We start from the raw sequence: 56,021 nt of genomic DNA, 5'->3' as shown, positions 1-56,021 counted from the left end.
GGTTAGTTTTCGGAAGCAAATCCCGTTGGAGAGGCGCGCATTTGTCCCGATGGGGAGCCTGATTTGAGTCTTGTTATTAAAATTGTGTTCTTGATTCGCGGGATAGGAACGGAGATATTGGCATGTCGTGTAAAGTGCGTGGATTCTGTTGTAATGTCTTCGGATATGCTTGCACAGTATCCAGACCTGGTTCCTGAGCGACGGGGATGGTTGCAGAGCATCCCAGAGCTGGTTCCTGAGTGAGGCGTGTGTGTGCAGAGAATTTCCTGAGCATGGGGTATGCTCGCAGAGAATCCAGACCTTTTTCCTGAACAACGGGGATAATGGCATGAAGTTGAAAATAAGAGACGACTATTCAAGGTGGGTTTTTATGGAAAAAAGTGAAACAGCCGCTTCACCGAAAACGGCGAGGCGGCTGTTTGTTGTGCTAGGACTGAAGCATTTGAATCGCTGCATTTTTGCCCATTTCAACGCAATCGGGCAATCCTACCGCATCGAACGGCGCGCCAGTCGCATAGACGCCGGGTAAGGAAGATTGAAGTTGCGCACGCAAGTTTGCGATTGCGACGGTGTGACCGACCGGGTATTGAGGCATTGAGCGACGAAGCCTTGTGATCTCTACGAATTCGGGCACTGCCTTGAGTCCCATCAGCTCTTCCAAGTCTCGACGAACGGCTTCAACGAGGCGATTATCAGGCCATTCGACGCCGGATTCGTCGCCGTCACGGCCGACGTAGCAACGAATCAGTCGTTTTCCTTGAGGTGCCGTATGCTGCCACTTGGCCGAGGTCCACGTACTGGCCGTAATCGTCCGGCTCTCGGAATGGGGAACTAAAAAGCCAGAGCCATCCAGCTTGTGTCCAAATTCTTTGGCGTCGTAGCCAAGCACGACATTCGCGACAGAAACGTAATCGATTCGTGCCAGAGCCGAAACGTCGACATGCGGACCCAGTAACCCGGCCGCCGCGAATGCCGGCACGGCGATCAGCACGCGATCGGCTTCGTAAACGGAGTCATCGTCCAAGCGCAATTGGTACATTGGGTCCGAGGAAGAATTGAGATTCTCCTGCGTTCGCTCCAGGGAACGGACGCCCAGACCAAGCCGAATATCACAACGATAAGCCTGAAGCTTCGCTTGAAGCGACTCGATCAAGGTGGACAGGCCTTGGCGAAAGGTCAGAAATGCGGTCGGCGGAATCTGATAACCGCCGACAGCCTGCGATCTTGCGGCTGCAGCCTTCGCGCCAGCAGCGGGTGCTTTTTGCTTCGCGTCGATCATGCCCCGAATGACGCTGCCGTATTTGCTCTCCATGTCCGCAAACTGCGGAAATGTCGCCCGCAGCCCGAGCTTGTATAGATCGCCGGCGTGTATGCCCGCCAGAAGCGGCTCGGCGATGGCTTCGACCATTTCGCGACCGAGCCGTCGTTCGAGGAAATGGCCTACGGATTCATCCTCATCGTCCGTCCTCGGCGGCAAACAAAGCTCGTCGAGCGCTCGCAGCTTGCCGTGCGGCGACACCAATGAGTTCTGAGCGAATGCGCCGAGATCGTTCGGGATGCCAAGGTTAAGACCTTTAGGCATCGAACGAAGCTTGCCGCCATGGGCGAGATACGTTTTTACGGCGGCCGGATTCGTACCGACCAGTTCGTCCAACAGCCCGAGGTCCTTGGCCAAATGCAGCATCGGAAGCTTGCGCCCAAGGAAGGAATCCGGCCCTCGCTCGATCACGAATCCGTCGCGCCTTAGCGTATTGATTTTCCCGCCAAGTCTCTCCGATGATTCAAACAGGATAACGCTCGCATTGATTCCGGCTTCGTCTGCAAGCCGGCAAGCGTAGAAGGCGGCGGTTAAACCGGTCAGACCGCCGCCGACAATCGCGATTCGAAGCGAACGCTCCCCGCTCATGCTTCAGTCGCTCCGGCATTATCGCTCGTCGCAATGAATCTGCCGGCCGCGCCGATAACCGAATCCGCGAGCGACTGCATGTATTTAGGATCGTCATTGAGCATACGAATACGCTCCAGGTCAAGTCCGAGCTCCGCTGCATGACGTTTTGCTTCAATATCGATATCGTACAGAACCTCCAGATGGTCGGATACGAACCCGACCGGCGTCACGAGCACGAACTTGACGTTTTCCTTGGCAAGCCCGTTCAGCGTCTCCAGAATGTCCGGCCCGAGCCAGGGCTGGCCGGTCTGGCCTGCGCTCTGCCACGTGAACTGCCAGCGGGAGATTCCCGCGGCTTCGGCAACCGCCTTCGACGTCTCAAGCAGCTGATCCTGATACGGATCGTTCATTTCGAGAATACGTGCGGGTAGACTGTGTGCGCTGAACAACACCAATCCTTCGTCGGCAGCTACGCCTGCTTGGCCCAGTCCTGCATTGACGCGTTCAGCCAAGGCTTCGATCAGCACCGGATGAAGATGGTAGCTCTCCACGCCCGCGAAGGCGATATTGTGCTCCTCCGCCGCTTCCCGCGCTCTCTTCAAGTATCCGCCGACGCTCATCGACGAATATTGGGGCGTCAGCACAATGCCTACGGCTCGCTCAATACCGTCGCGGGACATGGCCGCAATGCCGTCTTCGATAAAAGGCGACGCGTGCTTTAATCCTTGATAACAAACGTAACGTCCTTGGCCCGCCAACTCGTCCAATCTGCGCTGCAGCGCCTCGACCTGCCGGTTCGTATTTTCCCTCAGCGGAAAAACGCCGCCTACGATCGCGCGGTACCTGCTCGTCAGATCCTCCAGCTGTTCCTCTGTCGGCGGATGCCCCCGCCTGATATGCGTATAATAAGCCTCGACGCCTTCCAGGCTCTCCGGGGTGCCGTACGACATAACGAGGACGCCGATCGGCGCATGGGCGGAAATGCTCATAGGGATACCTCCGATGCCAGCTTCTGGCCGGTATAATCGTGCACGTAATCGGTGAGCTCCTTGAGTTTCTCGAGCGAGGCTTCAGGGAACAACCCGTGACCCAGATTAAAAATGAAGCCCGGTTCGCGCATGCCTTCGTCCAAAATCGCGCGCGCTTTGGCGTGAATAACTTCCTGCGGAGCGGTCAATACGTACGGATCAAGGTTGCCTTGAACCGCAAACCCGCCGCCGGTGCGCGCGCGGCCTTCTGAAATGGATACACGCCAGTCGAGTCCGATTACATCGGCCTGCAGGCTTTTCATATAAGGAAGCAGCTCGCCGGAGCTCACGCCCGGGAAATAAATCTTCGGGATGGCGATATCCGCGGTCTGTGCGAATATGCGCTCGACATGAGGCAGCACGAATTCGGCGAAATCTTGCGGGACAAGAGAGCCGACCCAGCTGTCGAACAACTGTACCGCTTGGGCGCCCGAAGCCGCGTGCGCGCGCAAATATGCGGCGGCCATATCGGCGAGCTTGCCCATCAGCTTATGCCAAACGGCCGGTTCGCCGTACATCAAAGCTTTGGTTTTCATGTAGGATTTGGAAGGTCGTCCCTCCACGATGTAGCTGGCCAGCGTGAACGGCGCGCCTGCGAATGTAATCAGAGGAACGTCGAGCTCCCGGCTCAAGATGCGAATCGTCTCAAGGACATGCCCCAGATCCCGCTCGGCATCGATCGGCTTCAAGCGATCCACGTCGGCCTCGGAGCGGACCGGATTGTCGATGACAGGGCCGATATCCTTGACGATATCGAAATCGACGCCGATCGAAGCGACCGGATTCATAATATCGGAGTATAGGATCGCAGCGTCCACGCCGAGCTTGCGCACGGGCATCATCGTCACTTCCGCTGCGAGCTCCGGCTGCCGGCAAATCTCGAGCAAGCTGTATTTCTCTTTAATTTTGCGATAGTCGGGATCGTATCTTCCGGCTTGGCGCATGTACCAGACGGGCACACGGTCGACGGGCTCGCGCCTGCACGCGCGCAAGAAGCGGTCATTCATATTGCAGTATCCCCTTTATGTAATAGGATGGGTCCCGAACAATAAGCGATCATTCGGTTTTATTATGCCCTTTTTGGCCGAATGCCACAACCTTCCGCCCTCGCGTCCTTATGACAATCCGTTGACAAACCGTTAAAAATCCCGTGAAGAAGCGAGGTGCGAGCTTGGAACGTTGGAAAATCAACTTGGCGGTGCTGTGGCTCGGAAACTTCTTGGTGATGGCCGGCATGACGATGATTACGCCATTCCTGTCCTTATATTTGCAGCAGGATCTTGGCGTCGTCGGCGAGCATGAAATCGGCGTCTGGGCGGGGCTTATTTTCGCGGCGAATTTCGTCACTTCTTTTTTCTTTCAACCGCTCTGGGGCAAGCTGTCGGACCGCTACGGTCGAAAAGTGATGCTGCTGCGTTCGGGGTTCGGCATGTCGATCGTCATGGTGTTGATGGGCTTCGCGGCGACGCCGCTCCATCTATTGCTGCTCCGCATGGCGAACGGCGTCATCTCCGGCTACTCCCCTGCCGCAGTCTCGCTCGTATCCGCCTCGACGCCCAAAGCAAAGATCGGATTCGCCATGGGAACGCTGCAATCCGGCGGCACTGCCGGCACGATCCTGGGGCCGCTGATCGGAGGACTGATGGCCGACACGTTCGGGTTCAGGCCGATCTTTTATATTACCGGCTCGCTCATGTTCATCGCTTCCGCGCTCTCTTGGCTGCTCGTACGCGAACGCTTCGACCGGGCCGCGGCCCGCGTCGCCCCGCGGGTCAGCCTAGCTGCAGCTCTGCGGGAGCTCGCCGCCATCCGGCAGTTGCCGGCGCTGTTCTCCGTCACCTTCCTTATCCAATTCGCCATGCTGAGCCCGATGGCGCTCATTCCGATTTACGTGCGGCATCTGCACGGCACGACGGAAAATCTCGCCTTTTGGGCAGGTTTCGTCGGCTCGGTAACGGGCTTCTCCAACATGATCAGCGCACCGCTTCTCGGCAGGCTGAGCGACAGAAAAGGAGCTACGCAAGTGCTCGTTTATTCGCTGCTCGGCGCCGGCCTGCTTTTTATTCCCCAAGCATTCGTGGCAAACGTAGGCCAGCTCCTCGTCTGCCGTTTTTTGCTGGGTTGCTTTGTCGGCGGGCTTATCCCGACGGTCAATGCGCTCATTCGCCGCCATACGCCCGACGACAAAGTGAGCATGGCGTTCGGCTTCAACAGCAGCGCCGTCGCACTCGGCAACATGGCCGGCCCCGTCATCGGAGGCGCCCTGTCCGGCTATATCGGCATCGAAGGCCTCTTCCTCATCTCCGCCGCAGCGCTTCTCGGCACTTCGCTCTGGGCGCGAAGCTCGCTCGTTAATGGAGCTGCCGATACGGCTAGCGGACCATGAACAGCGCGAGTCCGTCGTAGGAAGGCAAGTGCGTGCCCAGCAGGCGGGGATCGGTCGCCAGACGACGGTTAAAGTCCCGCACCGCCTGCACGGCCGGTCCTTGCTTCGCATCGTTTAACGTACGCCCTCTTAGGAGCGTATTATCGGCTGCAATTAACGCGCCGGGCGCTGCAAGCCCGATTGCTCGCTCCAGATAGTTCGGATAATTTTCCTTATCGGCGTCAATGAAAAAAAAGTCGAAACGCCTCCCTGATGCCATGAGCTTGTCCAACGAGACAAGCGCGTCCCCTACGATCATCTCCGCGCTATCGCCATAGCCCGCTGCCGCAATATTCGCAGTCGCCAGCTCGGCATATTCGGGCTTCAGCTCGAGCGATGTCAGCTTGCCGCCTTCCGTCAGGCCGCGTGCCAGGCATATGCCGCTATAGCCGGCCAGCGCGCCGATCTCCAGCACCGCCTTGCAGCGCGCCGCGGCAACCAGCATCGTCAACAGCCTGCCGTATCCGGGCGCCACCGATATATCGGGCATTCCCCGTTCCCGGATCGACTCGCTCACGCGAACCAGGTCTGCATCCTCTTCGAACAGTCCGTCCAAGTATGCTTCGGGGCTGACCGCCCTTTTATCCTCCCTGCTTTCCGTCACGCGCTTTTCCTCCCCATAAATTCGATTCACGACCTTGGCGATCAAAATTATAAACGTTGTCCACCGTTCCTGCAAAATGCACTGCAGTTCGCGCGTGAAAAAAAGATGTGGAAGCGTTATACTGTTTTCTGTGTGTAAACGCGCCGCCACGGCGGCGAGCCGCAAAGGAACTCTCGGTCCAACCGGAAAGCGAGGAATTATCCATTCATGAGTACGCAGCTTCGAACGACGGCTTCCAAAGGCGTCAAACTGGCCGCGAAAGGTCTTGCTTCATGGCCCTATTGGGGCGCCATGCTGGTCGTTCTCTCGATCGTATACAAGCTGAATTGGCTGGACCATCAGTTGAACGTCGGGGGCATGAACCAGTGGAAATGGAAGGTTAACTATGGCGCCATGGTCATCGCGACTTTCTGGGTCGTCTGGCTCGGAAGGCGGGCGCGCGCGGTATCGCTGGCCCTGCTGGACATGCTGATCTCCGTCCTTTTGTTCGCAGATCTGGTCTACTTCAGATATTTCAAAGACTTTATATCCATCCCCGTGCTTCTGCAAGCCAACCAGGTCAGCTCGCTGGAAGACAGCATCTGGAGCCTGGTTCATCGCGGAGATCTGGTGCTGCTGTGCGACATTCCGGTAGCGCTCGCATACGCGGTATGGGCGTGCTGGTACTGGCGCCCCGCGCGAATGGCCCGCCGCACCGGAACCATGCCGACGCGCGTCAAATCCCGTTCCCGCCTCATGCTGAATACCGCGTTGGCCAGCGTCTTGCTAGCGTTGGGCATCACCATGATCGTCGGCCCCGTTAATCAACAAAAAAACGGCTGGGCCAGCGGACTTTTCGTCGGCAATTGGTGGAACATCCCGATCTATAACGTGACAGGGCTGCTCGGTTTCCATGGCTACGATACGTACCGCTATGCCAAGGAGCATTGGTTTAGCGGCGGCGTCAGCGAATCGCAGGTCCAGGAAGCGAAGGATTGGTTCGACGAACGCAAACTGCTTCAGGAGCAAGCCGAGTCGGAGCCGATGTACGGCGCGGCAGCGGGAAAAAACATATTAATGATCCAGGCCGAGGCGTTTCAGTCTTTCCTTATCGGCCAGTCTGTCGGCGGACAGGAGATTACGCCGAACCTGAACGCGCTGATCGGCAAGAGCCTATATTTCACCAATTTCTATCATCAGACCGGTCAGGGCCGAACTTCGGACGCCGACTTTCTAACCAGCTGCTCGCTGCATCCAATGCCGACAGGGTCCGTATTTATCCGGTTCGCCGATCATGACTTCAACTGCCTGCCAGAGATTTTGAACGCGCAGGGTTACGATTCGACAGTCCATCATGCGTACGACGGCAGCTTCTGGAACCGCAACAATATGTACCACAACATGGAATACGGCAGGTTTTACAGCATCAAGGACTTTGACGACGACGAACCGCTGGGCTGGTCGATTGGCGACAAATCGTTCCTGCAGCAAACGGTCGATCAGATCAAGGAACGCGGCGCATCGCCTTTCTATGCTTTTGCGATTACGATTTCCGGCCATCATCCCTTCAATCTGCCCGATTACAAAACCGAATTCGAAGTCGGCGACTTCGAAGGCTCGACATTCGGAGACTATCTCAAAGCTGCGCACTACGTCGATGCCGCATTCGGAGAGCTCGTGGAACGGTTGAAAGAGGAAGGGCTGTGGGACAACACGGTGCTCATGATGTACGGGGACCACGACAATTCCTTGTACGACAAAAAGCCTTACGAGCAGCTGCTCGGCAAATCGCTGTCTGACGAAGAGATGGATGCGATTATTCGCAAAGTCCCCTTTTTCATTCACTTCCCGGGCGACGAACATGCCGGCGTCAGCGAAAAGGCGGTCGGGCAGCTCGACACGGCGCCTACCATCCTGCAGATGCTCGGCATCCCGATGGGAGACAACAAAATGATGGGCGTGAGCATGCTTTCGGCCGCGGAAAAGCCCGTCGTCTTCCGTACGGGAGGATTCACGGACGGTAAGGTATACTATATGCCTTCAAACGGCGGCACAAGTGCGGACGGCTCCTGCTATTCGCTCGCGGACGGGGCGGCGACGGACGTCTCCGCATGCACGGCAGGCAAGGAAGCCGCAGAGCGGGAGCTTCGTATTTCCGATGTCGTCGTCGAGCACGATCTGCTGCCCGAACTTAAGAAGAGGAATGACTGACCATCGAGCCAAATGCTTGACCTTTGAATGGGAGTAGTTGACTTAAAAAATAGGGTCGACCGACTTTAAAGGGAAGATCGCCCGATAAAAGAGAGCGCTCCGGCTTCGCATGAGGCCGGGCGCTCTCTTTATGATTTGCGGGCTTTGATAAACGGCTTGATCTTCTCGAGCGCCTCGTCCTCCGTCGGCGCGGCGATATACCGGCCGTTGATGAACACGAACGCCCGCTTGGCGCAGGGGCCGCAGTACGACTTGCAGCCGACGCGGATCTCGGCAGCAGGGTCCAGCTTCTGGAGCTTGCTCAACAGCGTCTTGACCCGGGTATGCTTGCATTTGTCGCAGATGCGAATATCGTTGGGGCTCGGCCCAGCGTTGGGATCCGCGGCAGGAACGACCCGAATCTCCGGGGGCGCCGCCCGCTCAATGATCGCCATGATTCCCCTTGCTCGGATTCGTAATGACGAAGCCTTCTTGCGGAAAATAGAGGTAGTCGATCTTGACGCCGTCGAGCAGCTCGGCGCCCTTGGTCAGCAATACGTCGATGCCTTTATCTGTAGAGACGATCTCGTCGTCTTCCGTCGCCTTGGTCATGTCCAGTCCATAGTGGGCGTGATCGCCGTGGCTGTGCGTAATCAGGACGCGTAAATACAGTCCTTCATTCTCCGGCTTGTCCAGCTCGAGCTTCAGGATCTTGGCCGCATTGCGCGTAATCTTGCATTGCATGATCGTATTCACTCCAATCGTCGGCATCTCTCCCTGCGGATGACATGCCTCGCCGGGGAGATCATGTTCTATTGTATAATCACCCGGGGCTTAAGTCCAGCGCTTCCGTCAGCAGCCGCAAACAATCGTCGTAGATGTCTTCGAACGCCGAGATCGGCAGCGGGTTGCGGCCGCAGCCCGCCTCGACCGTGAAGCCGGGCCGGCGGTACTTGGCGATAAACCAATCCTTGTAGCCGGCGTCGCTGCCCGTCAGCGCCAAGGGCCGGTAGCCCGAAGCGAGGCCGAGACGGTGCGCCCAGTCCTTCGACTCCGGGGGCTCGAGTCCCCCGTAGTTCCAATAGATTTCTTCGCCCTGCGTATGGAGCGCGATGACCGCGTCGAAGCGCTGCGCCTCCGTGAATTCGGCCAGCGCCGCCGCCTCCGGCTCGGAGAGCGGCGCATCGCCGCTATAATCGCGCGGCGCAGGCCCGTGCACCCCGCGACGGCGGCGCTCTTCCTCCCACCCCGCAGGAAATTGATCGTTCAGGTCCACGCCCCTGGCGTTGGCCTTCCAGTTGCGAAAAGATGCGGAGTCGCGGTTCCACCGGCCGATCCGCGCCGCCAGCGGATGGTCCGGACGCAGTCCCTCCTGCACGAGCTCTACGCCGTCGGGATTGACCATGGGCACGACCCACAGCGTCGTCCGTCTAAATAGGTCGGCAGCGTCGAAGCCGCCGATCTGGATCTTGCGGCGGCAAGCCCTTCCGTAGTCTTCCAGGAAGCGCATCGCGATTAGCGATGTAATCCACTCGTTGGCATGCACGGCCGCATTCAGATGCCAGCGGAAGGGGCCGTCTCCGATACCTGCTGCGACAATCGGTTTGCCCATGACGCTGGTTCCGATCTCCTTCGTCCTTATAAACGGAAATGCGCTAACCAGTCGTTTCATATCGGCCGCTACGCGGTCCGCTCCGTAATTGGACGAAGGCATGACGATACGGCGCGCAGAAAGTGCAGGGAGAGCGAGACGCGTCCCCGCCGCCGGCTCGGTTCCCGCCGGCAGCAGCCGGTTAAGTTCTCTCAGCCGGTGCTCGGTGCAGCCGAAGCATTCGGCAATCGCGGCCAGCGAATCTCCGGCTTGCACCACATATATTCGCTTATGGATAGATGCTGCAGGCATGTACAGCACCTCTCCCGCACGGATCGGCTCGTCGGCGGGACGCTGCGGGTTCGCCCGAGCGAGCTCTTGGACGCTCACATGGGCAGCGCGGGCGATCGAACTGTACGTATCTCCGCGCACTGCCACGTATTCTTCCATGTGCATTTCCGATCCCTCCTTGCATCCTGTTGCGCGCTCGCAATTGGCCGACATTCCACTTGCATCATTGCGGTATATTTTTGTATGCCGCGACAGGCGGGGATATGACGCCGTAGAGCTGAAGACGCCGAAAAAAACAACGAAGCCCTCCGACCGTCCGAGGACGACCGAAAGGCTTCGGTAATTGGAATGCTTATGCGCCGATATGCGGCACCTGCCAGACGACCGGCGTCAGACGGATCTGCTCGCCGAGCCAGGTCTGGGCGATCTCCCGGAACTTCGCCGGTTCGCCGCTGCAGAAAAACTGGTGCAGGGGCGCGCCGTCCTCTGCCGCGAGCTGACCCGTCCGCTCCAGAATCGTGCGGATCTCTCTGGCTGTCTCGTCGGCCGAGCTGATAAGCGCGACGCCCGGCCCCATCGTCTCGGAGATCGCGTCGGCTAGAAACGGATAATGGGTACAGCCCAGGATCAGGCTGTCCAGATGCGTTCCCCGCAGCGAGGCGAGCGACGTCTCCACGATCTCCTGCGTGCGCTCGGATCGGAAGTTGCCGTCCTCCACGAGCGGCACAAAGCCCGGGCAGGCGCGGCTGACGACTTGGACGCTGCCGCCCGACAGCATGTTCAGCGCCGCCTCATAGGCGCCGCTGCGGATCGTGCCCTCCGTCCCGATGACACCGATGACGCCCGTGCGCGTACGTCCGAGCGCGGCACGCGCGCCGGGACCGATGACGCCGACGACCGGTACGGAGACGCGGCTCGTAATGTCCTCGAGTGCGACGGCGGTCGCCGTGTTGCAGGCGATGACGATCATTTTAGGATCGAATTGGATGAGATAATCGACAATCTCCCGGGTAAATTCAACCACTTGCTCGGCGGAGCGGGATCCGTAAGGCGTGCGCGCCGTATCGCCGAAATATAAAATCTTCTCTCGGGGAAGCTGACGCATCACTTCTTTGACGACTGTCAGTCCGCCCACGCCGGAGTCCAGGACTGCGATCGCTTGTTGCACGAGAACACCGCTTTCTGCTATGGAGATGAAGAATCTAGATAAATTATGAGATTTTCGCGCAAAAGGTACCTACATATTAGCGCATATTCAGATGCGGTTCAAGGCATGCAGCGGCGCCGCCCGGACGTTCCGGACGGCGCTGCATGAAGCTCTTGGCCGCGTTCGCAAATCAGATCGCCTCTGCGTCGTCGGATGCGGACGCACTTTCCTCCGCGCTTTTCTTGCTGAACTTGGCGCGGACGCCGCCGGCCCAATCCGCAGACTTCTTCGCCACCGTCTGCGCGGCGCTGCCTGCCGCTTTGCCGAGATCGGCCGCCTTCGTACCGACGAGCTGAGCGGTGTCGGCGATGTCCTTGCGAAGTTCCTTGCCGGGCTTCGGCGCGAAGAGCAGCGCTGCGGCCGCGCCGAGTGCGGCGCCGGACAAGGCGCCGAAAAGGAACGATTTAACAACCTTGCGTTCTGCCATCTTGTATCCCTCCAATAATCAAACTCCGTTGTTCCTTGCGTCGGATTCGCGCTTGCGGCGTCAGCCGGTCCTGCCTTCGCCTTCGGAAGGAGAGACTTCGCCGGCCCGTTCGTCTGCGGCATCCACGATTCCCTGCGTCCAGCTGACGAACCGTCCGCGCCAAGCATTCAGAAGCGCCGCCGCCGTCTCGGCCGAGCGCGCGGCGGCTTCGCCAAACGCCCTGCCGCCCTCGGCCAGCCTGGCCGCGGACCTCGCAGCTCCGCGGCACAGCTCCGCAGCTTCCGCTGCCCCTGATGCGAGCCGCTGCATTTGCCGCAGCGATGCGGCGCCCTCCGCCTCCAGCGTCCTGGCTGCTTGCCTGCAGGCATTCAGCGCCCGCGCGGCCGACATGCACGCGATCAGCGCCGCAACCGCCAAGGCCGCAAACATAAACGCCGCTGCGTATCCTGCAACCGTCCAGGCCATCGTTCCTCCTCCTTCCGAATCGAACCTTCGCTATGTGAAGCCGGGCATTCGCCCATGCGCTTAACACAGTATAAGAACGTGCGGCCCGTCCTGACACATCGGACAAGTATAATTTTTCTTTCGTGCGTTCGCCCGCCGATAGCGGCAGGATTGCAGCAAAAAACCGGTCGGAGCTACTGGCCTCCGCCGGCTGAATTGTTGCTCTATTTGCCCTCAAGGACGTCGCATCACTTTTTCAAGACTTCACATCTCAAGTTCAAGACGACGCAGCCCGCTCTGCCGGACGCCGGATCGCATAAGCGCACTTCACGCCGCCGTCCGCGATGCATTCGGTTCGTTTGACCTCGGCGCCGAGCAGCGCCTCGAACAGCTGTTGCTCGCAGCGGCATGCCTCGCGATATTTGCCTGCGACTTGCGCAATCGGACAGTTGTATTCGTACAACGTATACCGTTCTCCCGCTCCGTCACGCTCCCAGTGGGACATATAACCGCCGGCCTGCTGGATGGCGGCCAGCGCCGCTACGCGCTCCTCCAGCGTCGCGCCGGCCATCGCCGACTTATGCCTCGCGATGAGCTTATCGCGGCGTCCCGCGAACATACGGCCGATAATCGCTTCGCCAGCGGGATCGTCTGCAAGCTCGCCGAGCAAATCGAGCGCAAGCTGCGGATAGTTTTTGGGAAACAGATCGTCCGCGCGCGGCGTCAGACGGTATATGGCAACGGGCCTGCCCATCGCTTGCTTCACGGTCTCGGCTGCGACGAGTCCCTCGCGCTCCAATGCCTGAACGTGGCGCCGGACGCCCATCTCCGTGATCGACAGCGCCTGCGAGAGCGAGGCGATGCTGCCGCCGCCGCCCGTCCGGAGCGTCTGAAGCAGCTGCTGGCGTGTTGTCCTTCCTTCGTCATGCGGCAGCATAGGCCTCTCCTCCCACGTGCGAACGGCGCCTAAACAAAAAAAGCCGCCCGCTTATGCTCCTATTGTATAGGAATAAGCGGGCAGCGTAAATTGCCAATCCTCGTCAGCGAGGCTGCTCCCAAGGATCGAGCTCGCGTCGCAAGTAAACTTGTACCGATTCGGCAAATGAATCCAGCAGCTCCTTGAGCTCCTCGGTAAGCGGATGAAGCAGCTGCCGTTGCCACAGATCGTAATCCTGCACGAGCGGCCTTCGGAGCGATACGAGCAAGCGCAGTCTCTCGGCCAGGCGCTCGTCGATGACGCCCTCGCCGCCGATGACGCCGACGATATCCTCGTAGCTGCCCGCGTCACGCATCATGAAGCCGTCGATCAGGAAGCTGCCGATGTCCGTCACGATCTCGAGCGCCAAATGCAGACAGCGTTCCTGCGCCAGTCCTTGCAGCAAATCGCCCTGCCACGACGCGGCCAGTCCGGATGCCGCAAGGCCCAGATCGGGCACGCAGCGCAGCCGGCTCGCGATCGCTTGTCTGTTCACGTAGTACATGCCATCACCCTCAATCCTTCTTGCCGCGCTTGTTGCGGCCTTTGCGCCGCAGCCAGTAGACCATGATCAAAGCGCTGATGATGATCACCAGCAGATAAGTCATCATTTCGTACAGATCGCCGGCGCCGGAGTCGGTCGTGGTGTTCACCCGATTCTCTCCCTCAGCTCTCGTAGTCGACGACGGCTTGCGCTTCGCGCGCGACCGACATATGCTCGATTACTTTTTTGTGCTCGGGGTGCACCTGATACGCCTGCATGTCCGCAAGCGAAGCGAACTTGGTCACGAGCGAGATATCGTAGGAGCGTTCTGAATGAACGACGTCCGTACCGACTTCGATCGAGAGCAGCTGTTCGATTTTCCCTTCCATGTTGCGGAGCACGGCCGCCGTCTCTGCGACGCTCTCCGGGCTGCGGTTCTTCAGTTTGAACAATACGATATGGGTCAGCATATTTTTGTCCCCTTTCTGGATTGTGCGCATACCCTAGCCCGTCTATCCCGCATGTTCGTCCGGCGCGACGCGCATACTATACGCATTCTCGCTGGACGCCGCGGAAGGGGGCAGGTCATGCGGCTCACTTATACGATCGTGTTCACGGTGATCGGACTTGCGCTATGCTTGTTCAACGCGACGGGATACGATCCCCACAACGCCTTTTTGTTCATGTTCAGCGTGCCGATCTGGTTCGTGGAGCTGTTCGGAGACATTCACAAGGTCAGCGTGGTCGGCATGTACGCGCTCACCGTGCTCAGCTACGCCGTCATCGGAGCGGTCTGCGACTACTTAATCGCCAAGCTTTACCGGAGAAGAAACGCCTGACGAACGCCGATGGGACAAGCAGCCTTATGAAAAAAAGGAGCCGGCAACGGCTCCTTTCTCCTTTGCGCAAGGAAACACTATTCGACGATAATCGTCGACTTCATAGTCGAGTGGCCTTGTCCGCACATGATGGTGCAGTGCAGCTCGATCGTCTTGCCCTTGTCGCTCTCGGGAAACGTATAATCCGCTTCCGGATTATCTGCGCTCAACTCGAGGCCTGCGGCTTCGATGCCCGCGCCGTGCACGCCCAGCTTGTTCGAAAATTTAATCTTGTAGTTGGTTCCGGCTTTCACGTGATACTCCGCTTGGTCGAACTTGTACCCTGCCGATGTCGCGGTGATCTTCAGCAGCTCCTGGCCTTCCGCCAAGCCTGCTTCCTCGCTCTCGGGCTTCGCCGGCAGATCGTTAGCCAAGAGGTACACAGCAAAAAGACAGGCCACGACAAGCAAAGCCGGCATGATCCATTTAAACATCGTTGCTCCCCCTGCTTCCTCGAAATGTCTACCTCTTATATTACCTAAAAGGGGCGCTGCAACTCAACTATTGACGACATGAAAGCGTCAACTTTTTTTCATATTTGACAATTTGATGAACGATCCAATAATAATTTTTTCCAGTTTTACGATTTTAAATCATTGCCCTTACTTTTTAAATCATCGTCCTTGCTTTTGCTTTTCAGCATCTGAACAGCTTGCTTCAACCGCTCCGGAAGCGGCAGACCGAGCCGTCCGCAGTTTTCGACGACGGAGATCAGTTCGTTGGCCAAATAAAAATAAGTCGCGCCCCCCATGACCGCGTTCATGCCCAGCAATTGGTCGATCCGGTGACAAACGAGCAGCACAAGCAGCATCAAGCCTTTTTTCGCCAGCCCCCTAAAGCCCGTCCGGCTGTTCAGCCCCGGCCCGGATCGAATGGCCGCATACACGCCAGTCACATAATCGACGCCCATGGCGACGACAAGCAGCGTCAGCGCTTCGTTCCACATGCCGAATGCGAAGGTCAGTACCGAACCCGCCACGGCTACCGCGCAGTTCATTTCCCAGGACATTATCCTCTCCTCCCCTCGAGCCGTTCGTTCCTCCGCAACGCTGCGACTGGCTCCGTACAACGTATGCGCGCGGGACAAGACCCGAGGCGGCATCAGCGGCTTTGCGAACAAGAAGCCGCACCTCTCACGACAAATCGCGATTAGCGTAAGGCCGGCTCAATCAGGGTAAGGGATGCTAGCGGGACATGGACGCGCTTTTGCCCGCCTGTCTAGCTAAAAAAACGAACAAACTTACGATCGGAGGGAATTCGATGTCTCATTATGTGGAAGTGCAGAAAGGGATACGAATCTACGTAGAGGATATCGGCGAAGGTACGCCGATTATTTTTCTTCACGGCTGGCCGGTCAACCACAAAATGTTCGAATATCAATTCCTGGAGCTGCCGCGTCTGGGATATCGGTGCATTGGGATCGATCTACGAGGCTTCGGCAAGTCTGACGCTTCCTGGGACGGCTACAACTATTGCAGCCTGGCGGACGACGTCAAGGCGGTCATCGATCAATTGGGCGTATCGGGCGCGACGCTCGTCGGCTTCTCGCTCGGCGGGGCCGTAGCCGTGCGATACATGGCCAGACATGCGGGCTACGGCATCTCCAAGCTGCTGCTCATCGGCGCAGCCGCGCCTTCGTTCGTCCAGCGCGACGACTTCAAGCATGGGACGCCGCCGGAAAAGCTGGACGACATGATCCTGCAGGCGTATTCGGACCGGCCGGCGCTCGTCATGCAATTCGGCAAGATGCTGACCGCAAGTAAGCCCAGCGCCGGCATGGCGGCATGGCTTCTGTCGCTCAGCCTGGAGGCGTCCGCAGTCGGCACTTACAAAGCGCTCGAATCGCTCCGCACCGAAGATCTTCGCGAGGACCTGCCCTTGGTTACCGTACCGACCGCGATCTTTCACGGGGTGAAGGATGAGATTTGCCCGTTTGAGCTTGGCGAAGCGATGCACCGGTACATGCCGGGATCGACGCTCCATCGCTTCGAGGAAAGCGGGCATGCGCTGCTGTTCGACGAGCCGCAGTTGTTCAGCGAGCGACTGACGGCCTTTCTCGCCGGCACGCTTGACATCCCCGCTCCGATTGAAGTCGAACCCGAGCAGACGCCGATTTTATAACAGCGCCGCCGTCACATCAAAGAAGGCTTGGTCCGGAACGTCCGGACCAAGCCTTCTTTTCAAGTACAGCTCTAAAACCCTTGCGCCTTCAGCCAATCCGCTGCAGCCGTTGTCCACCCCGATGCAAACGGATGATCCTCGGCCAGGCCGATCCCATGCACGCCGCTGCTGTAAACATGCAGGTCGAACAGCACGCCCTTCTCCCTCAGCGCCGCGGCGAACAGCAGGCTGTTCTCGACCGGGACGGCGGCGTCATCGGACGTATGCCACAAAAAGGCCGGCGGCGTCTCGGACGTCACCCGGAGCTCTGCGGACATTGCGTCCACGAGCGCCGCTTCCGGCGAATCCCCGAGCAGGTTTTGGCGGCTGCCCGCGTGCGTATGCGGATCCCTGAACGTAATGACGGGATAACAGAGCACGATCAGGTCCGGCCGGTCGGAGACACGGTCGATCTCGTCCGCCGCCTCCGGATTCGGCCCCTCCCACTGCGTGCCGGCCGATGCGACCAGATGGCCGCCGGCCGAGAAGCCCAGCAGGCCGATGCGCCGCGCGTCGATGCCGAATTCGGTGGCGCGGGCGCGCACCGTTCGGACTGCGCGCAGCGCGTCCGTAAGCGGAGCGGGATGCTTGTACGGCGCCACGCGGTATCGGAGCACAAAAGCGGATATGCCCAGGCCGTTCAGCCACCTCGCGATGGGCTCTCCTTCATGGGCGGCCCGAACGCCGTAGCCGCCGCCCGGCGCCACGATGACGACCGGACGATCGCTCCCTTCGAGCAAATAAGGAAACAAAGCGGGACGGTCCTCCGGCGTGTCGCCCTCGGCGTAAGGAGCGCCATCTGGCCAGAGCAGCCGTTCTTCAGTTGCAAACGCTGACATCAATCGCACCTCGATTGGAATTAGATTCAATTTTTCTCAACCTATATCCTAGCACACCGACCTTCATTTGCCGATAGATTCGTCACGGTCGCAACTATCCGTTGCCAAGCCTGCGTACTCGTGCTACTATTGTTAAAATTTATCGAGCGAGAGCTATGGGAGGACGATAGACTGTGGCCAAATATTATACGGAACCTTCGCGTACGTTCAGCGAATACCTGCTGATCCCGAATTTGACGAGACGCGAATGCACGACCGAACGCGTATCGCTCCGAACGCCGATCGTCAAGTACGGCCGCGGCGAGCAGCCTCGACTGTCGCTCAACATCCCGTTCTCCTCCGCCGTGATGCAGTCCGTATCCGACAACGCGATGGCAGTCGCCCTCGCCCGCAGCGGCGGCATCTCGTTCGTCTTCGGCTCCCAGCCTGTCGTCGAGCAGGCCCGCATGGTCGGCAAAGTCAAAGCGTTCAAGGCCGGCTTCGTCGCGAGCCGTTCCAACCTCACGCCGGATCACACGCTCGCCGACGTCAAGGCGCTCAAGGCAACGACGGGACACTCCACTGTCGCGATCACGGACGACGGCTCCCCTAGAGGCAAGCTGCTCGGCATCGTCACGAGCCGCGACTACAGGGATAGCCGTGATCCGTCGGACAAGCCGATCCGCGAGTTTATGACGCCCTACGCCTCGCTCGTCTGCGGTCGTTCCGGCATCTCGTTGCCCGAGGCGAACGACCTTATATGGGAGCACAAGCTCAACTGCCTGCCGATCGTGGACGAGACGCAGCGGCTCGAGCACCTCGTCTTCCGCAAAGATTACGACGCCCACAAGGAATATCCCCTCCAACTCCTCGACGCCAACAAGAGCTATGTCGTCGGCGCCGGCATCAATACCCGAGATTATGAAGAGCGCGTGCCCGCCCTCGTAGCGGCCGGTGCGGACATCCTCGTTATCGACGCCTCCGACGGGTACAGCGAGTGGCAGCGCGATACGATCGAATACGTCAAGGCCAACTTCGACATTCCGATCGGTGCCGGCAACATCGTCGACCGCGAAGGCTTCAGGTATCTCGTCGATGCCGGCGCGGACTTCGTCAAGGTGGGGATCGGCGGCGGCTCCATCTGTATTACCCGCGAGCAAAAAGGCATCGGCCGCGGCCAGGCTTCCGCGCTCATCGAGGTCGCCGAGGAGCGCGACCGTTATTACCAGGATACCGGCATTTACGTTCCACTTTGCTCCGACGGCGGCATCGTGCACGATTACCACATCACGCTCGCACTCGCCATGGGTGCAGACTTTGTCATGATGGGCCGCTACTTCGCCCGGTTCGACGAGAGCCCGACGCGCAAGCTGAAGGTCGGCAACAACTTCGTGAAGGAATTCTGGGGCGAAGGCTCCAATCGCGCGCGCAACTGGCAGCGCTACGACAGCGGCGGCAAAGAAAATTTGCTGTTCGAGGAAGGCGTCGACTCGTACGTGCCATACGCGGGCGGCCTGCAGGAGAACCTCGACAAGACGCTCGGCAAAATCAAGTCGACCATGTGCAACTGCGGCGCGATCAGCATCCCGGAGCTGCAGCGGGAAGCCCGCATCACGCTCGTCTCGGCGACCAGCCTCGTCGAAGGCGGCGCCCATGACGTCATGATCAAAGATACCGGCTTGTCCGGAGACTAATACGCATAAGCTCGGCCCGCTTTCCTTTAACGGAGAGCGGGCCGTCTGTTTAATAGACGCTTGAACGCCACGACTACGGCCCCGCTTTTCAGAAGCAACGCCTCTTTTCCTGTCGCATGCCATTATCCCATCGGCTCAGAATCGGGTGCCTGGAAGCCCGCTTCTTTACACCGCATTTTTGTGCCTGCGCGCTGACTCGCACCATTATCCCCTCCGCTCATGATGCGCCCTCGCTATTCCTCCAACTATCCTCTCAACAGTGCACCTGTTACTTTTCCATGCCATTATCCCCTTCTCTCAGAAACCAATGGCCTTTTCGGACCTTATTGCACCTTATTGCCGCTATTTGTCCCCCCGATGACCATTCGCCGAGGAGCCCGGTCAGTTTTCACACTACGAACGTTTGCGAAATCATCTCGCTGAGGAAATACGGCACCTGAGCGGAGGGGATAATGGCATGAGCACCCGAAAAAGCAAGCTGTCTGCGAGCAGGATCGGGGCCACTCGGTTAACTCTGCATAAGAGAAAATGAAAAAACCCAAGGCATCTTGCGCCTTGAGCTGGTATACCGGATGAGGCTAAAAATCAGCCGAACCGCCCGCTGATATAGTCCTCCGTCCGCTGATCGGACGGATCGGAGAAGAGCTTCTCGGTCGCACTGTACTCGACGACTTCCCCGTTCAGGAAGAAGACGGTCTGATGGGAAACGCGCGCGGCCTGGTGCATGTTGTGCGTGACCATGACGATCGTGTAGCGGTCCTTTAGTTCTTGCGCGAGCTCCTCGATCTTGATCGTGGAAATCGGATCGAGCGCCGACGTCGCTTCGTCCATGAGCAGCACGTCGGGACCGACTGCGAGCGCGCGGGCAATGCACAGACGCTGCTGCTGTCCGCCCGAGAGACTAAGCGCGGAGCGCTTAAGATGATCCTTGACCTCGTTCCAGAGCGCGGCGGAGCGCAGGCTGTTTTCGACGATCTCGTCCAGCTCGCGTCTTTTGGAGATGCCGTGCAGTCGCGGTCCGTATGCGACATTGTCGTAAATGGATTTGGGAAACGGATTCGGCTGCTGGAAGACCATGCCGATTTTTTTACGAAGTGTCTCTACGTGCACGTCTCCGCCGTAGATATCCGTTCCGCCGATTTCGATGCTGCCTTCTACCCGCGCGCCGGGGATCATGTCGTTCATCCGGTTCAGCGTGCGGAGCAGTGTGGACTTGCCACAGCCCGAAGGACCGATAAAAGCGGTGATCGCCCGCTGCGGGATTTCCAGTGAGACTTGCTTCAGCGCATGAAAAGCGCCGTAAAACAAATCCAGCTTATTGATTTCGATGAGCGCCGTTCCTTGCACGATAAATTCCTCCTTGACTACGATAAGTCCAGTGCGATAAGCCCAGTGCGATAGCTTCAGCCGGGAAACGACTAGCCCTTCATCTTGCGCGCCTTCATCCAGAGCGGCAAGCGGAATACGAGGTTGATCGCAAGTACGATCATGATGAGCACGGCCGTCGCCTTCTGCGCGATATCGCCGGCGTCCGGGACGATCGCTTCGGATTGGACGTACCATAGATGCACGGCGAGCGTCTCGCCGGGAGACAGCAGATTGAAGTCCCATAGCTCGCCGGAGGTGGTGACGCCGGCAGTCAAGATGATCACGGCGCTCTCGCCGAATGCGCGGCCGGCGGTCAGGCAGATGCCGGTGACGATGCCGTTCAGGGCGACCGGAATGAGCACGGTGCGAATCGTTTGCAGATGCGTAGAGCCTAGCGCAAACGAGGCGTTCTTAAGCTCCGTAGGTACCGACCGCAGCGACTCTTCCGTAACGCGCGTCAGCATCGGCAGATTCAGGAAAGCAAGGCTGACCGCGCCGCCGAGAATCGTCAGATCGAGATGGAAGATATCGACGAAAAGCGAGATGCCGAACAGTCCGAAAATGATCGAAGGTACCGACGACAATCCTTCGACGCAGATGCGGATAAAACCGATAAAGCGGTTGTCCGGCGCAAACTCCGCCAGATAGATGCCTGCAGCCATGCCGAGCGGAATCGAGATCGCCAGCGACAGGAACAAAATATAAAACGAGTTGAACAGCGCGGGCCCGATGCCGCCGCCTTCTTCGATCTCGCTGGGCAATCCGGTCAGGAAGTCCCAGGTCAGGTTAGGCAGTCCCTTGCGCAGCAGCATAAATAGCAGCCCCAGGATAAACAAGATAACAAGAATGCCCAAAACCCAGACGAACACGTTAAATATCCGATCGTTTCTGGCGGCGGAGCTCGAGGATCTCGAGAACGCGTTCGCGCGGCGAACGGCCGAAGCGCCCGGATTGGAGCCGGGTACCGGCGCGATCGGCGCGCCGTTTTTGGAGGAATCGCTCACGAAGCCTTCGCTCCCTTCTTCTGCAGCAACCGGACCGCGACGATCAGCAACAGCGAGATCGCGAGCAAGAGGAAGCCCATCAGGTAAAGCGCGTAATTCCAGGTCGAATCGAATTCGACGCTCGTAATTTGCATAACGATGTTACTCGTCAGCACGGCGGTTGGCGTGAAGAGGCTGTCGGCCAGCTGCGGCGTGTTGCCGATGACCATAACGACGGCCATCGTCTCGCCGATTGCACGTGCCATGCCGAGAATGACCGCGTAGATGATGCCGCTGCGCGCCGCAGGCAGCACCACGCGGAAAATCGTCTGGAAGCGCGTCGAGCCGAGCGCGTACGAGGCATCTCTGTATTTCTTCGGAACCGCGGAGATCGCGTCGTCGCTGATGCGGGCGATCGTCGGCAGTACCATGATCGCCAGTACGATGGCCGCGGCGAGCAGCCCGTCCGCCAGATCGCGGCCGCTGATCTCGCGAAGCATCGGAATCAAAATCGTTAATCCCAGGTAGCCGTATACGACGGACGGGATGCCGACGAGCAGGTCCATAATCGGACGCAGCGCACCGCGCAGCCACACCGGCGTGATCTCCGCCAGGAACACGGCGATCAGGACGGCGATCGGGACGGCAAGTACAAGCGTAAGCCCTGTCAAGGCGAATGTGCCGAATATGAAAAGCAGTGCGCCAAAATGCCCGTTTTCAGGGTCCCAATTGGTTGAAAAGAAAAACTCTTTGAACGAAACCGTTTCGAATGTCATAACGCCCGTCTTGAACATTAAGATCAAAATGCCGAACAGGACCAAACAAACGAAGACGGCCGCGGATACGCAGAGAACCTTAAAGGTCGAATTAAAAAATCTCAGACGGGATCTGCGATCAAGCGGATCGCCGCCGGCTTGGCGCAAGCTGTTGCCCAGCTCCGCCGGCGCGATGACGCGGCTTTGCGCGTTCATCTCAAGCATAGGACGAATCTCCTCTCCCAGGTCAAAACGTAAAGAAAAAAGCCGGCCTTAAGCGCTTTGACGCTGCAGCCGGCTTGATGGCGTGATACGATCGGTTGTGCTTCGATTACTTGACGGCGGCCAGCGGGATGAACTTCAGCTTTTTCAACGAGCCGTTTTGGAACTTGGCGCTTTGAATGTACTCGATGAATGCCTTGGTTGCGCCTGTCGGCTGGCCCTTTGTCATGAAGTAGCCGATGCCCCATACTTTGTACGTTCCGTTCAACACGTTTTTCTCGGTCGGCGCAGCGCCGTTGATCGACAGAGCCTTCATCTTGTCAGTCACGTACGGCAGGTCGATGTAGCCGATTGCGTTAGGCGTCGTTTCGATCGCGGTTTTCATGTCGCCGCTCGAGCCCGTTTCCTTGTAGTTGTCGCCCTTGGTCATGAAGTCCTTGCCATCAAGCGCCTTCAGTTGGAAGTTAACGCGCGTGCCGGAGCCGAACTTACGGTTGACCACGACGATGTTGGCGTCGGAGCCGCCTACGTCTTTCCAGTTCGTAACCTTGCCGGAGAAGATGTCTTGCAGTTGCTTGGTCGTCAGGTTGCTGACGCTAACGTTCTTGTTAGCGACGGCAGCGAATACCGTGACAGCGACCGGATTGGCCACTTGACCGTCAAACTTCTTGAAGCCCGGCACGTCGGTAGATGCATCCCAGTCTACTGCGCCGATGTCGGCGATGCCTTTGCGGACCGATTGAGGACCGGCGATGGAGCTGACTGCGGATGCCGAGATCTTGACCTTCGGGTTAAGCTTTTGGAATTCGCTCTTCGCTTGCAGCGTCAGCGGCAGCAGTGCCGAAGAACCGTTGATGACGATTTTTCCTTTAAGCGAGCTTGCTGCGGATGCGACGGATGCGCCGCCGGCTGCCAGGGAGACCGCAAGCGCGACCAGCGCGGCGGGTTTGAACCATTTTTTCATGGGAATGAGTGCTCCTCTCGTATTTGAAAAAGATTAACGGGTGACCGGCTTCCAGGAGCCGTTTGCGTTCACGTACAGGCCATCTTCAAGCGCGATGATGATTTGCGATCCGTTCACGGCAAGACCGGATGCAGAAGCGGGTACCTTGTAAAGCAGCTTTTTGGATGCCGTCGCAGGATCGACTTCATAGATTGCCGACTCGTCGTCGTTCACGGTTGTAAGAACGTACAGCTTGCCGCCGGACAGAACGAGCTCTTCTACGTCGCCTTCGGCCAGCAGCGTAGCCGTTTTCTTGTCCTTGTCTACCGATACGACCGTCGCGCTTGCGTTCTCGTCCGCCACGCTTACATAGTAAACCGTGCTGCCGTCCGGAGAGACCACGAACAGCTTGTCGTCCTTCGCCGAAGTCAGCGCAACTGCCGCCGGCTTCTCAGCCGAAGTGTCGTACAGGTTCACTTGCACTTGCTCGCCGCTCGCGTCGATGGCGACCGTATCCTTGTCCAGATCCGTGCCGTCAGCCGTCGCCTTCGGAGGCGTCGTTACCAGGTAGGCGAACTTCTTGCCGTCCGGAGAAACGGACAGTGCGGACTTGTAATCGACCTTGTCCTCTACGACCTTAGAGATCGTGCCCGTCGCAACTTCTACCTTGGCGATGACCGAACCCTTGTCGCCTTGCAGGAAGTAGATCGCGGAACCGTCGGCAGACCATACGAGCTCGGTCTTGATCGACGTGTCATTGCTGATTTGCTTCGTTTGCTTGCTCGCCAGATCGACGACGTAAACCGCGCCTTCCCCGTCCGTATAAGCAGCCTTGGCGCCGCCCGGTGCGACGATCAGGTCAGAACCGCCTTCGGTAGAAAGGAGCTCCGCCGACTTGCCGGTCGCCACGTCCACCAGATAGTCCGTACGCTTCGCGTCCGTCTCGACGGAGACGATCGCTTGGCTCGCGTTTACGAAGCGTGCGTTCTCGCCGCCTGCGAGCAGCTTGATCGTGTTGATCGCCAGCTTGCCGTCCTTCAGTGCCATCGTCCCGCCGAGAGCTTGTACAAGCGGCTTGACCGCTACGAATGCCGTTCCGTTCAGAACCTTAGCCGGTTGATTCAGGTTAATGACGTTGCCGTCGACAGATGCTTGCTTGACCCCCGTCTTGAAAGCAAAGGAATGCGAATCCAGCGTTACCGTCGTGTAGCCGTTCAGTGCCGACAGCTTGGCGCCGAGTGCCGCGCTCAGATCGCGCACGGAAACCAGCGTTTCACCGTTAGACAGCACCGTACGCACTTGCACGTCCGTGTAATTGACAACGAATACGGATTGCTTAACCGTCAGCGTTACGGCTTTTGCCGTGACCGCCTTGGCAGTAGTCGCCGAGCCCGCTTGCGCAGCGCCTGCCGTTCCCGCTGCCGCCGTTCCCAAAGCCGCTGCCAAAATCGTTGCCGCGATTGCTTTCTTCATCACCATGTGCGCCCAGTCACCCTTCTTTTGATTGATCTGACTTTATTATAGGAACGTTTTGTAAACCGGGATGGCGACCTATATTTTGGATATGTAAATTTTTCCGCGCGTTATCATTTCGGACAACTACGGGACTTCTGTCGCAATTTAAATACAAAAATCCCGGCGATATCCCCCTCGCGGGAGAATCACCGGGACCTGGTTGGCCGAATCGGCCTGTTTTCGGTATGCCGAGCTTCGATTAAACGTATTCGAGCGTTAGACGTATTCGAGCGTCTTCACTTCGTTCAAGCAGACGACCTTAACCTTCGCGACTTCCGGCAGTCCGCCTTTAAGCACGATTTCCCGCTTTTCGCCCGCGCGCAGGTCGAAGTAATTGTCTGATAGCGTTCCAGGCAGATCGACAAGACCTGCGTCCTTGGCAAAAGTATCCGTCGTCAGCGTGAAGCGCGTATCGCCGTTTGCCAGCGTCTCTTGTTCGACCTGGACGGTTGCCGGCTTGAGCGCAAGCTGATGGGGCTTGCCGAGCAGGTACGTATTCACGATCAAGGCGGTCTCGCCCTGATACAGGCTCACGCAGACGATCGTATTGGCTTCGTCGAAGCCGGCCACGGAGAACGTGCCGATGCGCGTCGACCGGTACCCCGTTACTTGCACCTCGTTCACGACGGACTGTACGACGCTGTCCGTATTCAGATCGTAGAACTCGACAACGATACGTCCTTCGAAGTCGCCGTGATCGTGAATCAGGTACAGCTCGGCTTCATCTTGGCCAGGCGTAATCTTCGCGTACGCATTTGGCGACTGGAAGCTGCGTTTCATATAGAAATAAGAAGGCTTGTGCACCTTGGCATAGTCGACGAGCGCCCAGCTGATGGACGGCCATAGGTCGCTCCACTGCCAGATGAGCGCGCCGGACGTATCCGGCATCCGGGACACCCAGTGCTCCACGCCGAACCGAAGCGCGTTGGCTTGCAAGAGCTGGTTGACGTACACAAACTGGTCCTTCGACGCAGGCAATTTGTAATCGCCGACCGTGTAATAGAACAAGCGCTGGATGCCGTTAGGCGCCTTCTGCATCGCGTCCAGCTTCGGATCGCGCAGCGTGGCGTTAGGATCGACCTGGTTCAGCAAATAGTTCGAAGGGTAAGACTGCATCCCGAATTCGGAAAGGAAACGGCCATTCACCTCGCGGTACTCCTCGTACGGATGCGTCTGCCCCCATACGTACCAGGAGTGAAGGTCGCCGTAATTGCCTTCCAGCTTTGTATGGTCGAACGTAAGCGAGTACGGACTCGACGGCCAGTATGGCCGCAACGTGTCTGCCGCGCAAGCATCGTGCAGAACCTCGAAATACAGCTTTTCGCCATAGCCGTGCAAGCGGCGGACGCGGCTGCGTTCGACGAAGATCTGGTTCTCGTTGTTGCCGCACCAGAGCACGATGCTCGGATGACTGCCGAACTCGGAGATAACATAATCGGCTTCCTTGCGTACGAGCGCGCTGAACGCGTCGTCGTCCGGATAGTCGCCGCATGCGAACATAAAGTCCTGCCAGACCATTAGGCCGAGTCGGTCGCAGGCATCGAAGAAATCGTGATTCTCGTACGTACCGCCGCCCCAGACGCGAATCATGTTCATATTGGCTGCGGCGATACGTTCGATCTCAACCTCGTACTCTTCCTTGGTGTCGAGATTCGGGAACAGCTTCAGCGGAATCCAGTTGATCCCCTTGCACAGCACGGGAATGCCGTTGACCTGGATGATAAACTTGCGGCCTTGCTTGTCGTAGGGCATGTCGATACGAATCTCGCGCAAGCCGACCGCGCGGGACATCGTCGCGACTGCTTCTCCGCCTTCGTCCAGCACGGAAGCCTCCAGCCGGTAAAGCGCCGGCTCGCCGTGGCCAAGCGGGTACCAGCGCTTCGGCTGCGCGATCTCAAGCGCCGCTTCGTAAGTGCCTGCTCCCGGGTCCAGGCTGACGCGCTCGCTCCGCTCGGCAACGATCGTGTCGCCGTCGAAAATCCGGTAGCGAAGCGCTGCCTCCACGGCTTCCTGTCCGGCAGCGGATACTTTGAACGATGCGTTGACGATCGCCTTGCGGTCCGTCAGATGCGTAATCGCATAGCCGAGGCTGTCCGTGCGCACAACGTCGTAGGCTTCGATCGACACCGGCTTGTGAATGCCTACGGTTACGACCTTGGCGCCCCAATCCCAGCCGTAGCCGTATTGTGCCTTGCGGCCGAACAGCCGCGCAGGTATGCCGTTCCACAGGTTCAGAGGCTCGCCGAACGCGGCTTCCTTCTCCTTCAGCGTTTTTGTCGGCGAGGCGATGCGGACCGACAGTGTATTTTGCGCCTGCGCGATCCCCTTGATATCGAAACGGTAAGCGATAAACATATTTTCAGTCGAGCCCAGCGCTTGCCCGTTAAGGGTGACTTCGGCGTACGTGTCGACGCCTTCCAGTACCAGCTCGATCGCGTCTCGCGACAGCTCGTCTTCGCCTAACGTAAATTCGCGGGCGTAAGTCCAGTCGTCGAATTCGACCCACTCGATTTTCGGCTCGAACAACGTATCGTATTCATTGGCAAGTACGCCTTGCTCCATCAGATCCTTTTGCACGAATCCAGGCACTGACGCCTGATAGCGATCGCCGGTGCGCGCATTCGAGAGCTCCCAGCTTCCGTTCAACAACAACGTGGTCATGTCGATTGCTCCTAATCCCGATTGGTTCGATATTGTTATTCTTGCCCTATTGTACCTTATCCGACACCAAAAGTTTAGGCTAATTGTTATTGTAATTTGACTATTGAATTGGAATGAATAGTTTACAAAACAATAGAAACGTCAAAAAGAAACGTTTAAAACACGTCAACCCCCCGTCGGATCGACGAGGGTAGTAATAGCGTTTTATGGATGTTGGCGGTTGCCGCTCCGGACTGGATCTGCCTGGATGCTGCCAGACAGTCCGCCCCGCAGGAACGCCCTGCTTAATCAGGCTTGCCCGGCCGTCATCGTTTTCGTTTTCCTTCGCTGCAGCCTTAGCGAGCGGACATACTCCATCGGCTCGACTTTATATTTATCCTTAAACATCTGTACGAGGTGTCGCGGACTGATCTTCGACAGACCGGCAAGCCGCTTGACGGACAGCGGTTCGTAATAGTGCTGCTCGATATACGTACGCAAATGCTCCAGCGCGATGTTGAGCTCGTCACTGGGCTCGGCCATCCACTCGTTAAATACGCGATGGAGCAGCTCCTGGAACATGAATTGGCTGCGGAAGCGCTCCAATCCGCTCTGGCCCGTCATACTGCCGTATGCGGTGCGGCACATCGCGGAGAGCGATACCGGCGGAATGCGCAGCGGCTTGCCCGCCTGGGGCATCGGCTGCAGCTCCGCCCGCGAGTCGCCGGCGGTATCCCTGCTCAAATCGCGCATAACGTCGAAGTGAAACATATAAAGCTCCATGGCCGCTTCGCCCTCCGGCAAGAGCGTGATCGATTCGCCGGGCTCCGCGACATAGATCGTCCCTTCTTCAACGCCGAACGCCTGACTGTCGGCGAGCAGTACGCCTCGTCCTTCCGTAACCGAGATCAGCGTATAAGACCCTCTGCCCTGGGGAACGGAGATGCCGGCTTGTGCGCTTTTCTTGGCGATCCGCCTTGCTTTTCTGAGCTTAAACCACAGATGATCGAGGTCCTTCCAGCCGTCAGCCTGCATAATTGCTCTCCCCCTTCCCGTAGCCGCTTGTCGGCTCTGTCATGATCGTCTCAATGAATTCGCATTCTACGGCGATCCGCCCCCTCGCGCCGGGCATGCCGGGCAGCGGCAGGTTGACGCCATCGTCTACGATCCCTTTGCATGTAAAATAGATGAGGCAGGATTCGCAGCCCTTCTCCGCCATTTTCACTCTGGAAAATGCGCGAATCGCGTCCAGCAACGTTTCATATTGTCTTGGACCTTGAAGTTCCGGCAAAAAAATTCTCGCGCACAGCTCGAGGCGGGCGCTGTTCCCATCATGATCGGCGAACTGGAGGCCCCGTTCGTCCCGAATAAATTCGTCCTTCATCTGAGCGATGGCGACCCACGGATCCAGTTGACCGTCGGGCGCATGGAACCCGTAGAGTCGATCCGTAATCGGAGAGGCGCAGTACATGATCAACATCCTTTCCGACACGTTGGTTTCTTTATCTCTATTTTATTGATAATGATTCTCATTGTCAAATTAAAAAAACCGTCTCTACATCCGCACTGCGGACGCATGACGGGCTAATCGAATACGGCGCTTGTAAGAGGTTGCGGTTTACGGTTCCTCGTGAATAATCGGCGTGTAATAACGCTTCGAACGGTCGATCTCGAGACGAATCGCACCTTGCTCCTTCGCCACGAACTCTACATCGTGCCGGATGACTTCAAGCTTGTTGTTGAGATGTCCAAGCATGGCGACGACGTCTTCTGCCTGAGACAGCTCCATACGATCCAACTGATTGCCGATCGCCTGCAAACGCTCCTTGATTGGACCAAGCTCCGCCAGCTGCTCCTTGATTGGACCAAGCTCCCTCTCCAACTCGCTGCGCAATTCGTGTCGAAGCTCTTCTCTGAATACCTGTCTTAGCGCGTTCAACAGCTCCAGATCCATCCAGATTCCCTCCATCGGCGCCATTTTCTATATTATAACATCGACGGCAGAGCTCGTCAGGAACCATTCGCATCCTCCAATTTATGACACCGCCCACGCCATCGCAGGATCTGCGGGCTCGCTGCCTTTAAGCAACCGCACGTGATCGAGCAGCGGGTAATCGTAGAGACGCCCTTCGTACACTGTCTCCATTTCGGTATGTACTCTAAAATGATCGGGCGTCACGAGCGACGAAGGCCGCTCCCACAGCTGCAGCCCCGCTTCCCGAAGCACCTGTGCCACGAACTGGGAGCAAAAAAAGGCTTTATCGGAGCCCATGTCGCGATCAAGCAGCACGCCGAGCAGACCAACGAGGTTGTAACGATACTGTTCCCGCTGCCGCTTGAAGCTCCCAACCACGCGGCGCGTCTCCTCGAGCTGTCGCCGAGTGACCTTAAGCCGCAACAGCGCGCACCGCGTATTGGGGAAATGGCTAAACGTGCCGGTATACACATTTTCTTCTACAAATCCCCCCGCAAAGGGATTGGTCGGTTTTTTCCTTCCGAAACTGTATACCTCGCTTAAGTCGGCGCCGAACACGAGCGAAGCATGATTGTATGGCGCATCCGTAAACCGTTTGATCATCGACGTGAACAACGTCCCCGTGTCGGTCAATAAAAAATAAAGGCTCTTCTCCTCATCTTCCCCGCGCTGCCCTTTGCTCATCTTCGCCCGCTCCCCGCTACTGATTCCTTGTGGCTTTAGCTTATCAAAGCGCAAATGTGCCGGAATCTGGCGCAGGTGCGGTTTGCGGGACAGACTTTGGTCTTGGAACAGACTGGACTCTGGAGGAAATGACCTATCCGAAACCATTCTCAGGCTGACGAGCACCAATGTCAAAACCCCGCAACCGATAAACCGGCTGCGGGGCGACACGATGCATCTATATAAAGTTGTCTCAAGCTTTGGAATAATTAGAATACGAAATCCTCGTCGCGGAGCTGCTGCACATTCGTCGTGCGAACGTAGCCGTTGCCCTTTTTGGAGAAAAAATCGTGCTGCTTGGTCCGCGTGCTGATGCCGTTCTGGACGATCGGATTGATCTCCTCGTCCTCGAACAACGGCTCGAGTCCCATGTTCATCATCGCCTTGTTGGCGTTGTATCGAAGGAATGCCTTCACTTCGCCGGTCAGGCCGATCGTGTTGTACAGGCTCTCGGTATAACGCTCCTCGTTGTCGTGGAGGTATCGGAGCAGCCCCTTGAGCGTCTCGTGAGCGGCCGTCTGCTCGTCTTCGTCCAGCTTCGCATAGATCTCCTGCGCGAGCAGCCCGACATAGACGCCATGGATGCTCTCGTCGCGCAGGATCAGGTCGATGATCTCGCCGCTGCTCGTCATCTTGCCTTGTCCGGCCAGGTAGAGCGGGTAGAAGAAGCCGCTGTAGAACAGGTAGCTCTCGAGGAGCACAGAAGCGCCCATCGCCAGGTACAGGTCCTTTGGCGTGTTGATGTTGTTGTAGTATTGGGCGATCGTCTCCGCCTTCGTCTGCAGATGCGGATTGCGTTCGACCCAAGCGAAAACCTGGTCGATCTCCTCCGTCGTCGCCAGCGTCGTAAAGATGCTGGAGTAGGACTTGGCGTGAATCTGCTCCATCATCGCCATGAAGCCGAGCACGGCTTTGCGCTGCAGGCCTTCGACGTGCTCCAAAATCTTCGGCATGCCGACGCCGCCTTGCACGGTGTCGAGCAGCGTAAGGCCGCCCAGCACCTTCATGTACAGATCGCGTTCGTCGTCGTTCAGCTCCATCCACGACATCTTGTCGTCGGATAGCGGGATCTCTTCGTCCGTCCAGAATTGCATGATATTCTGATTCCAGAACATCGCGGAGAAATCGTCGTCGGGACGGTTCCAGTTGACCGCCTTGTGCGTTGCCATAGCTCTAATCTCCTTCAGATTCGCCTGTCCGTCTTAGACGGCGCAGGCGATGCATTCTTCGACGGACAGACGGTTCGTCCGCGTATAGTACAGGGACTTGAGTCCCAGCTTGTCTGCGTAAATGTAGTAGCGGGCCAGCTCGCGCGTCGTCACGTTGCTGTTGACGTGCAGCACGGTAGAGATGCCTTGGTCCACATGCGCCTGAATCTCCGCGATCAGATCGAGTACCTTGAACTGATCCATCTGATAGGCCGATTTGTAATAGAAGAAGTTGTCCTGACGCATGAAAGGCATCGGATAATACGTCGTCGAATTCGCGTACGTCCGCGTCTCGATCTGCTCGACGATCGGCATAACGCTGGAAGTGGCATTTTGCACGTAGGAGATGCTCTGCGTCGGCGCGATCGCCAGCCGGTAGGCATGGTACAGGCCGTGCTTCATAACGTCGGCCTTCAGCTGCGCCCAATCCTGCTGCGTCGGAATCGAGATGCCGGCGAACAGTTCCTTGACCTTGTCCGTGCGCGGCGTGTAGTCCGTCTCCGTGTAGCGATCGAAGTACGTGCCTTTGGCATACTCGGATTGCTCGAAGCCGTCGAACGTAATGCCCGACTTTCTGGCGATATCCATGCTCTTCTCGATCGAGTGAAAATTGATGCTCATGAAAAACGTGCGTGCGAAATCCTTCGCCTCGTCGCTCTCGTAAGCGATCTTGTTCTTCGCGAGATAGCCGTGCAGGTTCATCGCGCCGAGGCCGATGGAGTGCAGCTCGCGGTTCGCCTTGGCGACGCCCGGCGCGTTGGCGACGGTCGTCATGTCGCTCACGGCGGTCAGGGCCATTACGCCCTCATGCACCGATTCCTTGATCTTTTTGTGTTCCATGACGTTCGCAATGTTCAGCGATGCCAGGTTGCAGCTGATGTCGCGGCGAATGACGTCGGGCTGGCCGTAGTCGCCGATCTCGCTCGTCTCCTGCAGCTGGAAAATCTCCGTGCACAGGTTCGACATCTTGATGGCGCCGATGTCCTTGAGCGCGTGATCCTTGTTCGCGTTGGAGCGGTTCATAATGTAAGGATAGCCGGATTCGAGCTGCGTCGTCGCGATCTTGACGAGCATGTCGCGGGCGGTCATGATCGCTTTCTTTTTCACCCGGTCGTCGGCGAGCAGCGTGTCGTACATCTCGTCGATATCCATATCGTCCAGATGCTTGCCGTAAGCCTTGAACACCGTATATGGGGCGAATACGTGCAGCGGCTTGTTTTCCTCGGCCAGCTTGTAGAACTTCGAAGGAACGATCAGGCCGATCGACAGCGTCTTGAGACGGGTTTTCTCGTCTGCGTTAATCTTCTTGCTGTCGAGGAACTCCATGACGTCCCAGCCGAAAATATTGTAGTAACCGGCGCCGGAGCCCTTGCGTTGACCCATTTGGTCGGCGTAGGAGAATGCGTCCTCCATCAGCTTGAGTACGGGCATGATGCCCTTGGCCGCGCCTTCGACGCCCTTGATGCTCTCGCCGCGCCCGCGCAGCTTGGACAGGTTGACAGCGACGCCGCCGCCGATCTTGGACAGCTGCATGCAGGTGCCGAGCACATGGTTGATCGAGTTGAGCGCATCGTCCATCTCCAGAAGGAAGCAGGACACCATCTCGCCGCGGCGGCTTTTGCCCGCGTTGAGGAAGGTCGGCGTCGCCGGCTGCACGCGCTGTTCCATCATGGCCTGCGCCAGAAGATGGGCCGTATTGACGTCGCCGCGTCCCAGGTGCAGCGCGACGATCGCGACGCGGTCCGGGTAATGCTCCAGGTAGATGCTGCGGTCGTTGCTCTTCACCGCGTAATCGGTGTAGAACTTGGAAGCCGCCATATAAGAAGGAAACTTGAAGTCGTAGCCGTGCGCAATCCGGTACACCTCTTCGACCTCATGCTCCTTGTACTTTGCAAATACGTCCTCGTAGTAGTCGTTCTCGATCATATAATGGACCTTGGACAGATGCCCCGTGAACGACAGGCTGCGCTGCTTCACTTCTTCCATAAACGCATCGACGGCCTCCAGATCCTTGTCCAGTTGAAAGAATCCGTCAGCGTCGCGCTGCATCAGCAGGTTGTTCAATTCAATATGCCGCAACTGCGCTCACCTCCCGCTTAAAATTATCGACGTCGCGCTGCGTTCCCGACAGCTCGAACTTGTAAAGCACCGGTACCCCGTACCGCTCTGAAATCGTATCCGCGCTCTTCGCGAAGCCGTTCCCCCAATTGCGATTGCCGCTGGCCGATACGCCAATCATCTTGCTTGCATTGCGCTCCAGGAAGGAGACCACGTTGTCCGGCACTTGCCCGAACCCGGTCGTATAGGTGACCAGGACGAACGGCTCGTCCAGCGTCTCGGTCTCGTCGATCGGCACGGCCGGCAGATTCAGCTTGCCCACGAACCTCCGTACATTCCCCGTCTTCGATGCGTATGCGATCAGCATGGCGCAATCCCCCTCCTGAAAAGTTGAAAATATGTAATAAAATAGAAGAAACGGCGCGCAGAAATACGCTGTGCGGGCATCACGAAAAAGCTTTCGCTCGTACTGCAATGCAGCCTTCGAAAACCCGCCGAATATCCTGTTGTTTGCACCGCCGGCACTGGCTTGCCGGGTCAACTTATCGTCATTTTCCGCTACCGTTTATTAACCAACGCCCGCGGACTTCAAACCGATATGTTGAGGACATTTATAAATTTATATCAATATATTGTGCCTGTCAATCCATGGAGCGGCCTAAAATTTATAAGATGCAGGCAGGAATTCGCAAAACCCGCGTCCCGCAAGGGTTGCGGTCGATTGAGATCGATTCGTAAAAAAACGGCGGGCAGACAATTGCTGCCGCCGGCCCGTCCATACTACATATAGGGGGACTTCTTGTCCGATTTGTCAAGGGATTGTTTTCGAATTTTTCGCCGTCAATTGCGCATGCGCTGTCTGAACTCTTTGGGCGAATGCTGGTTGTGCCGCTTGAACAATTTGTAGAACTGCGCCATATTCCAGATGCCCACCTCGAAGCTCACCTCCATGATGCTAAGGTCGGTCGTAAGCAGCAGGCGCTCCGCCTTTTTGATTCGGTTAAAATTCACGTAGTCGACGAACGGAATGCCCATCGTGCGCTTGAACGTCTTGATGAAATGATGGTAGCTCATGCCGAGCAGGCGACGTACGTCGTCCACCGCGATCTTCTCCCCCAGGCGGCTCTCCACGTAGTCGAGCACCGGCCGCATCCGCAGGATGCCCGCCTCTTCCGTCCCCCGCAGCACGCCGCGGTCGTCGCCTCTGAGCATCAGCAGGAGCAGACGCTTGATCGACGCGCTGACCGCGATCTCGTAGCCCGTACGCCCCCTGTACGTCTCCTCGTAAATGTCGGCGATCAGCGCATGAGCCTCGTTCCGCGCGGAAGGGCTTGCTTCAAATATGTAGTTCAAATCCTCGAGCGGACCGGTCAGCTCCGAGAAGTGATGAAGGTAGGGCAGAATGCTCTGATCGAAGTGCCGCACGAGATCCACCTGGAAAACGATGTATCTGACAGGCTTGCCAGCCGCGCTCCACGTCCTGTGCGGCCGGGAGGAACCGATCACCATGACGTCCCCCGGCCCGAGCATCGTCAGCGACGACATCGTCTGCACCTCAAGACCGCCCTCGATGATCGCCAGAAACTCTACTTCTTTATGATAATGCCAATGCCAGGCGTCCGTGGCTTGGCGAATCCGCTCCACGCCGTGGAGCTCCCACACCTTGAGGAACAGCAGCGGATTCTGGTACACGACTTTTTCGTTGACCGCGTCCGCGTGCGTATCGATAGCGTTCGGCATTTCGGATCGTTCACCTCTTTAGTAGCTTCATCAAGCAGTATAACACTTTTGAATATAAATGAATTAAGATCAGACATATTCCGGCAAGCTCCGATTGTCTATACTGAGAACAAGAAAGCATATACAAGTATACGAGGATCGGGAGGCTGCATTTAAATGGCACAGCGTATTAGAGTCACGGTATGGAACGAGAACCGCCACGAAAAAACGAGCGAAAAGGTGCGCGAAGTATATCCGGAGGGCATTCACGCCGCGATCGGGCAAGGACTCGGCACGGACGAGTTCGAGGTTCGCTACGCAACGCTCGACGACGACGAGGAGCACGGCCTGTCCGAGCAGCTGCTCAGCGAGACCGACGTCCTGTTCTGGTGGGGACATATGGCGCACGGCGACGTCAAGGACGAGATCGTCGAGCGCGTGCAGGGCCGCGTGCTGCGCGGCATGGGACTTATCGTGCTGCACTCGGGCCACTTCTCCAAGATCTTCAAGAAGCTGATGGGCACGTCCTGCGATCTCAAATGGCGCGAAGCCGACGAGAAGGAACGCATCTGGGTCGTGGCGCCCAATCACCCGATCGCGGAGGGCATCGGCGAATACATCGACATCGAGGCCGAGGAAATGTACGGCGAGCACTTCGACATCCCGGCGCCTGACGAGTTGGTCATGGTGAGCTGGTTCGAAGGCGGCGAAGTATTCCGCAGCGGCTGTACGTTCCATCGCGGCCAAGGCAAAATCTTTTACTTCCGCCCCGGTCACGAGACGTATCCGACTTACTACAACGAGCAGGTACGCCGCGTGCTGAGCAATGCCGCCAAGTGGGCCGCGCCTTCGACGCGCGAATACCCGAAATACGGCAATCACAAGCCGCTCGAAGCGATCAAGCCCAAATCCTGATCCATGCGTTTAAAAGACAGTCCCGCCGGTTCGCGCCGGCCGGGCTGTCTTTTTTTAAACCTATATTGGGGCGGAAATTTGCGAAAAGGTAGGCGCAATTTCGGCGTAACGGCGCTTTATGAATGCGTGGCGGTGTGTGGCAGGCCGAATACCTGCATTTGTACAGGCATTCGCTACCGACTCGCGCCACCTGATGAAAATACCTGCAAATGTGCAGGTAAATGCAAAGCGCAAGCCGAAAATTCGGCTGATGGCTTAAAATAACTGCGCTTTTGCATCTATCCTGTTGAAACGGGGCGAAAGCGGCATAAAAAGATGTATATTTGCAGGCATTGCGGCGAAAAAAAGACGCCGGCGTCGACACGGGGTCTTCTTGGAACGGCTGTCGAATGAGCCATCGATAGGCTTTCCGCGCGACGCCGGTTTCGGATATCCGTCAAACCTAAAGGACCATAAGGGCAGCTATTTTATTCATTGGAGGACTTGCCACCGGCGTCTCTTCACTGCCGCGGGCAACTGCGGTAGAATAGAACGATGCCTCCGTGACGGGACATGCGCGATATGGGACGAAATGGAGATGAAAAGAATGACGGAATTGACGGGAAATCCGGGGAAAACGGGATCTCCCTCCGAAGCCCGCGTCCTTGTGATGACCGCCGTAGAAGCGGAACGGGACGCGGTGCTCCGCGGATTGGACGGCGACGGCCGCTTCGAGGTGCGGCTGTGCGGCGTCGGACCTGCGAGCGCGGCCGCCCGCACGGCCGCCGCGCTCGCAGGCGGCGAGAACTGGACGCTTGTCGTCAGCGCCGGCATCGCGGGCGGCTACCCTGAGCGGGCTCCCGTGGGGACGCTCGCGATCGGCACCGCCTCGGTCGCCGCCGATCTCGGCGTCGAGACGGCGGAAGGCTATGCCAGCGTGGACGAGCTCGGCTTCGGCACGTCCGGCCTTGCAGCGGATGCCTCGCTCGCCGAAGCGCTGCTGCAGGCGTTGACCAAGGCCGGGCTGATCGCCGCTATCGGTCCGATCGTGACCGCGTCGACGGCAACGGGCACGGCTGCTACGGCCGCCACGCGCGAAGCTCGCGTGCCCGGCGCCGTGGCCGAGGGCATGGAAGGCTACGGCGTGGCGATCGCCGCCTCTTACGCGGACAAGCCGTTTATCGAATTGCGCGCGATCTCCAATGCGGTCGGCCCGCGGGATCGCGACGCATGGCGGATCGGAGACGCGCTGGCGGCTCTGTCCGTCGCATTTGCTATTTTGAAGGAGGTTGATCTTGCATGAAAATCGCATATTCCCCTTGCCCTAACGATACGTTCGTGTTCCACGCGTGGTCTGCAGGCCTGATTCCGGGCGCACCGCGCCTCGACGTAACGTATGCCGATATCGATATCACCAACGGTCTCTCCGAGGGCACGGACGGCCCCGAAGTCATGAAGATCTCTTATGCGGCCCTGCCGTGGACGCACCCTGACTACGCCCTTCTGCCTTGCGGCGGCGCGCTCGGCCGCGGCTGCGGGCCGCTCGTGCTCACCGCAGGCTCGCCGTCGGACGAGCAATTCGATCCCGCCCTCCTGTCGGGCAAGACGGTAGCCGTGCCGAGCGAACGCTCGACCGCCTACCTGCTGTTCCGGCTGTGGGCGTCGCAGAACGTCCCGGGCGGCGTCGGACGGATCATCGTCATGCCTTTCCATCAGATCATGCCTGCCGTGCAGCGCGGCGAGATCGACGCCGGCCTCGTCATCCACGAAGCCCGCTTCACCTACAAGCAATACGGCCTCTCCATGCTGCAGGACCTGGGCAGCTGGTGGGAGCAGGATACCGGCCTGCCGATTCCGCTCGGCGCCATCGTCGCGAAGCGCTCGCTCGACCTCGAGGCGGTAGCGGGCTGGATTCGCGCTTCCGTCGACTATGCCTGGGCGAATCCGGAAGCGTCGCGCGAATATGTCATGTCGCACGCGCAGGAGCTGTCTCCCGAGGTCGCCAAGTCGCATATCGACCTGTACGTGAACGGCTTCACCCGCGACCTGGGCGCGGACGGCTTCGCCGCCGTCGACGCACTCCTCGGCCGCGCCGCCGCGGAAGGGCTCGTGCCCGAGGCGCGCGTCGCTTCGCTGCGTCTGCGGAGCGGCCTGAACGCCCGCTAAGCACCGCAAGCTTGCCCGCGCCAAAACGGCCGCGCTCGTCCAATCGGACGGCGCGGCCGTTTTTTTGTGCGCGGCGGCGATTCATACGGCCGTCTGGCGTGTATGTACTAAACAGCAATGAAGGCTGCGTGTCGCAGCGACTGGAGGTTATGCGAGTGGCGTCAAGCAGGTCGCAAGTTCCCTTCGAGGCGGTCAAATCGGCGGTTGCCGGGTCGGCCACTTATGCGTCGGGGGGCAGGTTCGGACCGCGCAGACAGCGCGATTTTGAGCTTTTGTTGCTGGATGCGGGCGAGATGCGCGTCACGATCGACGGGGCGCCTCAGCAGGTCAAAGCCGGACAAGCCATTTTGTTGAAACCGGGACATGTAGAGTCCTTCGATATAACGGGCAGCGACGTCACGCGGCACAATTGGGTCGCCGTTCAGATCGACAAGCGGTCGCTCCCCGGCGACGATGCCGGAGAGCCTCCGGGCGTGTGGCCCGTATCGCCGGAGATGAACAAGCTTGTCGAGCTCATCCTCACCGTTCAGAACGAGCTGCCGAGCGACGGCGCGATCATGCGCAGCCTAGGCGCCGCCGTGCTCCGGCTTCAGCCTGACCTGGACGGCTCGGCTTCCGACGGAGGAGACGCTTCGAATGCGTCGCCGGCCGTGGAGCGGGCTTTGGCCTGGATCAGATCGCACTATGGCGGCGAGATCAAGCTGGGCGATCTGGCCTGGGAGGCCGGCGTCACGCCCGAGCATCTGGTGCGCCTTTTCAACAAATACGAGCAGGAGACGCCGATCCACTATGTGTGGCGGTACCGGACAGAACGGGCCGTGGAGCTGCTCGAGCATACGGGGCTGCCTGCCGCCGAGATCGCGCGGCAGTGCGGGTTCAAGACGCCCCATCATTTCTCGCGGACGCTAAAGCAACTGACGGGACGCACCCCGTCGGAAATCCGCAGAGCCAGCTGGAACGGCGAAGAGCTCTAGCCTTCGCCTGCTTCTGCTTGACCCGCTTCATCTTGACCTGATACCTCTTGATCTGATTCCGCTTGATCTGATTCCGCTTGATCTGATTCCGCTTGATTTGATTCAACTGCATCATTCTTGGCTTCGCCGGTATGCTGCAAGCTGCCGAGCGCTCGGGCGATCCGTCCCAGCCCTTCCTCCAAAATCTCGCGCCGGGTGGCCAGATTGATGCGGACGCGTCCTTCTCCCTCGCTCACGAACGCGCTGCCGCCGCTCACGGCCACTCGCGCTTCTTCTACCAGGAGGCGTCCGAGCTCGGTCTGGCTTAGGCCGTACGCACGCAGGTCGACCCACAACAAATAGGTCGCTTCCGGCACATAGACGACCGCCTCGGGCAGCCGCTCGTCCAGATAGCCGGACGCAAACGAAGCATTTCCGCGCAAGTACGAAAGGCATGCCTCCAGCCATTCTTCCCCTTCTCGGTAAGCCGCCTCCGCGGCCGCAATCGACAATGGATTCGGACTCCGGTATCCGAGCGCCTGATCGAGCCCTTTTCTTAACGTTTCGTCGGTCGCCACGGCGAACGACGTATGCAGCCCTGCAAGATTAAACGTCTTGCTCGGCGCGATAAAGGCAACGGTACGCTCGGCCATGCCCGGCAGCGACGCGATCGGGATATGGGCGCCGGTCAGGATCAGATCCGCGTGAATCTCGTCGGAAGCAACGGTTACGCCATAGTCGCGGCAGAGCTCCGCAAGCCTGTTCAACTCGGCTTCCTCCCACACGCGTCCGGCCGGATTGTGCGGACTGCACAGCAGCAGCAGCTTCGCGCCCGTAAGCCGAAGCTTGGCCTCAAGGTCTTCAAAATCCATCGTGTACCTTCCATGAATGATCTTCAGCGGATTCAGCACGAGCTCCCGGCCCTGGCCGGTCACCGCATCGCCGAAAGGCCCGTAAACCGGCGGCTGAATGACGACGCTGTCCCCCGGCTGCGTAAAAGCAAGCACGGCTGCCTTGAGCAGCGTGACGACGCCCGTCGCGAACAACAGGTCGCCCGGTCCGACGGCCCACTTGAACCTGCGATCCAGCCAGCCGGCCACCGCCTCGAACAGCGATGACGGCAGCTCGGTATAAGTGAACAGCCCCGCGTCGACCCGGCGGCGGATTGCCGCAAGCACGGGAGTCGGCGCCTCGAAGTCCATGTCCGCAACCCATAGCGGCAGCAGATCTTCCCCTTTGAACAGGCGATCCGCGCCCGACCATTTTAAGGAGTCCGGGAGCCGAAGCTCCACCTTTTTGTCAAATCGGTTCATGTTAAAGCCCTCCTGTCTATCTTACCGGCCGCGGGGCGCGTTGTTTAGCTTGAATGTTTGTCCTGCGACCGCAAGGAAAATCAAGCGGCCTCCCTCCGTCTCGAACGGCACGGCTCGTCCGTTTCCGTCTGCGAGCGCGACCGCCTCGTACCCTGCCAGCCTTACCGCGCAGTATCCGTCCCGCTCGGCCGCCAGACGGACCTCGCTCCATTCGCCGTCCCGCCAATCGATATCGACGCGATAGCCGCCCCGCGCGCGCAATCCGCGCACGCTGCCGTTCGGCCAAGCCGCAGGCAGCGCGGGTATAATCCGGAGCTCGCCCGCATGGCTCTGCAGCAGCATCTCCGCGATGCCCGCCGCCCCGCCGAAGTTGCCGTCGATCTGAAAAGGCGGATGCGCGTCCAACAGGTTCGGATACGTCGACTTCGCGAGCAGCTGCGTGACGTAGCGATGCGCTTCGTCGCCGTTGCCCAGCCTCGCCCACAAGTTCACGAGCCAAGCGCAGCTCCAGCCGGTATGCCCGCTGCCGGCCGCAAGCCGGAGCTCGAGGCTGCGACGGACCGCCGCCGCCAGCTCCGGCGTGCGAACGAGGTCGATCTGCTCGGCCGGGTACATGCCGTACAGATGGGAGAAGTGCCGGTGGCCGGGCGACTCCTCCTCGAATTCCTCCGACCATTCCAGCAGTTGACCTTTGGTACCGATCCGATACGGCTCGATCCGGTCGAGCGCGTCCTGCAGCTCCGGCCGCCAGGCTTCGTCCTGGCCGAGCTCGACGCTCGCATCCAACACGCTTTGCAACAGCTCGGAAAGAATCGAGTGATCCATCGTCGTGCCCGCGGAGAGCGCGCATTTGCGCCCCTGTTCGTCTAGGAACAGGTTTTCTGGCGTCGAGGCGGGCGAGGAGACGAGCCGTCCCGAGCCGTCCGGCACGAGCCAGTCGAGCGCAAAGCGCGCCGCCTCCTTCATGACTGGATAAAACCGCTCGGCCAGCTCGGTCCTGTCTCCCCCGTACAAATACCGTTCCCACAGATGCCTGCACAGCCACCCGGCGCTCATTGGCCAAAACGCCCAACTGGCCGATCCCGTCACCGGGTTCGCCCTGCGCCAGATGTCCGTGTTGTGATGCGAGGTCCAGCCCCGCGCCCCATAGTGGATTCGCGCGGTTTCCCTGCCTTTGACGCTAAGCTCGCCGATCAGGTCGTACAACGGCTCCGCCAGCTCGTGCAGACCCAGCGCTTCGGCCGGCCAATAGTTCATTTGCGTATTGATATTGATCGTATAATTGCTCCGCCACGGCGGCGTCAGATGATGGTTCCAGATGCCCTGAAGATTGGCTGCCTGCGTGCCGGGACGCGAACTTGAGATCAGCAAATACTTGGCAAAGTGAAAGTATAGCTCTGCCAATCCCTTATCCACGGCGCCTTGTCCTGCAAGCCTCAGACGCTCGTCCGTCGGCAGCGCCGCTTGCTCGTCTTCCCCCGCGACGCTTAGCCGGAGATCCGTCCGGTCGAAATAAGCGCGATACGAATCCGCATGCCGCTCAATCAGCGAATCGCCATTCAATAGAGAGGCATCCGCCAGTTCCTGTATACAACGTGCGACAGGGCCCGGACCCGTAGAGGGATCCCGGTCGTAACCCGCGAAGCTGGTAGCCGCCGACAGCAGCAGCGTCGCCCGCGAAGCGCCGGATACGCGCAGCCGGCCGTCTTCCGTCGTCTCCGACAGGCCGTCCGTGTCCGCCGCGCGAATGGCCGCGGCAAACGCGGTGCCGCGTCCCGGCGCATAGCATACCGCCGGATCGATGGAAACAGGCGCACGACCGCTAAGAACTGCGCCGCCCGCCTCCAAAGGGAATACTTCCGCAGGATGCGGACTCTCGAGCGAAGCCGTGAAGCTAAGCGCGCCTGGCCTGCTCGCCGTCAGCTTCACGACCAGCACCTGCTCGGCGGCCGAGACGAATGCTTCCCGCGTAAAGGAGACGCCATCTTCTTCATACGATACGACGTGCACGGCGCGCGACAGATCCAATTGCCGGACATACTTGGCGGGCGCCTCGGGGAGGAGCGCTTCCACGTCGATCAGCAGATTGCCTAGCGGCTGATAGGCTTCCGTATCCGCGCCGAGCATATTCGCTTCGACCAGTTGCTGGGCTTCCCAGTACTTTCCTTCGGCGATCAGCTCCCGGCTGCGCGCCAGATGCGGCAGCGCGCCGTGATTGTTCGTATCTGTCGGCTCTCCCGACCATAGCGTGTCCTCGTTCAGCATCATCCGCTCTCGCCGGGCATCCCCGAACACCATTGCGCCGATGCGTCCGTTGCCGATCGGCATCGCTTCGTTCCAATCCAATGCGGGCCGATCGTACCATAACGTCCGCGAACCTTCATTATTTATGCGAGACATCCGTCTTCCCTCTTTTCGATTGCAAGCTGTTCCGGCCGTCCGCCAGACGAATACCTCCATGCTATCAGAAGGGATCGGGAATGTGAACGCCTTTTTGAAGGCGCTGCGGTATACTGGGAGGATAGATCGGAGGGGTTGTACATGAAGCTAAGCATATTGGACCAGGCGCCCGTCGTTGCCGGCCAGCGTCCCGGCGATGCGCTCCGTTCGTCGGCATTGCTCGCCCAGGCAGGCGAGCGCTTAGGCTATTCGCGATACTGGCTGGCAGAGCATCACGGGCTCGGCGGACTCGCCTGCTCGACGCCCGAGGTCATGCTGGGCATGATTGGCGCCATGACCTCGCGCATCCGGCTTGGCGCCGGCGCGATCCTTTTGCCGTACTACAAGCCGTACAAGGTTGCGGAGACGTTCCGGCTCCTCGCTGCCTTGTTCCCAGGGCGGATCGATCTCGGCGTCGCCCGGTCTCCCGGCGGTCCCGCCGAAATTTCCATGGCGCTGTCGGACAACTATCTGGAGCGCGCGCTGCGGATGCCCGACGATTTTGCCGCGCTCGTCCGTTATCTGAACGACAAAGTGCCCGGAACGCGCGCGCCGGAGCAAGGAGATTCGATTGACGCGGCGACGGCGTCGGCCAGAGCGCCCGACGCCTCAAGCACGGGTCCCGCGCCCTGGGTGCTCGGCACGAGCGTCAAGAGCGCGGGACTGGCGGCTGCGTACGGGACGGGCTATGCTTACGGCTATTTTATGAACCGTGAAAATGCGGAGGAAGCGATTGCCGAATATCGCGCGGGCTTCGACCGGTCGCGCGGCGAACGCCCCTGCGTCGTCCTGGCCGTGTCGGCCGTGTGTGCCGAAACGCAGGAGCGGGCCGAGGAGATCGCCCGCGGAATAAGGGCCTGGCGCTTGCTGGCCGGTCAGGGCCGCGGCGAAGCCGGCATTCCCGGTCCGGACGAAGCGGCCCGCCTGCTCGGCCTTTCCGATTCGGCAGGACCGGACGGATCAGGTTTGGAGCATGCCATGATCGTCGGCGGACCCGCGCGGGTTCGCGACGGCCTTTCGGAGCTGCGCGAGACGTTCGGGGCGGACGAGCTCATGATCGTGTCGTACGCGCACGACTTCGCCGACCGGGTGCGCTCGTACGAGCTTATTATGCAAGCCTGCGGCGACTAGCGCATTCGCTCGGCCAGCCGCTCCGTCAGCCAAGGCCAGACGGCCGCGAGCGTCTCGTCCATGTTCGTCCTGCCGTCGCCCGAGATATACGGCGCGCGATCGCGAAAATAATCCGCATGCCCGCCGGCGATCCTTACGGCGGCGCGAGCGCCGGGCGCATGGCGGTCGCCATGCCAGCCAGGCAGCAGCCGATCCGCGTTTTTGCCCCAGCCCCCGAAGGACCCGATCCGGCAGATCGGGTCCGCCGTTCGGCTTGCGCTGCGCGCTTCCGGGCGCGACGGTGCCGCTGCACGCGAGCCGAGCGCCGCGCCTCGCGCCTTCTGCGGCCCCTCTGCTTGCACGTAGAGCACGGCATCGCGCAGCGGCCCGGGAATTCTGCACTTCGGCGACCCGATCATGACGACGGGGCTCGGCAGCCCGCCTTCGCGCGCGAGCAGGAGCCCCGATGCATGAACGGCTGCCACACCGCCCGCACTATGACCGACGAACAAAGCAATCTCCTTAGGGTGGACAAGGAGCTTCGCTTCCTTCGCCGGGGTTCCTGCCGATCGCATCCTGTCTTCCTCATGCGCCGCCCGTGCGTTAACCGCCCGCTTTTCTCCCCCATCGTCTGTCGGCACTGCAGCCGTACGGCTTCTATCTTCCTCATGCCGCGACGAACGCGCCCCCTCATCAGCCCGGTCGCGCTCCAGCACGGCGAGCGCTCTTTTCCCCCCGATGGATCGCTCGTATCTGCGATGGGGCAGCATGATGTCGAAGCGCGCTTCCCGAATTTGCGGCAGCAGCCGCCTGTGCCAATCGTCATAAGGAAAGATGACGCTCCCGCGCACGTCGAACCCCAGCTCGGCCAGGCGCTCGCCCAGCGTATCCTTCAAAGGGTCGAGAAAATGGGGCGCGCTTCGTACGCCGTTCAGCAAGTACAGGCGCAGCAACGCAGCCGCGCCTGTACGCCCATAGCGCTCTACCGCCGGCGCCGTTTCCTTTTCCGGCGAGGCTGTCATGGCGTTTTCTCCCCGTGCGCTTCGGCATAGCGCTCTGCCTGCACGATCCGTTCCATATCGCTCGGATGGGTCGACCGCAACCACTTCACGAGCAGCGGCGGATTCACGTCGCTTAGCGCTGCGACCGCCAGCTTTTGATGCATCGTAACGGCGCCGTCGGCCGTGCCGAGCAGCTCGAGCGCGTATCTGTCCGCGGCCGCCTCGGCTTTTCTGGATATGGCGTTGGAGACGGGCAGCGACACGAAGTTCAACACGGACAGCAGCAATAAAATGAGCGGCAGCGCGTTCATGTCCGATATGCGGAAGATGCCCCAATCCCTGCCTCGCGTCCGTACGACGATCTTGTAAATTCCGCCGCCGACCCAGAGCAGCGCGAAGGAGCTGCCGATCGCGCCGACCGCGCTCCATTCCAGGTGATGCTTGACGTAGTGGCCCATCTCGTGCGCCATAATTTGCATAATCTCGGGTTGCTCCAGCTTGGTGAGCGCCGTGTCCCACAGCACGATGCGAAGCGAGCTTCCGATGCCGGATACGTAGGCGTTGATCGCATTCGTCTTGCCGGACATGCGCACCTCGTACACCCGGTCCGCCGGGATATCGGCCTTCGCCGCCAAATCCAAAATCGCGGACTCAAGCGACGGATCGGACAATTCCTCGAACTTGTCGTAGAGCGGGTCGATGACGACGGGCTCGACGTACATCATGAACAGCGTGAACGGCACCGAAATGAGCCACAACCGGAGCCACCATCGTTCGCCGCGCGACATGACCCATCTGGCTGCGGCATATACGGCCAGCACCGTGATATAACCGATAACGAAGTCGAGCCCGCGGTCCTCCAGCCAGCCCCCTGCCGGTTGCGTGGAGATGCCGTAGCTGCGGGACACCGAATAACTCGCGATCTTAAGCGGCAAATAAAGCAAGGCAGACGCCGCATATACGAGCAGCACGTAAAGAGGCAGGCGAAGGAACGAAGGCAGTCTGCTCCCGTCGATCCGTTCCTTCCAGGCGCGCGACCAGCCCCCGGTCAACAGAAACAGATAGATCGCCCATTGCCAGGGCCAACTGAAGAAAAAAATGCCGCTGCGGATCGCATTCAGTGTTGCGCTCTCGCGAAGCTGAGCCGCCGAATAAAATAGAGACGGGTCTGCAGCCGTTCCTTTGTATGCATCCGGTACCGCGTTGGGCGACGTGTACCATACGTACAGCAGCACGATCGCCGCGCAGCAGGCCAACCACAAACCGTACCTTCGAAGCCGCGAGACGGTGGACATGTCGACTCTCCTTGCCGGTCGTTTTTCTTCATCATAAAAGCTGGCTGCAACAATTGCAAAAAACGCCCGATCGCCCTATGATCGTATCATCGTCTAATACTGGCCACACACCCGGAGGTTCAGCCGCATGCAGACACATCCGCTTCAATTCGTCATTTTCGGCGTTTTAATCGTCATTTTCGGCGTCGCCGACCTCATTTTCCTGAATCCGTACGTCGGTGCCGTCCTCGTCATCGCCGGCATCGCGTTAGCCGTCCTCGGCTGGCGGCGCGTGCAAGCAACCAGAAAGAAGCGGCCGCCTCAAGCATGAAATCCGTTTATATAGGCTATAGCATAAGCCGATCTCCACGATCCACATACACTGTCTGAGCAATGAGCAATTTACCTCGGACACGGTGGTGATAGCGATGGGGTATCCGGTTGAAGGCGGAGGCAGCGGCGCAGCGTTCGCGCTTGTTATGTTCGTATTGCTCGTCATCATTCTGCGGGTCGGCTTCTATTAATCAATACGGTAAATGAAAACGGCCTTGAAGGAGCGTCATTTCGCTCCCTCAAGGCCGTTTACGTTTTCCGCCATATGGTCCGGCCGCCTAGCCCAGCCATCCGTTGCGCTCCGCGATCAACGTCGCGTCGATTCGGTTTTTGGCGTCCAGCTTCTGGATCGCCTCAGACAAATAATTGCGTACCGTACCGTGCGACAGGAACAGTCTCGACGCGATCTCGCCCGCGCCCAGCCCCGCACCGGCCAGTTTCAGCACTTCCCGCTCCCGTTCGGTGAGCGGATTTTCCGCTTCCCACAGCTGCATCGCCAGCTCGGGACTGACGGCGCGCCCGCCGCCATGGACCGAGCGCATCGCGGCGCCAAGCTCGTCGATCGGCGAGTCCTTTAGCAGGAACCCTTTGACGCCGGCCCGCATGGCGCGCTGAAAGTAGCCCGAACGCGAAAATGTCGTCAGAATGACGACCTTGCAGCTATGCTTCGCGTCCTTTAGACGCTCCGCGACGTCGAGCCCTGTCAGCTTCGGCATTTCGATATCCATCACGCAAATGTCGGGATCAAGCGATTCGATCATCTGAAGCGCCTGCTCCCCGTCCGCCGCCTGACCGACGACTTCGATATCATCCTCAAGATCGAGCAACGCGCTGAGCGCGCCTCGCAGCATGCCTTGGTCCTCCGCAACGATGACTCTCATGCGCCCGTCGCCTCCTCTCCCGTTTTTTCCACAAGCGGCAGCTTAATGATCAGTTGCGTACCCGCTCCAGATTCAGAACGCCATTCGAGCTCTCCTTCGATCAGGCGCAGCCGCTCCCGCATGCCGCGCAGGCCGGAGCCTTCCGCAGCCTCGTTCCCTTGCACAGCCGCACAGCCGCGACCGTCGTCGCTCACCGTCATCACGATGCCCGCATCATGCTTGGCCCATTCGATCCGGCACGAAGAGGCCGCGCTGTGTTTGACCGCATTCGTCACCGCCTCCCGCAGGCACATCGCCATGATGTTGTCGACGAGCGGCGGCAACCCCGCCAGATGTTCCTCGCCTCGTGCCTCTAGAGGGATGCCCGCAGCCTGCAGCAGTTGCGACGCATGCGCGGTCTCCTCCCGCGTCGTAGCCGCGTTCATGCCCGATACGAGCTCGCGAAGCTGCTTTAACGCAGCCCGGCTCGTATTTTGCACATCCCGGATCTCAATCGCGGCTCGCTCCGGATTTTTGGCGATCAGCCGTTCGGCCAGCTCGCTCTTTAGCGTAATGAGGGACAACGTGTGCCCGAGCGTATCGTGGAGATCGCGCGAGATGCGCTGACGCTCCTCGCTTTTGGAGAGGCGGGCGATCTCGTCGTTGGCCAGGGACAGCTTGTTTTTAAGCTCGTTCGAACGCTTGGTCAGCTGCATGCCGAACGGTACCGTCATCATGATCAGCATCGCCGGCAAATATTGAAAAATATCCGTCTCGTTTTCGTACAAGCCGAAGTACGCCGCAACCGCCGCGAGCAGCGCCAGCATCGCGCCCATACCTGCGAATCTCTTCCACCTGACGTTCAGCACGCCGATGAGCGGCGACGGATAAAAGGTCAGGAACACGAAGTTTTCCCCGTACAGCCAGCAGAAGGCACCGACCATTGCCAGCAGAAGCAGGGCGGCCGTAAACCGGAGACGGGGGGCCTTGAAGCTGTACAAGTAGGTGCTGACGAACAAACCCAGCAACAGCAGGCTCAGCAACATCTGCCGGGCAGGCATGCTCAGAATCGTTTCAAGCGGAAATACCAGATAGACGAGCCATATGAGGGAAAAATAAAGGGGCGGCCCGTTGCGAGCCTGCCCGCTTTTTTGCTTCATGCTACACCGCTTCCTGCTTTTTCATGATATAGGAAGATAATATCACGAAAACGAAAGCGTAAGCAGCCAATATTCCGAAGCCGGCCCAGGCTGGATGTCCGCCTCCTACCAGGCTCCACGCGCCCTGTCCGACCCGGTAGGTCGGAAGCCACTTCGCGATATCCTGCATGATCTGCGGGAACGTGCTCGTCGGCATCCACAATCCGCCCATGACGGACATGCCCAGGTACAGGATCATGCTTAGTACTTGAACGGCATCCGCGTTGCGCATCGAACCGACGAGCGTGGCGAGCGCCATGAAGGCGAATCCGCCCAGCCAGATCCACAGCCCACTCTCGATCCAGACCGTCACAGACAGATCGATGCCCTTGGATATGCCCGCGACCGCGAACACGAGCACGATAATGACCAGGTTAATCAGCGCCTGGGCCACGATTTTGGACAGCACGTAGGAGCCCGAGGGAAGCGGCGTAATCCGCAGCAGGCGAATCCATCCTTGCGCTCGCTCCTTGGCGATGCGGGGCGCGAACGAGGTGAGACTCGCCCCGATGACACCGTAGGCGGTCATGGACATGAGGTAATACGGAATCCAATCCGTGCCGTCGATCGTTGCGTCCGCATTCATCGTACCGGTGAAAATGAAGAAGAAGGCGATGGGCATGAAGACGGAGAAAATGACGAACCGCTTGTTTCTCGCCGTACGCAGCATTTCCGATTTGCATTGCGCCCATGTCGCGCGCGCCGTCAGACTCATAAGAACAGCTCCTTCGATCCTTTAATATGTGGTTGGGTTAGTCCGCCTTGCGCACGAGCGCCTGGAACGCTTCCTCCAAGCCGCCGCTGCCGATCTCGATATCGCGCATGTCCGTTTGCCTGGCGATCAGATCGGCGATCAGCCTGTCCGTATCCTCGCTCATCAGCTTCACGCGCCTGCCGCTGCGGCTGAGCTCCGTTACGCCGGGAATGGCGCGTAGCTCCGCATCGCTTGTCCGCTCTCCGGTCGTGAACGAGATGATACGGCCCGTCGTACGGGCTTTGATCTCGCTCGGGGAGCCGTCCGCGACGATGCGGCCGTCGCTCACGACGACGATCCGGTCCGCGATGCTGTCCGCTTCCTCCAGGTAATGCGTCGTCAGCACGATCGTCTTGCCCCGGTCCGCCATCTTCCGCACCGTGTCCCAGAACAGCTGGCGCGAGGTGACGTCCATGCCGACGGTCGGCTCGTCGAGGAACAGCACTTCCGGATCGCCGGCAAGCGCGAGCGCGAATCCGAGGCGGCGCTGCTGGCCGCCGGAGAGCGAGGAGGCCATCTTCCCTTTTTCCGATTCGAGCGCAGAGATCCGCAGCAGATCGGAGAGCGGCAGCGGCTTGTCGTAGTAGCTGCGGAATAACTCGATCGTTTCGGATACTTTCAAGTTGTCGATGACGCTCACTTCCTGCAGCATCGCCCCGATTCTTTTCCGCACGCCCGCCTCGCGAGGATCGCTGCCGAGCAGCTTGACCTTCCCTTCCGTCGGCTGCAGCAGACCGAGGATCATCGACACCGTCGTCGTCTTGCCGGCGCCATTGGGCCCGAGCAGCGCGAGCACGCTGCCCTTGGACACGCGAAGCGACAATCCGTCAACCGCGCGTTTGCCTTTATATACTTTGCTGACCTGTTCGAGTTCGATGACAGCGTCCATCACATCTTCCTCCATTCGTCTAACCGCTAAAAACATTGTATCGTTTGGAGAAATGTTGATGCACTCACAAGCGTAATCTTCCTGGTATGACAACTGTCATATGAAAATCGTATGGCCGACGATGCCCGCATACCTTCCCATCCCATGCTTGAATTAGGTACAATAGGGAAGTCAGGCCAGCTTGACCGGTCCTCAAACTCTATATGGCAAAGGAAAATGCGAACCCATGATCATCCAACCGAAAACTCGCGGCTTTATCTGCACGACCGCGCATCCGGACGGCTGCGCTATCCAGGTTCAGCGTCAAGTGGAATATGTGAAAGGCAAGCCTGCCGTCAAAGGTCCGCGCAATGCGCTCGTCATCGGCGCATCTACGGGCTACGGTCTCGCCTCCCGCATCGTCGCGGCCTTCGGCGCTGGCGCGAATACGATCGGCGTCTACTTTGACAAAGCCGCCGAAGGTGCCCGCACAGCCTCGGCCGGCTGGTACAACTCGGCCGCCTTCGAAGAGGCGGCTTCCGAAGCCGGGCTCAAGTCGTTCAGCATCGTCGGCGACGCCTTCTCGGACGAGATCAAGGACAAGACGATCGCCACGATCCGCGAAGAGCTCGGACAAGTCGACCTCGTCGTCTACAGCGTCGCTTCTCCTCGGCGGACGCATCCGAAGACGGGCGAGACCTTCTCCTCCGTCATCAAGCCGCTGGGCGGCACCTACACGAACAAGACGGTCAACTTCCACACGGGCGAAGTATCGCTCGCCTCGATCGAACCCGCCACTGAGGACGAGGTTCGCCAGACGGTCGCCGTCATGGGCGGCGAAGACTGGGAGATGTGGATCGACGCGCTTCTCGAAGCAGGCGTCCTGACCGATGATGCGACGACCGTCGCCTATACGTACATCGGGCCGGAGATCACGCATGCCGTGTACCGCGAGGGTACGATCGGGCGCGCCAAGGAGCACCTGGAGGCGACGGGACTTCGCCTTAACGATCGGCTGTCCGTAAGCGGCGGTCGCGCTTTCGTATCGGTGAACAAGGCGCTGGTCACGCAATCGAGCTCCGCTATTCCGGTCGTTCCGCTCTATATTTCCGTGTTGTACAAGGTCATGAAGGAAAAAGAAATTCACGAAGGCTGCATCGAGCAAATGTACAGGCTCTTCTCCGAGCGTCTGTACGGCGGGGGCGAGAACGCTTTGGACGAAAAGGGCCGCATCCGCATCGACGATTGGGAGATGCGCCCGGAGATTCAAGCCGAAGTCGAGCAGCTGTGGGCGTCGCTCTCCACGGAAAACGTGTACGAGCTGTCGGACCTCGAAGGCTACCGCAAGGAGTTTTTCCAGCTGTTCGGATTCGAGACAGGAGCCGTCGATTACGAGGCGGAAGCCGAACCTGACGTAGCTATCGCGAATCTGCGTTAGACGACAAAGGGAGCCCCTCGTTGGGCTCCCTCTTTTTATGCGTTTTAAGAGATAATGCCGATAAAGGCGAGATCGAAGCGCGTGCCGGCGCAGTCCGGCTTGTTGCCGTGAATGACTTCAAGTTCGACCTCGTGTCTTCCTGCCGGCAAGTCGTCGGTTATCGTCTCCAGCTTAAGCCATCCGGTGGGCCCGCACCAAACAGGGCGCTCCCTGGACGTTTCCTTCCATTCCCCGCCGTCGATCCGGTACCGGCACTCGGCGGAATTTTTGCCGAAGTCGAATGCCAGGGCAAGTCCTCTTCCTTCAAAAGAAAAAGCGAGCTTGGCTCCGACCGCCGATGTCGACAGCGCACGATCGATCCATTCCAGCGTCACCCAACGCCGGACGGTCCAAGGCCCTTCCGTCCGTACCTCCTCGAACGGTACGAACGAAACCTCTTGCCAATGCCCGGGGTCCAGCGGCTTGGGCAAGCTTGCTGCCGCTCCCGCGTCCGCTCGTTCTGCCTGCTCGTCCACGCTTGCAAGTGCCGTTTGCAAATATCCGATGACGCTTCGGCCGTAGCTGTAGCTGCCCCGTTCCGTCGGATGAAGGCCATCCGGGAGCCATTCCTCCCAACGCATGAGACCCGCCTTCACTTCTTGGAACGCGTGCATGCCCATCCACACGGAGCTGAGGCCATAATGCTCCGCCAGCACCTCAAATTCCTCGATGCTAGGCGGCATATGCCCCTCCGACATCGGTCCATACATGTCCTGGCAGTATGTATAGACCAGCACCACATCGGTCGTTCCGCTCGCAAGCAGCTGCCTTAGCAAGCCTTCGCGCGTTTTTTGCCGACGCTCTGTTGCTACGCCATTGTCGTTCACCGCGAATTCCACGAAAACGAGATCGCAGCCCCGATCGTTAAGATCTCGCTTGGCACGGAAAGAAGCCAGATCGCTTCCCGTCGCGCCGATGCCCGCATTCTCCACGGCGACGCGGACCTGTGGATAATTCGCGACCAGCCAGCGCGTGACCGGCTCCGGCCAATTGTGACCGGCCCTTTCGTCCGTGATTGATCCGCCAATATATCCGACCGTTAGTCCGCCTTCCGCCAGCTTGCGCTTTGTGTTCGTTAATGGTCCGCGCATACGGACGATTTCCGGCTTGCTCGCTGCCCCCGTTCCCACTCGATCGCTCCCCTTCTTATTTTGCTGTTCGACGTTATTTTAACAGCATGGCGACTATTGGCAACCTTTATTATTGCAAATTTTTATCTCGTCCTTGTTCAATCTCTCCAAATTGGGTAATAGAAGATATCCCCTTACGATATGGAGGTCATCACAATGGTACTCGTACTCGGAATCCTAGCGGTTATCGTAGCCATCGTACTTTGGTTGGCCAAAGCAGCTGTCGAATTCGTCTGGTCTTTCGGCGGCATCGGCCTGATCGTCCTGATTATCGGTCTCGTCCTGCTGTCCCGTGGCCGCAGAAGCGCATTATAACCACTCTACTTAGAAGAAGCCGCCGGCATGTGCCGGCGGCCTTTTCGTTTGTTCATCGTACTTAGATGCAGCGCAGTACGCGGACCCTGGATGCGTTATTTTTGCTCATATCGATAGTCTCGTTCCGCTGTCGGACACAGAATCCGTTATCGGCGGGATTTTCAGTCGTTCTGACCCTCATCCGGCGAAATAGCGTCCCACCAGTCCGCAAACTTCGAAAGTGGCCTGAATTTCACCAAATAGCGACATCTGTGTCCGTCTTTCCTCGCACTGACTCGTAATCCACGGCTCCCCTGTGCCCGTATCGTCGTCCGCGTCGCTCTTTCGCCGCAATGCCTCGCCTGCATATATACATCTATTTTCGCCGTGTCGGCCCTTCTAGGTTGAAAAGATACAAATGTACATTTATTTTACTTCTCCAGCCCCATTTCCGGCTTGAGCTTTGCATTTACCTGCACATTTGCATCTTTTTTATCCCGTGTCGTTGGTCAGAAGAAAAAACCTGTACAATTGCAGTTATTTCGATCCGCCAAACCATCGAAGAGTCCCAGCATGCCGAATACGCGCATACCTGCTCCTACCATCGCCGTCCAACTGTATGTTCTGTAGAGTAGAGAACTGAAATTTCATCGGAGGGCGCAAGCCCTCCTTTTACTTTCCAGCACCCCCTGCATCAAACCGGACTTGAGGTTTTCCCTCATCCGGCTTTCCGATGTTCTTCGTCCTTCAGCGTTACGGTACTTTCTTTAGCTGGCGAGTTTCTTTAGTCCTGCTGACTGTGCCGCCATGGCGGCTTCCCTGGACTTGCTGTGTTTCTTACGACGGTTGCCCTTCTTGTTCCAGAACAGCATGAGGCGTTTTCGGATGTATCAGTCGATTTTGTTCAGGAATGGGTCGGCAAAGGAATCAAGCGCGTAGTAGTTCTTCCACCCCTGTATCTTGTGGTTTAGTTCCGCCACCATCTGGTTCATCGTCCAGTACAGGCGATTTCTCGGCTCGGTCGCTTCCTTCACCTTCTGCCTCATGCTCTGCATCGCTTTCTTTGACGGGTAAATGCGGAGGATAGACACCGTTTTGTTCCCTTTCAGCTTCTTCGGTATTTTCCGGTGATGCATCCCCAGAAAATCGAACCCCTGCTTATCGTCCCACAGGTTGATGAGCTTCGACTTTTCCCTGTTCATCTCGACTTCCAGCTTTCCGAATACCGCCTTGAGCACGTCAATCGCTCTTAGCGCTTGTTCCTTGGTTCTGCTCAAGATCACAAGATCATCGGCGAATCTCACCATCGTTCCCGTCTCTGCGAACTTCTTCTCCCAGATGGTATCCAGGTAGTTCAGATACAGATTCGAAAGCAAGGGTGAGATGACGCCGCCCTGTGGACTTCCCAAGTCGGTTTCGTGAAGCTGATCATCTTTCACGAATCCTGCTTTCAGCCACTGTCGGATCAGCTTCAGCACCCTTCGGTCACTGATCCGCTGCTCCACCAGTTGCATCAGTTTGTCATGGGCAATGTTGTCAAAGTAGCCGCGAATATCGATGTCGACCACCCAGTAGACGCCTTTCTTCATCGCTCGACGGATATGCCGGATCGCACCGTGCTGGCTGCGCTTGGGTCTGAATCCGTACGAGCAGTCTTTGAAGTCAGCTTCGAAGATCGGCTCCACCACGATTTTCGTCGCCATTTGCACGACTCTGTCCCGGATCGCCGGAATGCCCAGCGGTCGCATCTTGCCGTCCGCTTTCGGTATTTCCTTGCGTCTTGCCGGTAGTGGGCGATATTCTCCGTCCCTGAGCGTCGTCTGGATTTCGTCCACGAATCGTTCTTCGCCGATGACTTCCACGATGTGGTCAATGGTCATTCCATCCACCCCACCGCTTCCGCCGTTTCCTTTGACCCTCTTCCACGCTTCCCATAGGATGTCGCTGCGGTGCACCTTGTCGTATAACGCATGAAATCGCCGCCGCGGATTTTCCTTGGCTGCAAGGCTTAGTGCTTGTTGGAGTTGTTGAGCGTTTACTTTGGTGTCGTTAGCAGGTTTAGCTGCATTCACTGACTCTTACCTCCTCCAAGTACATGAACAAAGCAGGGGCTCTTCCCTCCGTGAGGTTTTGTTGTCCTCACTTCATCGGTATTACTGCCCCCTCCGACTCCCTTCCCGCAGCTCGCCACTTCACCTTTCGGGCTTATAGGTTTGCTCCTTACGAAAAAAAAATATCGTGCGGGGGAGGGTCTCCCTAGTTCCAGACACAACTTTCTCGGCATGCCGTTCCCCATACACCGGAGAGTTCTTCCGCGCTGCGCTTCCAAGGGCTTCACGCGTTCCATGACCTTCGCCCACATGTCCGGGGCTCGGCTCTCTCTTGTCCCTTTCGGGTCTTTTTTGACGATGCGGCAGGATTCACTTCATGTTACGGCCTGTCGATTTGCTCGCACTCCGCAGAGTTACTTTGTCACGGGGCTTCAACCTTAGGATCTCTCCACCAGTTGCCCGTCAGCTACGAGGCGACTTGGCTCTTACCTCGACCGGACTTTCACCGGCTAGTTGTGCCTAGCTTGGCTAGGCGCGCGACATGCACAAAAAAACCACCTTCCGAAGAAGGTGGTTCTCTCTTGCTGCTCTTAGCCTGGCGACGTCCTACTCTCCCAGGACCCTGCGGTCCAAGTACCATTGGCGCTGGAGGGCTTAACGGTCGTGTTCGAGATGGGTACGCGTGGGACCCCTCCGCCATTACCACCAGACC

At 58.7% G+C, this 56,021-nt stretch carries 56 protein-coding genes and 1 rRNA gene (1 of these 57 running past the window's edge); 15 read left to right on the top strand and 42 right to left on the bottom strand.

Annotation, left to right across the window (positions count from 1 at the left end):
- A protein-coding gene (locus ACFSR7_RS30940; RefSeq protein WP_378168321.1) for a transposase crosses the window boundary here: on the top strand, positions 1-62 show its 3' end. Its footprint begins 868 nt before the window's first position; 62 of the gene's 930 nt are visible here — the last part of the coding sequence; the start codon falls outside the window, past its left edge; the stop codon is at positions 60-62.
- Between the two features lie 365 nt (positions 63-427).
- Here the strand turns inward: ACFSR7_RS30940 and hemG are convergent, their stop codons facing one another.
- Genes hemG through hemE form a run of 3 tightly spaced genes read right to left on the bottom strand, consistent with a single transcriptional unit; the run spans position 428 to position 3,923 of the window.
- Positions 428-1,906 (bottom strand): protoporphyrinogen oxidase, encoded by a 1,479-nt coding sequence (gene hemG, locus ACFSR7_RS30935; RefSeq protein WP_378168319.1) that lies wholly within the window; start codon positions 1,904-1,906, stop codon positions 428-430.
- A complete protein-coding gene (gene hemH / locus ACFSR7_RS30930) occupies positions 1,903-2,877 on the bottom strand; it encodes a ferrochelatase (protein ID WP_378168317.1) in 975 nt (324 codons plus the stop codon). The genes hemG and hemH overlap by 4 nt, the downstream gene beginning before the upstream one ends.
- Positions 2,874-3,923 (bottom strand): uroporphyrinogen decarboxylase, encoded by a 1,050-nt coding sequence (gene hemE / locus ACFSR7_RS30925; protein ID WP_378168315.1) that lies wholly within the window; start codon positions 3,921-3,923, stop codon positions 2,874-2,876. The genes hemH and hemE overlap by 4 nt, the downstream gene beginning before the upstream one ends.
- A 164-nt stretch (positions 3,924-4,087) precedes the next feature.
- Here hemE and ACFSR7_RS30920 point away from each other — a divergent pair, with 164 nt between their 5' ends.
- On the top strand, positions 4,088-5,302 hold the full coding sequence (locus ACFSR7_RS30920; RefSeq protein WP_378168313.1) for an MFS transporter: 1,215 nt from the start codon (positions 4,088-4,090) through the stop codon (positions 5,300-5,302).
- Here the strand turns inward: ACFSR7_RS30920 and ACFSR7_RS30915 are convergent.
- Entirely contained in the window at positions 5,289-5,945 is a 657-nt protein-coding gene (locus ACFSR7_RS30915) for an O-methyltransferase (RefSeq protein ID WP_378168311.1), read from the bottom strand. The two genes, ACFSR7_RS30920 and ACFSR7_RS30915, sit on opposite strands and share 14 nt — an antisense overlap.
- Before the next feature lie 207 nt (positions 5,946-6,152).
- Here ACFSR7_RS30915 and ACFSR7_RS30910 point away from each other — a divergent pair, with 207 nt between their 5' ends.
- The gene (locus ACFSR7_RS30910) at positions 6,153-8,135 is read left to right on the top strand and encodes an LTA synthase family protein (protein ID WP_378168310.1); all 1,983 of its coding nucleotides are present in this window, start codon (positions 6,153-6,155) and stop codon (positions 8,133-8,135) included.
- 128 nt (positions 8,136-8,263) lie between these two features.
- Here ACFSR7_RS30910 and ACFSR7_RS30905 read toward each other — a convergent pair whose 3' ends face one another.
- The 10 genes from ACFSR7_RS30905 to ACFSR7_RS30860 all read right to left on the bottom strand — a co-directional run bounded on the left by ACFSR7_RS30905 (position 8,264) and on the right by ACFSR7_RS30860 (position 14,004).
- The gene (locus tag ACFSR7_RS30905; RefSeq protein ID WP_378168797.1) at positions 8,264-8,536 is read right to left on the bottom strand and encodes a YuzB family protein; all 273 of its coding nucleotides are present in this window, start codon (positions 8,534-8,536) and stop codon (positions 8,264-8,266) included.
- Between the two features lie 19 nt (positions 8,537-8,555).
- A complete protein-coding gene (locus ACFSR7_RS30900) occupies positions 8,556-8,858 on the bottom strand; it encodes an iron-sulfur cluster assembly accessory protein (protein WP_378168308.1) in 303 nt (100 codons plus the stop codon).
- Between the two features lie 79 nt (positions 8,859-8,937).
- Positions 8,938-10,161, bottom strand: a complete 1,224-nt coding sequence (locus ACFSR7_RS30895) for a M14 family zinc carboxypeptidase (RefSeq protein ID WP_378168306.1) — start codon at positions 10,159-10,161, stop codon at positions 8,938-8,940.
- 187 nt (positions 10,162-10,348) lie between these two features.
- The gene (racE, locus tag ACFSR7_RS30890; RefSeq protein WP_378168304.1) at positions 10,349-11,164 is read right to left on the bottom strand and encodes a glutamate racemase; all 816 of its coding nucleotides are present in this window, start codon (positions 11,162-11,164) and stop codon (positions 10,349-10,351) included.
- 169 nt (positions 11,165-11,333) lie between these two features.
- Positions 11,334-11,630 carry a YtxH domain-containing protein gene (locus ACFSR7_RS30885; RefSeq protein ID WP_378168302.1) on the bottom strand — a complete coding sequence of 99 codons (297 nt, stop codon included), beginning with the start codon at positions 11,628-11,630 and terminating at the stop codon, positions 11,334-11,336.
- Between the two features lie 60 nt (positions 11,631-11,690).
- Positions 11,691-12,095, bottom strand: coding sequence for a hypothetical protein (locus tag ACFSR7_RS30880; RefSeq protein WP_378168300.1), 405 nt, complete (start codon positions 12,093-12,095; stop codon positions 11,691-11,693).
- 256 nt (positions 12,096-12,351) lie between these two features.
- Positions 12,352-13,011: a helix-turn-helix transcriptional regulator gene (locus ACFSR7_RS30875; RefSeq protein WP_378168298.1), complete on the bottom strand. Its 660-nt coding sequence runs from the start codon at positions 13,009-13,011 to the stop codon at positions 12,352-12,354.
- Between the two features lie 103 nt (positions 13,012-13,114).
- Positions 13,115-13,555 (bottom strand): DUF86 domain-containing protein, encoded by a 441-nt coding sequence (locus ACFSR7_RS30870; protein ID WP_378168296.1) that lies wholly within the window; start codon positions 13,553-13,555, stop codon positions 13,115-13,117.
- A 10-nt stretch (positions 13,556-13,565) separates the two neighbouring features.
- A complete protein-coding gene (locus ACFSR7_RS30865) occupies positions 13,566-13,703 on the bottom strand; it encodes a hypothetical protein (protein WP_158543932.1) in 138 nt (45 codons plus the stop codon).
- Positions 13,704-13,716: 13 nt separating this feature from the next.
- Entirely contained in the window at positions 13,717-14,004 is a 288-nt protein-coding gene (locus ACFSR7_RS30860) for a Dabb family protein (protein ID WP_378168294.1), read from the bottom strand.
- 117 nt (positions 14,005-14,121) lie between these two features.
- Here ACFSR7_RS30860 and ACFSR7_RS30855 point away from each other — a divergent pair, with 117 nt between their 5' ends.
- The gene (locus ACFSR7_RS30855) at positions 14,122-14,373 is read left to right on the top strand and encodes a hypothetical protein (protein ID WP_378168292.1); all 252 of its coding nucleotides are present in this window, start codon (positions 14,122-14,124) and stop codon (positions 14,371-14,373) included.
- 77 nt (positions 14,374-14,450) lie between these two features.
- Here ACFSR7_RS30855 and ACFSR7_RS30850 read toward each other — a convergent pair whose 3' ends face one another.
- Entirely contained in the window at positions 14,451-14,846 is a 396-nt protein-coding gene (locus ACFSR7_RS30850; RefSeq protein WP_378168290.1) for a cupredoxin domain-containing protein, read from the bottom strand.
- Between the two features lie 146 nt (positions 14,847-14,992).
- Positions 14,993-15,421: a phage holin family protein gene (locus tag ACFSR7_RS30845; RefSeq protein WP_378168288.1), complete on the bottom strand. Its 429-nt coding sequence runs from the start codon at positions 15,419-15,421 to the stop codon at positions 14,993-14,995.
- A gap of 251 nt (positions 15,422-15,672) precedes the next feature.
- On the opposite strand from ACFSR7_RS30845, the gene ACFSR7_RS30840 reads away from it, so the two are divergent.
- Complete coding sequence (locus tag ACFSR7_RS30840; protein WP_378168286.1) at positions 15,673-16,533, top strand: alpha/beta fold hydrolase; 861 nt, start codon at positions 15,673-15,675, stop codon at positions 16,531-16,533.
- A 71-nt stretch (positions 16,534-16,604) separates the two neighbouring features.
- On the opposite strand, the gene ACFSR7_RS30835 is transcribed toward ACFSR7_RS30840, so the two are convergent.
- Positions 16,605-17,411: an alpha/beta hydrolase gene (locus ACFSR7_RS30835; RefSeq protein ID WP_378168284.1), complete on the bottom strand. Its 807-nt coding sequence runs from the start codon at positions 17,409-17,411 to the stop codon at positions 16,605-16,607.
- Positions 17,412-17,584: 173 nt separating this feature from the next.
- Here ACFSR7_RS30835 and ACFSR7_RS30830 point away from each other — a divergent pair, with 173 nt between their 5' ends.
- Positions 17,585-19,084: an IMP dehydrogenase gene (locus ACFSR7_RS30830; protein ID WP_378168282.1), complete on the top strand. Its 1,500-nt coding sequence runs from the start codon at positions 17,585-17,587 to the stop codon at positions 19,082-19,084.
- A gap of 585 nt (positions 19,085-19,669) precedes the next feature.
- Here the strand turns inward: ACFSR7_RS30830 and pstB are convergent.
- From pstB to ACFSR7_RS30760, 14 genes are all read right to left on the bottom strand, one after another.
- Complete coding sequence (gene pstB / locus ACFSR7_RS30825; RefSeq protein WP_282909605.1) at positions 19,670-20,431, bottom strand: phosphate ABC transporter ATP-binding protein PstB; 762 nt, start codon at positions 20,429-20,431, stop codon at positions 19,670-19,672.
- Positions 20,432-20,502: 71 nt separating this feature from the next.
- The gene (pstA, locus tag ACFSR7_RS30820) at positions 20,503-21,330 is read right to left on the bottom strand and encodes a phosphate ABC transporter permease PstA (protein WP_378168796.1); all 828 of its coding nucleotides are present in this window, start codon (positions 21,328-21,330) and stop codon (positions 20,503-20,505) included.
- A gap of 122 nt (positions 21,331-21,452) precedes the next feature.
- On the bottom strand, positions 21,453-22,406 hold the full coding sequence (gene pstC, locus ACFSR7_RS30815; RefSeq protein ID WP_378168795.1) for a phosphate ABC transporter permease subunit PstC: 954 nt from the start codon (positions 22,404-22,406) through the stop codon (positions 21,453-21,455).
- Between the two features lie 115 nt (positions 22,407-22,521).
- Positions 22,522-23,376: a phosphate ABC transporter substrate-binding protein gene (locus ACFSR7_RS30810; protein ID WP_378122258.1), complete on the bottom strand. Its 855-nt coding sequence runs from the start codon at positions 23,374-23,376 to the stop codon at positions 22,522-22,524.
- A 33-nt stretch (positions 23,377-23,409) separates the two neighbouring features.
- Positions 23,410-24,828 carry a stalk domain-containing protein gene (locus ACFSR7_RS30805; protein ID WP_378168280.1) on the bottom strand — a complete coding sequence of 473 codons (1,419 nt, stop codon included), beginning with the start codon at positions 24,826-24,828 and terminating at the stop codon, positions 23,410-23,412.
- Between the two features lie 258 nt (positions 24,829-25,086).
- Positions 25,087-27,531: a beta-mannosidase gene (locus ACFSR7_RS30800; RefSeq protein ID WP_378168278.1), complete on the bottom strand. Its 2,445-nt coding sequence runs from the start codon at positions 27,529-27,531 to the stop codon at positions 25,087-25,089.
- Between the two features lie 288 nt (positions 27,532-27,819).
- The gene (locus ACFSR7_RS30795) at positions 27,820-28,545 is read right to left on the bottom strand and encodes an AraC family ligand binding domain-containing protein (RefSeq protein ID WP_378168276.1); all 726 of its coding nucleotides are present in this window, start codon (positions 28,543-28,545) and stop codon (positions 27,820-27,822) included.
- A complete protein-coding gene (locus tag ACFSR7_RS30790; protein ID WP_378168274.1) occupies positions 28,535-28,981 on the bottom strand; it encodes a hypothetical protein in 447 nt (148 codons plus the stop codon). The genes ACFSR7_RS30795 and ACFSR7_RS30790 overlap by 11 nt, the downstream gene beginning before the upstream one ends.
- Positions 28,982-29,128: 147 nt before the next feature.
- Positions 29,129-29,464: a hypothetical protein gene (locus ACFSR7_RS30785; protein WP_378168272.1), complete on the bottom strand. Its 336-nt coding sequence runs from the start codon at positions 29,462-29,464 to the stop codon at positions 29,129-29,131.
- Positions 29,465-29,545: 81 nt separating this feature from the next.
- Positions 29,546-30,169, bottom strand: coding sequence for a hypothetical protein (locus tag ACFSR7_RS30780; RefSeq protein ID WP_378168271.1), 624 nt, complete (start codon positions 30,167-30,169; stop codon positions 29,546-29,548).
- Positions 30,170-30,417: 248 nt separating this feature from the next.
- Positions 30,418-31,377: a class 1b ribonucleoside-diphosphate reductase subunit beta gene (nrdF, locus tag ACFSR7_RS30775; RefSeq protein WP_378168269.1), complete on the bottom strand. Its 960-nt coding sequence runs from the start codon at positions 31,375-31,377 to the stop codon at positions 30,418-30,420.
- Between the two features lie 33 nt (positions 31,378-31,410).
- Positions 31,411-33,495: a class 1b ribonucleoside-diphosphate reductase subunit alpha gene (gene nrdE, locus ACFSR7_RS30770; protein WP_378168267.1), complete on the bottom strand. Its 2,085-nt coding sequence runs from the start codon at positions 33,493-33,495 to the stop codon at positions 31,411-31,413.
- A complete protein-coding gene (gene nrdI / locus ACFSR7_RS30765) occupies positions 33,482-33,841 on the bottom strand; it encodes a class Ib ribonucleoside-diphosphate reductase assembly flavoprotein NrdI (protein WP_378168265.1) in 360 nt (119 codons plus the stop codon). The genes nrdE and nrdI overlap by 14 nt, the downstream gene beginning before the upstream one ends.
- Before the next feature lie 473 nt (positions 33,842-34,314).
- A complete protein-coding gene (locus ACFSR7_RS30760; RefSeq protein ID WP_378168263.1) occupies positions 34,315-35,214 on the bottom strand; it encodes a helix-turn-helix domain-containing protein in 900 nt (299 codons plus the stop codon).
- A gap of 156 nt (positions 35,215-35,370) precedes the next feature.
- Here ACFSR7_RS30760 and ACFSR7_RS30755 point away from each other — a divergent pair, with 156 nt between their 5' ends.
- The 4 genes from ACFSR7_RS30755 to ACFSR7_RS30740 all read left to right on the top strand — a co-directional run bounded on the left by ACFSR7_RS30755 (position 35,371) and on the right by ACFSR7_RS30740 (position 39,227).
- On the top strand, positions 35,371-36,108 hold the full coding sequence (locus ACFSR7_RS30755; protein ID WP_378168261.1) for a ThuA domain-containing protein: 738 nt from the start codon (positions 35,371-35,373) through the stop codon (positions 36,106-36,108).
- A gap of 577 nt (positions 36,109-36,685) precedes the next feature.
- Complete coding sequence (locus ACFSR7_RS30750; protein ID WP_378168259.1) at positions 36,686-37,390, top strand: futalosine hydrolase; 705 nt, start codon at positions 36,686-36,688, stop codon at positions 37,388-37,390.
- Complete coding sequence (locus ACFSR7_RS30745) at positions 37,387-38,253, top strand: 1,4-dihydroxy-6-naphtoate synthase (RefSeq protein ID WP_378168257.1); 867 nt, start codon at positions 37,387-37,389, stop codon at positions 38,251-38,253. The genes ACFSR7_RS30750 and ACFSR7_RS30745 overlap by 4 nt, the downstream gene beginning before the upstream one ends.
- 155 nt (positions 38,254-38,408) lie before the next feature.
- Positions 38,409-39,227, top strand: a complete 819-nt coding sequence (locus tag ACFSR7_RS30740; protein WP_378168255.1) for a helix-turn-helix domain-containing protein — start codon at positions 38,409-38,411, stop codon at positions 39,225-39,227.
- On the opposite strand, the gene ACFSR7_RS30735 is transcribed toward ACFSR7_RS30740, so the two are convergent.
- Entirely contained in the window at positions 39,224-40,519 is a 1,296-nt protein-coding gene (locus tag ACFSR7_RS30735) for a MalY/PatB family protein (RefSeq protein ID WP_378168253.1), read from the bottom strand. The genes ACFSR7_RS30740 and ACFSR7_RS30735 overlap by 4 nt on opposite strands.
- 21 nt (positions 40,520-40,540) lie before the next feature.
- Positions 40,541-42,919, bottom strand: a complete 2,379-nt coding sequence (locus tag ACFSR7_RS30730) for a glycoside hydrolase family 95 protein (RefSeq protein ID WP_378168251.1) — start codon at positions 42,917-42,919, stop codon at positions 40,541-40,543.
- Positions 42,920-43,060: 141 nt separating this feature from the next.
- Here ACFSR7_RS30730 and ACFSR7_RS30725 point away from each other — a divergent pair, with 141 nt between their 5' ends.
- Positions 43,061-44,089, top strand: a complete 1,029-nt coding sequence (locus ACFSR7_RS30725) for an MsnO8 family LLM class oxidoreductase (RefSeq protein WP_378168249.1) — start codon at positions 43,061-43,063, stop codon at positions 44,087-44,089.
- Here ACFSR7_RS30725 and ACFSR7_RS30720 read toward each other — a convergent pair.
- Both ACFSR7_RS30720 and ACFSR7_RS30715 read right to left on the bottom strand, forming a co-directional pair.
- Positions 44,086-45,090 carry a hypothetical protein gene (locus ACFSR7_RS30720; RefSeq protein WP_378168247.1) on the bottom strand — a complete coding sequence of 335 codons (1,005 nt, stop codon included), beginning with the start codon at positions 45,088-45,090 and terminating at the stop codon, positions 44,086-44,088. The two genes, ACFSR7_RS30725 and ACFSR7_RS30720, sit on opposite strands and share 4 nt — an antisense overlap.
- Entirely contained in the window at positions 45,087-46,364 is a 1,278-nt protein-coding gene (locus ACFSR7_RS30715; RefSeq protein ID WP_378168245.1) for a M48 family metallopeptidase, read from the bottom strand. The genes ACFSR7_RS30720 and ACFSR7_RS30715 overlap by 4 nt, the downstream gene beginning before the upstream one ends.
- A gap of 127 nt (positions 46,365-46,491) precedes the next feature.
- Here ACFSR7_RS30715 and ACFSR7_RS30710 point away from each other — a divergent pair, with 127 nt between their 5' ends.
- Together ACFSR7_RS30710 and ACFSR7_RS30705 are read left to right on the top strand one after the other, a co-directional pair.
- Positions 46,492-46,674, top strand: a complete 183-nt coding sequence (locus tag ACFSR7_RS30710) for a hypothetical protein (RefSeq protein ID WP_378168243.1) — start codon at positions 46,492-46,494, stop codon at positions 46,672-46,674.
- Positions 46,675-46,771: 97 nt separating this feature from the next.
- Positions 46,772-46,867, top strand: a complete 96-nt coding sequence (locus ACFSR7_RS30705; RefSeq protein WP_286672224.1) for a sporulation protein YjcZ — start codon at positions 46,772-46,774, stop codon at positions 46,865-46,867.
- Positions 46,868-46,954: 87 nt separating this feature from the next.
- Here ACFSR7_RS30705 and ACFSR7_RS30700 read toward each other — a convergent pair whose 3' ends face one another.
- The 4 genes from ACFSR7_RS30700 to ACFSR7_RS30685 are packed head-to-tail and all read right to left on the bottom strand — an operon-like array spanning position 46,955 to position 50,378.
- Entirely contained in the window at positions 46,955-47,557 is a 603-nt protein-coding gene (locus ACFSR7_RS30700; protein ID WP_378168241.1) for a response regulator transcription factor, read from the bottom strand.
- A complete protein-coding gene (locus ACFSR7_RS30695) occupies positions 47,554-48,696 on the bottom strand; it encodes a sensor histidine kinase (RefSeq protein ID WP_378168239.1) in 1,143 nt (380 codons plus the stop codon). The genes ACFSR7_RS30700 and ACFSR7_RS30695 overlap by 4 nt, the downstream gene beginning before the upstream one ends.
- Position 48,697: 1 nt before the next feature.
- On the bottom strand, positions 48,698-49,450 hold the full coding sequence (locus ACFSR7_RS30690; RefSeq protein WP_378168237.1) for an ABC transporter permease: 753 nt from the start codon (positions 49,448-49,450) through the stop codon (positions 48,698-48,700).
- A gap of 37 nt (positions 49,451-49,487) precedes the next feature.
- A complete protein-coding gene (locus ACFSR7_RS30685) occupies positions 49,488-50,378 on the bottom strand; it encodes an ABC transporter ATP-binding protein (protein ID WP_378168235.1) in 891 nt (296 codons plus the stop codon).
- A 226-nt stretch (positions 50,379-50,604) separates the two neighbouring features.
- Here ACFSR7_RS30685 and fabV point away from each other — a divergent pair, with 226 nt between their 5' ends.
- Positions 50,605-51,795 (top strand): enoyl-ACP reductase FabV, encoded by a 1,191-nt coding sequence (gene fabV, locus ACFSR7_RS30680; RefSeq protein WP_378168233.1) that lies wholly within the window; start codon positions 50,605-50,607, stop codon positions 51,793-51,795.
- A 44-nt stretch (positions 51,796-51,839) separates the two neighbouring features.
- Here the strand turns inward: fabV and ACFSR7_RS30675 are convergent, their stop codons facing one another.
- A complete protein-coding gene (locus ACFSR7_RS30675; protein ID WP_378168231.1) occupies positions 51,840-52,964 on the bottom strand; it encodes an SGNH/GDSL hydrolase family protein in 1,125 nt (374 codons plus the stop codon).
- A 156-nt stretch (positions 52,965-53,120) separates the two neighbouring features.
- On the opposite strand from ACFSR7_RS30675, the gene ACFSR7_RS30670 reads away from it, so the two are divergent.
- Positions 53,121-53,279 (top strand): hypothetical protein, encoded by a 159-nt coding sequence (locus ACFSR7_RS30670; protein ID WP_378168229.1) that lies wholly within the window; start codon positions 53,121-53,123, stop codon positions 53,277-53,279.
- Between the two features lie 869 nt (positions 53,280-54,148).
- Here ACFSR7_RS30670 and ltrA read toward each other — a convergent pair.
- Positions 54,149-55,330, bottom strand: a complete 1,182-nt coding sequence (ltrA, locus tag ACFSR7_RS30665) for a group II intron reverse transcriptase/maturase (RefSeq protein ID WP_378168228.1) — start codon at positions 55,328-55,330, stop codon at positions 54,149-54,151.
- A gap of 572 nt (positions 55,331-55,902) precedes the next feature.
- Positions 55,903-56,019, bottom strand: a 5S ribosomal RNA gene (gene rrf / locus ACFSR7_RS30660).
- Positions 56,020-56,021: the final 2 nt, after the last annotated feature.

The organism is Cohnella sp. GCM10020058, assembly GCF_042683485.1.
In the GTDB taxonomy this organism is placed as follows: domain Bacteria; phylum Bacillota; class Bacilli; order Paenibacillales; family Paenibacillaceae; genus Cohnella.
The sequence above is the reverse complement of the archived record's forward strand: the minus strand, read 5'-3'. Positions and strand labels throughout refer to the sequence as shown.

Excerpts from the sequence above, each read along its gene's own strand:
- hemG (WP_378168319.1), bottom strand. The coding sequence starts at position 1,906 with ATGAGCGGGGAGCGTTCGCTTCGAATCGCGATTGTCGGCGGCGGTCTG.
- hemH (WP_378168317.1), bottom strand. The coding sequence starts at position 2,877 with ATGAGCATTTCCGCCCATGCGCCGATCGGCGTCCTCGTTATGTCGTAC.
- hemE (WP_378168315.1), bottom strand. The coding sequence starts at position 3,923 with ATGAATGACCGCTTCTTGCGCGCGTGCAGGCGCGAGCCCGTCGACCGT.
- ACFSR7_RS30910 (WP_378168310.1), top strand. The coding sequence starts at position 6,153 with ATGAGTACGCAGCTTCGAACGACGGCTTCCAAAGGCGTCAAACTGGCC.
- ACFSR7_RS30900 (WP_378168308.1), bottom strand. The coding sequence starts at position 8,858 with ATGCAATGCAAGATTACGCGCAATGCGGCCAAGATCCTGAAGCTCGAG.
- ACFSR7_RS30895 (WP_378168306.1), bottom strand. The coding sequence starts at position 10,161 with ATGCACATGGAAGAATACGTGGCAGTGCGCGGAGATACGTACAGTTCG.
- ACFSR7_RS30885 (WP_378168302.1), bottom strand. The coding sequence starts at position 11,630 with ATGGCAGAACGCAAGGTTGTTAAATCGTTCCTTTTCGGCGCCTTGTCC.
- ACFSR7_RS30880 (WP_378168300.1), bottom strand. The coding sequence starts at position 12,095 with ATGGCCTGGACGGTTGCAGGATACGCAGCGGCGTTTATGTTTGCGGCC.
- ACFSR7_RS30875 (WP_378168298.1), bottom strand. The coding sequence starts at position 13,011 with ATGCTGCCGCATGACGAAGGAAGGACAACACGCCAGCAGCTGCTTCAG.
- ACFSR7_RS30870 (WP_378168296.1), bottom strand. The coding sequence starts at position 13,555 with ATGTACTACGTGAACAGACAAGCGATCGCGAGCCGGCTGCGCTGCGTG.
- ACFSR7_RS30860 (WP_378168294.1), bottom strand. The coding sequence starts at position 14,004 with ATGCTGACCCATATCGTATTGTTCAAACTGAAGAACCGCAGCCCGGAG.
- ACFSR7_RS30855 (WP_378168292.1), top strand. The coding sequence starts at position 14,122 with ATGCGGCTCACTTATACGATCGTGTTCACGGTGATCGGACTTGCGCTA.
- ACFSR7_RS30850 (WP_378168290.1), bottom strand. The coding sequence starts at position 14,846 with ATGTTTAAATGGATCATGCCGGCTTTGCTTGTCGTGGCCTGTCTTTTT.
- ACFSR7_RS30845 (WP_378168288.1), bottom strand. The coding sequence starts at position 15,421 with ATGTCCTGGGAAATGAACTGCGCGGTAGCCGTGGCGGGTTCGGTACTG.
- ACFSR7_RS30840 (WP_378168286.1), top strand. The coding sequence starts at position 15,673 with ATGTCTCATTATGTGGAAGTGCAGAAAGGGATACGAATCTACGTAGAG.
- ACFSR7_RS30835 (WP_378168284.1), bottom strand. The coding sequence starts at position 17,411 with ATGTCAGCGTTTGCAACTGAAGAACGGCTGCTCTGGCCAGATGGCGCT.
- pstC (WP_378168795.1), bottom strand. The coding sequence starts at position 22,406 with ATGAACGCGCAAAGCCGCGTCATCGCGCCGGCGGAGCTGGGCAACAGC.
- ACFSR7_RS30810 (WP_378122258.1), bottom strand. The coding sequence starts at position 23,376 with ATGAAAAAATGGTTCAAACCCGCCGCGCTGGTCGCGCTTGCGGTCTCC.
- ACFSR7_RS30805 (WP_378168280.1), bottom strand. The coding sequence starts at position 24,828 with ATGAAGAAAGCAATCGCGGCAACGATTTTGGCAGCGGCTTTGGGAACG.
- ACFSR7_RS30800 (WP_378168278.1), bottom strand. The coding sequence starts at position 27,531 with ATGACCACGTTGTTGTTGAACGGAAGCTGGGAGCTCTCGAATGCGCGC.
- ACFSR7_RS30795 (WP_378168276.1), bottom strand. The coding sequence starts at position 28,545 with ATGCAGGCTGACGGCTGGAAGGACCTCGATCATCTGTGGTTTAAGCTC.
- ACFSR7_RS30790 (WP_378168274.1), bottom strand. The coding sequence starts at position 28,981 with ATGTACTGCGCCTCTCCGATTACGGATCGACTCTACGGGTTCCATGCG.
- ACFSR7_RS30785 (WP_378168272.1), bottom strand. The coding sequence starts at position 29,464 with ATGGATCTGGAGCTGTTGAACGCGCTAAGACAGGTATTCAGAGAAGAG.
- ACFSR7_RS30780 (WP_378168271.1), bottom strand. The coding sequence starts at position 30,169 with ATGAGCAAAGGGCAGCGCGGGGAAGATGAGGAGAAGAGCCTTTATTTT.
- nrdF (WP_378168269.1), bottom strand. The coding sequence starts at position 31,377 with ATGGCAACGCACAAGGCGGTCAACTGGAACCGTCCCGACGACGATTTC.
- nrdI (WP_378168265.1), bottom strand. The coding sequence starts at position 33,841 with ATGCTGATCGCATACGCATCGAAGACGGGGAATGTACGGAGGTTCGTG.
- ACFSR7_RS30760 (WP_378168263.1), bottom strand. The coding sequence starts at position 35,214 with ATGCCGAACGCTATCGATACGCACGCGGACGCGGTCAACGAAAAAGTC.
- ACFSR7_RS30755 (WP_378168261.1), top strand. The coding sequence starts at position 35,371 with ATGGCACAGCGTATTAGAGTCACGGTATGGAACGAGAACCGCCACGAA.
- ACFSR7_RS30750 (WP_378168259.1), top strand. The coding sequence starts at position 36,686 with ATGAAAAGAATGACGGAATTGACGGGAAATCCGGGGAAAACGGGATCT.
- ACFSR7_RS30745 (WP_378168257.1), top strand. The coding sequence starts at position 37,387 with ATGAAAATCGCATATTCCCCTTGCCCTAACGATACGTTCGTGTTCCAC.
- ACFSR7_RS30735 (WP_378168253.1), bottom strand. The coding sequence starts at position 40,519 with ATGAACCGATTTGACAAAAAGGTGGAGCTTCGGCTCCCGGACTCCTTA.
- ACFSR7_RS30730 (WP_378168251.1), bottom strand. The coding sequence starts at position 42,919 with ATGTCTCGCATAAATAATGAAGGTTCGCGGACGTTATGGTACGATCGG.
- ACFSR7_RS30725 (WP_378168249.1), top strand. The coding sequence starts at position 43,061 with ATGAAGCTAAGCATATTGGACCAGGCGCCCGTCGTTGCCGGCCAGCGT.
- ACFSR7_RS30720 (WP_378168247.1), bottom strand. The coding sequence starts at position 45,090 with ATGACAGCCTCGCCGGAAAAGGAAACGGCGCCGGCGGTAGAGCGCTAT.
- ACFSR7_RS30715 (WP_378168245.1), bottom strand. The coding sequence starts at position 46,364 with ATGTCCACCGTCTCGCGGCTTCGAAGGTACGGTTTGTGGTTGGCCTGC.
- ACFSR7_RS30710 (WP_378168243.1), top strand. The coding sequence starts at position 46,492 with ATGCAGACACATCCGCTTCAATTCGTCATTTTCGGCGTTTTAATCGTC.
- ACFSR7_RS30705 (WP_286672224.1), top strand. The coding sequence starts at position 46,772 with ATGGGGTATCCGGTTGAAGGCGGAGGCAGCGGCGCAGCGTTCGCGCTT.
- ACFSR7_RS30700 (WP_378168241.1), bottom strand. The coding sequence starts at position 47,557 with ATGAGAGTCATCGTTGCGGAGGACCAAGGCATGCTGCGAGGCGCGCTC.
- ACFSR7_RS30695 (WP_378168239.1), bottom strand. The coding sequence starts at position 48,696 with ATGAAGCAAAAAAGCGGGCAGGCTCGCAACGGGCCGCCCCTTTATTTT.
- ACFSR7_RS30690 (WP_378168237.1), bottom strand. The coding sequence starts at position 49,450 with ATGAGTCTGACGGCGCGCGCGACATGGGCGCAATGCAAATCGGAAATG.
- ACFSR7_RS30685 (WP_378168235.1), bottom strand. The coding sequence starts at position 50,378 with ATGGACGCTGTCATCGAACTCGAACAGGTCAGCAAAGTATATAAAGGC.
- fabV (WP_378168233.1), top strand. The coding sequence starts at position 50,605 with ATGATCATCCAACCGAAAACTCGCGGCTTTATCTGCACGACCGCGCAT.
- ACFSR7_RS30670 (WP_378168229.1), top strand. The coding sequence starts at position 53,121 with ATGGTACTCGTACTCGGAATCCTAGCGGTTATCGTAGCCATCGTACTT.